Genomic DNA, 57,265 nt, shown 5'->3' on the forward strand with positions numbered 1-57,265 from the left:
CCGGCGGGTTGACGATCCCGCCGGTCCATTCCTTGCGTCGACCGGCCTGGACGACGCGGGTGGCGTCGCCCAGCTTGCGGTCGCTGTCGTTATTATCCGTCAACGGTTTCGCGCGCTCCCATGGCCTTGGGCGTCGAGCGGTCCGCTCCCCATTCCGACCAGCTGCCGTCGTAGAGCGCGGAGTCCTTGCCCAGCAAGTGCAGACCGAACGCCAGCACCGATGCCGTGATCCCCGAACCGCAGGTGGTGACGATTGGCCGGTCGAGTTCGATGCCCGCACTTTCGAACGCCGCCCTCAGATCGTCGCCACGCTTCCACGTGCCGTCGGCGTTGAGCAACGCATCATAACGCAGATTCTTCGACCCTGGAATGTGACCAGCATGCGTCGCAGGGCGGGGATCCGGCTCTTCACCCGTAAAACGGGCCGGCGAGCGTGCATCGACCACCTGTTCGGCGCCGCTGTCGACGTTCGCCTTCATCTGATCGAGCGTCCGCACGGTCTTGCTGTCCGCCCAGACCGTGAAGTGGCGGTGGCGCAGTGTTTCCTTGCCGCTCGCCGTCTCGCGCCCCTCGGCCTGCCACTTGGCCAGGCCACCGTCGAGGATCGCGACGTCATGCGCGCCGAAGGTGCGCAGCATCCACCACGCCCGTGCCGCGGTACGATGCGGCGAGTTGTCGTAAAGCACGATGCGGCTGCCATCGCCAAGGCCGAGGCTCTGCATGCGGCTGGCGAATTTCTCCGCAGTCGGCAGCATCATCGGCAGGTCGCTATCGGTGTCGCGTAATTCGCCGAGGTTCATGAACACAGCGCTGGGGATGTGCGCCGCCTCATATTCGGCGGCGGCATCGCGCGGTGCCTCGCCAGGGAAGTTGGCGAAATAGGTGGCATCGACGATCCTGAGATCGCTTGTCCCGAGTTCACCGGCCAGCCATTCGGTCGTCACCAACGCGTCCATCGCACTCTCCATGTTTACGCGTGCCATATTGCGACACGGGTTAGTCGGGCGAACGACTGGGGAGGAGTGCCCGGAACGCCTCAATAACCGGCATCGCCGCCGCTGTCGAGGGCCTGTAAGAAAGTTTCAGCTTGAGCACGCGTTTCGTTGTGAGATTGCGCGGACTGCTTGCCCCACGTACTATATGGCATGCGCAGGCGCTGGTTGGTGCCGAGCTTGTCCTCGTGCCGCGCCAGAAAATTCCAATAGAGCGCGTTGAACGGACAGGCATTCTCGCCAACCCGCTGCTTCACGTCATACCGGCAATGCCCGCAATAATCGCTCATCCGGTCGATGTATGCGCCGGACGAGATGTACGGCTTCGATCCCAGTAATCCGCCGTCACCGAACTGGCTCATCCCGAGCGTATTGGGCAATTCGACCCATTCATAGGCGTCGATATAGACTTCCAGATACCAGCGGTGGACCTCCGCCGGGTTCGCCCCGATCAGCAGCGCGAAATTGCCGGTGACCATCAGCCGCTGGATATGGTGCGCGTGCGCGGTGGCGAGCGTCTGGCCGATCGATTCCTTCAGGCAGTGCATGTCGGTGTCGCCGGTCCAATACCAGCCGGGCAGCTTGCGATGGTGATCGAGGAAGTTGCGGTCGACATAACCCGGCCCCTCGCGCCAGTAGATGCCGCGCATATATTCGCGCCAGCCGATGATCTGGCGGATATAGCCCTCGACCGAATTGAGCGGTGCGCGGCCGGCGCGATGTTCCGCTTCCGCCCGGCGGCACAGGTCGATCGGATCGAGCAGCCCCGAATTGATGTACGGCGACAGGATCGAATGCCACAGGTGCCGCTCGCCGGTGAGCATCGCATCCTCGTAATCGCCGAACTGTGGCAGTGCCTTGGCCATGAAATAATCGGCCTGCTTCTCCGCATCCGCCGCGGTGACGGCATAATCGAACCCTTCCAGCGTGCCGGGATGATCGGCGAATCGCGCCGCCACCAGTGCCAGCACCTCCTGCGTCACCGCATCGGGTACGAAGGCGTGCGGGCGCGGCATGAACAGGTCGTTCTTGGCCGGCTTGCGGTTCTCCTTGTCGAAGTTCCAGCGGTCGCCGACCGGTTTCCTGCCGTCCATCAGCAGCCCGGTCTTACGCCGCATCTCGCGATAGAAGAACTCCATCACCAGCTGCTTGCGGTCGGTCGCCCAGGCGTCGAACTCCGCATGGGTGGCGAGGAAGCGATCGTCGGCGCGGATGTCGACGGGAATGCCGAATAGGGTTTCCCAGCTGTCGAGCATCGCGGCGACGCGCCATTCGCCGGCTTCGGTGACGACGATCCGGTCGGGCGCGTGACGGTCGACCGCGCGGGCGATCTCGCCGGTGAAGCTGCCGGCATTGTCGGGATCGTCGAGGCGGACGTAATCTACCTGCCACCCCGCCTCGGTCAGCGCCTGCGCATGATGCCGCATCGCCGAAAAGATATAGGCGATCTTCTGCTTGTGATGGCGGACGTAGGTCGTCTCCTCCGCCACCTCCATCATCAGCAGCACGGTCTGAGCGGGATCGGCATCGCGCAGCGACGACAGCGTCATGCTGAGCTGGTCGCCCAGAATGGGAACGAGCGTTTTCATCCGGCCTTGCGTCTCCTACATGGGCCGCATGACCCCAATGCACCTCGGCCAGTCCAGCCAATTGCCCGCGTCTCCGGAAGAGGCGGTGCTCGATTATGTTCCCAACCCGCGCGTCGGCAGCACCTATCTGGTGCGGTTCGCGGTGCCGGAATTCACGTCGCTGTGTCCCGTCACCGGTCAGCCGGATTTCGCGCATCTGGTAATCGACTATGTCCCCGGCGACACCATCGTCGAATCCAAATCGCTCAAGCTGTTCCTCGGCGCATTCCGCAACCATGCCGGATTCCACGAAGATTGCACCGTCGGCATCGGCCAACGCCTGTTCGACGAGATGCGCCCCGTTTGGCTGCGGATCGGCGGCTATTGGTATCCGCGCGGCGGCATCCCGATCGACGTGTTCTGGCAGTCGTCCGCGCCGCCCGCTGACCTTTGGCTGCCGGATCAGGGCGTTGCACCGTATCGCGGTAGAGGTTGAGGCAAATCAAGACGATGCGAAGGTTGCGGTGCAACATTCCTGCAACATTCCTGCAACCTTTTGGCCATGCGAGTGTTCATCTGAACGCAAGGTTGTGGCTTCGCCACAGGTGTTGCGTCAGTAGAGGAACGGGCATGGTAACGACTGCGGCAAGCGGCGACGCGATCAAGCATCTGGCGATGATCGGGAACTTCCTGCCGCGGCAATGTGGACTCGCCACGTTCACGACCGATGTCTATCAGGCGATGCGCGACCGGTTTCCCGATCTGCGCGTCGACGTCTACGCCATGGACGACCATCCGGGGCGCTACGATTATCCCGCTGCCGTCGTCGGCGCGATCCCCCAGCATGAACTGTCCGGTTATCTGACGACGGCACGTACGATCGAGGCGAGCGGGGCGCAGGCGATCTGGGTGCAGCACGAATACGGCATCTATGGCGGTCCGGCGGGCGAACATCTGCTGGCGCTGCTGGATCGCACCACACTGCCGGTGATCGTCACGCTCCACACCGTACTCGAGAAGCCCAACGCCGACGAGCGACGCGTCCTCGAAGGATTGTTGCGCCGCGCCGCCAAGGTCGTGGTGATGGCGGAGCGTGGCCGCGATATCCTGCGCCGCGTCTATGGCGCCAATCCCCGCCAGATCGCGATGATCCCGCATGGCGTACCCGATCGGGCGTTCGTAGATCCCGAGACGCTGAAGCCGCAATTCGGCTGGCAGGGGCGCGACGTCGTCCTCACCTTTGGACTGCTTGCCCCTAACAAGGGGATCGAGACGATGATCGAGGCGCTGCCGGCGATCGCCGAGCGGCACCCGAACCTGCTGTATGTGGTGCTCGGCGCGACGCATCCGAACCTCGTCGCGCATGAAGGGGAGGCGTATCGCGATCGGTTGAAGGCGCTGGCGACCGAACTGGGCGTCGGCGGGAACGTGGCATTCATCGATGGCTTCATCGAGCACGATGAGCTGATCGATTATCTGCAGGCCGCCGATATCTATGCGACTCCCTACCTGAATCCGGCACAGATCACTTCCGGAACGCTGTCCTATGCGGTCGGTGTGGGTAAGGCCGTGGTGTCGACGCCCTATGTTCATGCAACCGAAATCCTTGCTGACGGTCACGGCGTATTGGTCGATTTCAAGGATGTCGCCGCCTTTGCACGCGAGATCGACCGGCTGCTGTCGAGCGCGAGGGATCGCACCCGGCTGGCACAGCGCGCCTATGATCGTGGCCGCACGATGATCTGGCCCCGCCTTGCCGAGGCGACGCTGCATGAAACGGAGGTCGCCGTCGCCGCCCGCCCCAGGCGGATCGCGCAGGCATCGACGGCGGTGAAGGCGCTTAAGCCCGATTTTGCCGCGGTCGAGCGGATGAGTGATGCGACCGGAATGCTGCAGCATTCGATCTATTCGGTGCCCGACCGCCGTCACGGTTACTGCATCGACGACAATGCCCGCGCGCTGATGTTGATGAGCGCGATGGACGATCTCGATCCCGTCGAGCGCGACAAGTGGACGACGATCTATGCCTCGTTCGTCCAATATGCGTGGAACCCGGACGAGCGGCGTTTTCGCAACTTCATGAACTTCGACCGGACATGGTGCGAGGACGTGGGGTCGGAGGATTCGAACGGTCGCGCGATCTGGGCGTTGGGCGTGACCGCTCGTGATGGGAAGGATTCCAAGCACCGAGACTGGGCCCGGGCCATGTTCGACGCGACGGCCAGCCTGGGGCTCGACCTCGGTAGCCTGCGCGCGCAATCCTTTGCGATGCTGGGCGCTGCGGCGATGCTGGAAGCGTCGCCGGGGCATGAGCTGGCAAAATCGATCCTCGAACGCTTCCCCGACGACCAGATTGCGTTGCTCGACACCGCGCGCCGTCCGGAATGGCAGTGGTTCGAGATCGTGCTGGCGTACGATAACGCCCGCCTGCCACAGGCACTGATCGTCGCGGGGCAGGCGTTGGGCCGCAAGGATCTGGTCGACTGCGGGCTGGAAACGCTCGACTGGATCGTCGCCAAGCAGACCTCGCCCGAGGGCCGGTTCCGCGCGGTCGGCACCGAAAGCTTTCATCGGCCCTATGCCGAACCATTGCAGTTCGACCAGCAGCCGCTGGAGGCGCAGGCGACCGTCGATGCGTGTATTGCCGCGTTCCAGGCGACCGGCGATCAACGTTGGGTGGCCGAGGCCGAACGGGCCTATGCATGGTATCTGGGGCAGAACGACCTCGATTTGCCGCTTGCCAGCCCGTTGGACGGCGGCTGTTTCGATGGCCTGATGCCGACCGGATTGAACCGCAATCAGGGCGCCGAGTCCATTTTGGCCCTGCAACTGGCCAGTTGTGCGATTCAGGGGCTTTCAAAGTCGGTCCAAGGCGTGGCAGGGACGACCCGCGTCGTCGCCTGATCCGCGGAGCAACGGCGTCGTCTGAGAACCGACCGACGAGGCTGTGAAACGCGATGGACCTGTTTACCCACCGCTTGCGGCTTCATGCCGATCCGTCCCGCGTGGTCGTCCGACCGTTCCACATCGCGTGGGGCGGCAAGGGCGGCGCGCCGAACCGTACCGAGCGCCTCGTCGGCGCAGTGCTCGAGATGTCGGCCGAGGAAGCGCGCGAGCAGCTCGAAACCGTCCTGAAGGATTTCGAGGCGCGCCATTGGCAGACGCGCCGCGTCTTCATGACCCGCTACGACGAGATCGAGGATCTGCTCGGGCTCGACGGGCGCGATATCGGTGACGAGAAGCGGCAGCTGATCGGCGCGTATTTCTGTCACGAATACAGCTATGCCGCCGCCGCATTGATGAACCCCAGCGCGGTGCCGCATTTCGACCAGACCGGCATGCCCGAAGGATCGATGCGCATCCTGATGAGCCTGCGCTCGGTGGGCGAGGGACATATCTCGTCCGTCGCCTTCCGCGAGGGGATCATCACCGAGGGCAACGAACTGAAGCTGGCACCCGAACCGCCGTTCGCCACCGCCACCGACGTCATCGGCGAGGGCGAGGAGATGCCGGTGGGGCCGGTCACGGTCTGGCGCCACCGCGATTCGACGCTGTCGGGGACGGTGATCTTCCCGATCACGCAGGCGCAATCGAAGGGGCTGGAGGACCTGCGCATCGTGCATTTCCAGCACGAGGACGGCAGCTACGAATGGATCGGCACCTACACCGCCTATAACGGGTCGGTGATCCAGTCCGAACTGATGCGCACCCGCGATTTCCGCGCGTTCGATCTGGTGCCGATGTCGGGCTCGGCCGCGCGCAACAAGGGCATGGGACTGTTCCCGCGCAAGGTCGGCGGCCAATATATGATGATCGGGCGGCAGGACGGCGAAAACCTGTTCCTGCTGAAGTCGGACACGTTGGAGCATTGGGACGAGGGCGAGAAGATCCTCGCGCCGCATTATCCCTGGGAGCTGGTGCAGATCGGCAATTGCGGTCCGCCGATCGAGCTGGACGAAGGCTGGTTGCTGCTGACCCACGGCGTCGGCGCGATGCGGAAATACTCGATCGGCGCGGCGTTGCTGGACAAGGACGATCCGTCGAAGGTGCTCGGCCGCACGCGCGAGCCGATTCTGGCGGCCAAGGATCAGGACCGCGAGGGTTATGTGCCGAACGTCGTCTACAGCTGCGGTGCGATCAAGCATGGCGACACGCTGTTCCTGCCGTACGGCATCGCAGACAGTTCGGTCGGGTTTGCATTCGTAAAGATCAAGGAATTGCTCGCCGCGATGGTGTGACCGCAATTGGCTCCGATACAGGTTCGGGAACGCAGCAGGAGGGGCTCGCGCCGCCCATCTCCATCACCGATCGTGCGACACGTTCCGGCGCGAGGGGATGCGCGACAGCTTGGTCAGCAACAGCGGGATGTCTTCAGTGATGTAGGTGTCGGTCGGGACGGGGAGCACGGACTGCAATGTGCGGCTCACGGTCGCCAGTCGCTCGCGATGCTGCTCGGCTGACGATGTCACGACGGGTCCCATGTTACGCATACGGCAAACCCGGCGATCGCCGGCCGGGGGGGGGCAGGGCGATCACCGGGTTCGTTATGGATAACCGACGATACGGCCCGACGTTCCCGCTGCGACGAACGGTTCACCGCGTTTTCAGGCCGTTACGGATCGCCGTGTGTAGCGATACAGCGCCGCGACCAATGCTAGGAACGCGATCGTCCCGCCGATCAGCGCCACCGGTTCGAATCCCGCTGGTGCGATCGCCAGCGGCGCATCGGAATTGGTGACGTAGACGATGATCGCGAAGGCGACTCCCCACAGGCTTTCGCCGACGATCATCCCGGTCGCCGTTAGCACGCCCATGCGTTTGGCGAACTCGACATCCGGCTTGCGCTCCGCCCAGCGGTCGTACAGCGCGCCTATGACTGCGCCGACGACCACCGGCAGCGTCACCGCCATAGGCAGATAGACACCAAGGCCGATGCCGAGCGGCGGCAGGCGCAGCTTTCCGAGGCGGCCCAGCGTTTCGTCCAGCCCGATCACCACCGCGCCGATCAACGCACCATAGCCTATCATCGCCCAGTTGAGGTCGCCGCCTAGCACACCCTTTGCCAGCGCCGAGATCAGCGCCGCCTGCGGAGCAGCGAGCGCATTCGGGCCGGCGCCGGGCGCACCCTGGAACCCCAGCGTGGTCGCGAGCAGTTCGAGCACCGGTGGCACGACGAGGCTGCCGAAGATGACGCCGAAGATCAGCGCGACCTGCTGCTTCCACGGCGTCGCGCCGACCAACTGCCCGGTCTTGAGGTCCTGCAGGTTGTCGTTCGAGATCGTTGCGACACCAAAAACGATGCCGGTGACGATCAGCGCATAGGCGACGAGGGCCTGTGTCGTATCGGGTCCCGCGCCGCGCCCGAACAGCCCGACCAGCATCAGCGATGCGGCGAGCACAGACAGGATGCCGATCCCGGACACCGGGCTGTTCGACGCACCGATCAGGCCCGCCATATAGCCGCACACTGCCGCGATCACGAGGCCGAGCACGAGCACGAACACGAGCGCGCCGAGGATCAGGACGACCGCCGATCCCTCCAGCGGTCCGCCAGCGATCACCGACCACAACAGACCGGCGATCGGGATCAGCGTCAGTAGGCTGATGCTGACGACCACGCCGATCGACAGGTCGCGTTCGCCCAGTTCCAGCACCGCACCGCCACGCTTGGCGGCGCTTGCGGCGATCGACGATCTGATACCCGCGAGCACCGGCCCGATGATCTTGAGCAGCGTCCAGATCGCCGCGACGCCGATCACGCCCGCACCGAGGAAGCGCACGTCAGTGCGGAACACGCCCCCCGCCCATGCCTCGATGCCCGTCCCGGCCGCCCCCGGCGACAGGCCGGTAAGGATCGGCAGCGCGATCCACCAGCCGATGATGACGCCGGTGAACATCGCGAGGCCTACGGACAGGCCGACCAGATGCCCTGCGCCGATCAGCGCGAACGACAGTCCGCCGGAAATACCAGTCGCGCCGGCGCCGACGCGGAAGAAATGCGCGGCCTCCGCGACGACCAGCTTCGTCTGCGTCAGTACCGCGAAACCGGCGGATACCAGTGCGTTGACGACGATCAGCCGCAGGCCCTTGCCACTTTCCGCCTCGCCCGCGCGGCTGCCTGCGCCGACCATCAACACCTCTGCGGCGGCGCGGCCTTCGGGATAGGGAAGGTCGGTGTCCACGACGAGCGCCCGGCGCAGCGGTACGGAGAACATCACACCCAAGATGCCGCCGGTCATCGTGATCCCGGCGGTGAGCAGATAGGGGAATCCCTGCCACCAGCCGATCATCACCAGCCCCGGCAGGACGAAGATGATCGCCGCAAGCGTACCCGCCGCAGAGGCGACGGTCTGGACGATGTTGTTTTCGAGGATCGTCGCCCCCGGCAAGTAGCGCAGGATGGCCATCGAGATCACGGCCGCCGGGATCGACGTCGCGAAGGTCAGTCCGACCTTCAACCCGAGATAGACGTTCGCCGCGGTAAACAGCAACGTGATAAGCCCGCCCAGCAGGATGCCGCGAACGGTGAGTTCAGCGATGGGACGGGTTGCGACGCCGGGAGTGGTGGCCATGGGTGCGGAAGGCTCGCTGAGGAAAGATATATCGGGGTTGTGCACGTCGCATACGGATCGGGCAATGGCGATGCCGTACGCGAAACAAGCTTGCGCCGGCTCGACATCCGGCGTGGCTTTCCGCTAGGCGCCGGCCATGGATACCAATACACCATTGCGCGTCGCGCTGGCGGGGCTCGGCACCGTCGGCGGCGGCGTTATCCGCCTGCTCGATGCGAACCGCGACCTCATCACGCGCCGGGCCGGTCGTCCGATCGAAGTCGTCGCCGTGTCCGCCCGCGACCGGTCGAAGGATCGCGGGATCGATCTGACCCGCTTCGCCTGGGTCGACGATACGCGCGAGCTTGCCGGGTATGAGGGTGCGGACGTGGTGGTCGAACTGATCGGCGGATCGGATGGCCCGGCGCTAACGCTGGCGAGGGCGACGCTGGCGGCGAGCAAGGGTTTCGTCACCGCGAACAAGGCGATGCTGGCGCACCACGGGCTGGAGCTGGCGCAGGCGGCGGAAGACGCGCGCATGCCGCTGAAGTTCGAGGCGGCGGTCGCCGGTGGCATCCCAGTCATCAAGGGACTGCGCGAAGGGGCTGCGGCCAATGCGATCGGCCGGGTCTATGGCATCCTCAACGGCACCTGCAATTTCATCCTGTCGAAGATGGAAGCCGAAGGCCGCGACTTCGCCGAGGTGCTCGCGGAGGCGCAGGCACTGGGCTATGCCGAATCCGACCCGAGCTTCGATATCGACGGCGTCGATGCCGCGCACAAGCTGTCGATCCTTGCCAGCATCGCCTTCGGCACACGCCCTGCCTTCGGCGATGTCTCGGCGACCGGCGTGCGCCATATCATCGCCGCCGACATCGCCGAGGCGGCGGCGCTGGGCTACAAGGTGCGGCTGGTCGGCATCGCGGAAGAGGGGCCAGGCGGGCTGTTCCAGCGCGTCCACCCGCATCTGGTGCCGATCGACCATCCGCTGGCGCATGTCACCGGCTCGCTGAACGCGGTAGTGGCCGAGGGCAATTTCGTCGGCCGGCTGTTCTTCCAGGGCGCCGGTGCCGGTGAAGGACCGACCGCCAGCGCAGTGGTCGCCGATCTGATCGATATTGCTCGCGGTGAATATGGTCCGCCCTATGCGATGCCGGCAGCGGCGCTGGTAGCCGCGCCCAGAGCGGACAGCGGCGAGCGGCGCGGTCGCGCGTATCTGCGCTTCACGGTGCAGGACAAGGTCGGCGTGCTGGCCGAGATCGCCGCGGCGATGCGCGATGCAGGCGTGTCGATCGAAAGCCTGATCCAGCGCGGCGTGACCACCGATGGCAGCGTGATCGTCGCCATCGTGACGCACGAAGGGCCGGAACGCTCGGTCGCGCACGCGCTGGAGAAGCTGCGCGGGTCGCAGAGCCTGGCGGGCCAGCCGTTATGGATGCACATTCTGGCGTAAGGGGGGCTGGCCGGTAATCGTCCGTAGCGCCGGAGTTGCTTCGAGGCTAAATCGCAGCTGGCGAGAAGCTTGAGCTTCGGGATGACGGACGGAGTGTGACGGAGGGATCGAGTCCTATCCTGCTCTGCTAGCGCTTCGCCGCGCCCACTCCATTTTCGGCGGCAACCGGCGTCGGCACTGCGGCCGCTGGATCGTCCAGTACGATCGGTATGCGGTTGGACTTGTCCACCTTGGCCGCGAACGCGCCCTTCACGCCTTTCGCCGCGTCGCGAACCAGCGACAGCGGGTTGGTCGCATCGCTGCCTTCGCAACAATCGCTGTTCGGGTTCGCCAGCTTCTGGATCACGCGGACCAGCATCGTCGGCGGGCCAAGAATGTTGACGCCCACCTGACATCCGCCTTGCCGCGCGGCGCACGGCGTGGCTTGCAACGCCAGCGCATTGGCTGCCGACAGGTCGCGATTGGCCCCGCGGCCAGCGGCGGGGCCATCGAAATCGTTCTGGTCCCGCTTCCCGCATACGACGATTTCGCCCGCCTTCTGGCGCGTGGGGCACGACATGATCGACCAGCGCTGGCTACCGTCGGCGCGGGTCTCCACGGGTAGGAGCGCCGGCTCCGGCGCCGGGGGGAGCGGCACGGCGGCGGCCTGCAGGGCGATGGCGAGCAGGATCATGGTGCGAGCGGTCGCGCCGTCGCGCCGGTCAGGCCGGACCTGCTGCTGACCGTCACGCCCGTCATGCCGCCATGGACGAGGAAGGGGCTGAGCTCCTTCACCGGATTGGTGCGGGCAAGCAGCCGGTCGCGCTCCACCGGCACGGGTTCGCGTCGCGGATCGCCCGGGTCATGCACGACGAGCGGGACGCGAAAGCGGTCGGCCCGGCGTCGGCCGCAAACGGTGATGTCGGTCGCATCGGGATTGGCCTGACACCGTTCGCCGCCGATCACCGCACGCGATCTAGCGAGCAGCTCCCCGGCGTCCTCCGGCGCGAGCATCATCAATAACGCGAGTGCAATCATGGGGCCGGACTCCAACGGCCTGCGATGCCGTCAGTGTCTGCCGGAACACCGCGAAGATCAAGCAGCGATCGGCGCGACCCCCAGCCGGGGAATATCGATCGCGGGACATCGGTCCATTACCACTTGCAAGCCCGCCGCTTCCGCGCGGGCGGCAGCGGCCTGATCGATCACGCCCAATTGCATCCACACCGCTTTGGCACCGATCGCGATCGCCTGATCGACCACCTCGCCCGCCGCATCCGAGCGGCGGAAGATGTCGACGATGTCGATCGCATCGCCGAGCTGGTCGAGGTCGCGAAAGACGAATTCGCCATGAACGTGTTCGCCGGTGATCTGCGGATTGACCGGGATGACGCGATAGCCGTGCCGCTGGAGCGTCGCCATCACCCCATATGAGGGGCGGTCGGGCCGGTCGGATGCGCCGACGAGCGCGATCGTGCGTGCGCCCTCCAGCAGCGCCTTGATATCGGCATCGTCGGTCAGCGGCATATCCGTCTCCTCAATGCCGGGACAGCCAGTCGTCGACCTGCCCGGCGATGGAATGGAACGCCGCGCCATCCGCGCCGTTCCCCGCCGCCGGCGGCTGACCGGCATCCGACGCGGTGCGAATGCCGATCGCCAGCGGCACGCGGCCGAGGAACGGCAGGCCGAGCCGCGCGGCCGTCGCCTCCGCCCCGCCGGTGCCGAACGGGTCCGACACTTCACCGCAGTGCGGACAGACATAGCCGGCCATGTTCTCGACCAGCCCGATCACCGGAATACCGGCCTTGTCGAACAGATCGATCGCACGGGTGGCATCGATCAGCGCGAGGTCCTGTGGCGTCGAGACGATGACGGCGCCTGTCGGCTTGTGCTTCTGGATCATCGTCAGCTGCACGTCGCCGGTGCCGGGCGGCAGGTCGAGCACCAGCGTGTCGGTCGCACCCCAGTCCGCCTCGACCAGCTGGGTCAACGCCCCCGCCACCATCGGCCCGCGCCATGCCAGTGCCCGGCCGGGTTCGACCAGCTGGCCCATCGACAGCATCGGCACACCATAGGGCGTCGGCACCGGATCGAGCACCTTGTCCTTCGCGGTCGGACGCTGGTCCTCCGCCGCCATCAGCCGGGGCTGCGACGGCCCGTAGATGTCGGCATCGACCAGCCCCACCCGTCGCCCGCGTGCCTTCAACGCGATGGCGAGATTGGCAGCGAGGGTCGACTTGCCGACGCCGCCCTTGCCGCTGGCGACCGCGATCAGCCGACGGGCGACGCGTTCGGCGGTGACCACGACCCGGACCTCGCCGGACCAGCCCTGCGCCGCGGCGGCGCGCACCGCCGCTTCCAGCGCATCGCGCTCGCGCCCCGACAGGCCGGTTGCGTCCAGCACGATGCCGGCGCGCGCCCCCTCGAACCGCAAGGTGGCGCGGGCCCCGGCGGCGGCGCGGACGGCCGCGATCGTTACGTCTTGTGTCATGCGGGGTCAGATAGGCGTGGGTCGGCGGCTTGCCACTGTTTTTCCGCGAACGCCTTCTTATAAGGGTAGCATGACGATCCTGCCGGGCCGCAAAGGGCGCCCTCCCATTCTCGCCGCCGAAACGCCGAAGGGTCCCTGGGGCCAGGGTGACGATCCCGATGGTAGCGGTCCGCGCAACCCGTGGTCGCTACCGCCCGGTGCCCGCAAGCCGGGCGCGAAGCCGACCGCGCTCGACGATTTTCTGAAGAAGGCGCGCGGCGGCGGCAACGGCGGGGGTGGCGGTGGCTTCAACGGCCTGCCCGGTGCCCCGAATGCGCGGGCGCTGTGGTTGATCGGGGCGGGGATCATCCTGCTGGTCTGGGTGCTCTACACCTCGATCCATCCGATCGCCCCGCAGGAGCGTGGCGTGGTGACCTATCTCGGCCGCTACTCCGGCACGCTCGATCCCGGCATCGCGATGACGATGCCCGCACCGATCGCCAATGTCGTCAAGGTCGACGTTCAGAACATCCGCATCGAGAATTTTCCGGAAAGCGGCTCCGAGAACCTGATGTTGACGAGCGACCAGAACATCATCGACCTCGCCTATGCGGTGCGATGGAAGATATCGAGCCCGCAGAACTACGTGTTCCAGATCGACAAACCGCGAGATACCGTACGCGCGACCGCCGAAAGCGTGATGCGCGAGGTCGTTGCTAACGTCAGCCTCGATTCCGCCCTCGGGCCGGGCCGCGCGACGATCGAGAACCAGGTGCAGGAGCGGATGCAGAAGGTGCTGGACGATTACAGGTCCGGCATCGTCGTCGTGGGCGTCGGCATCAAGCAGGCTGATCCACCCGCACGCGTCAACGATGCCTTCAAGGACGTTACCGCCGCGCAGCAAGACGCGCAGGGGGCGCGCAATCAGGCGCAATCCTACGCCAAGCAGGTGATCGCCCGCGCCGAAGGCGAGGCGTCGCAGTTCGACAAGGTGTACGAGCAGTACCGGCTTGCACCCGAAGTGACCCGCCGCCGCATGTATTACGAGACCATGGAGGCCGTGCTGGCCAAGTCCGACAAGACGATCGTCGAGCCGAGCGGCGTCGTGCCGTACCTGCCGATGGGGAATGCGCGGCGGCTGCCGGACGCTGCACCTGCCGAACCGGCGCAACCCGCCCAGCCCGTGGCGACGACGGGAGGCAGCCAGTGAACGGTCTGTGGCGCCACCCGATCGCGCTCGGCCTCGGCGCGTTGATCTTCGTCATCCTGCTCGCGGCGACGGTAACCATCGTGCCGGAAACGCAGCAGGCCGTAATCCTGCGATTCGAACAGCCCGTGCGTACCGTGAACGCGTGGAAGCAGGGTGAGCAGTTTGGTCGCACCGGTGCGGGCCCGATCCTGCGCATTCCGTTCATCGACCGGCTGGTCTGGCTCAACAAGCGCGTGCTGGACGTCGATTACGACAACCAGCAGGTGCTGTCGTCCGACCAGCTGCGGTTGGAGGTCGACGCCTATGCGCGCTTCCGCATCATCGATCCGTTGAAGGCTGTGAACGCCACCGGCAGCACGTCGCAGACGGAGACCGCGATCACAGAGGCGCTGCGCCCGCTGCTCGGCAGCTCGATCCGCAACGAGCTGGGCAACCAGCCGTTCGCGACCTTGCTCAGCCCCGAGCGGGACGAGGTGATGGATAATATCCAGGTCCGCATGCAGCGGCTTGCCAGCCAATATGGCGTGCAGATCGTCGACGTGCGGATCAAGCATGCCGACCTGCCGGACGGCAGCCCGCTTGATCGTGCGCTCGCCCGGATGGCGACCGCGCGGCAGCAGCAGGCGACGACAATTCGAGCGGAGGGCCAGAAGGAAGCACAGATCATCCGCGGCGAAGCCGATGCGCGATCGGCGCAGATCTATGCGCAAAGTTTCACCAAGGATGCCGACTTCTACGACTTCTATCGTGCGATGCAGTCCTATCGCCACACCTTCGGTGCGGACGGCGGGCCGGCACCTAGCGGCTCGACGTCGATCATATTGTCACCCGGAAACAGTTACCTGCGCGAGTTCGAAGGGCGGGGGCGTTGATCGGCAACGGTTGACACCCCAACTTGCCGGGTGATGAACATTCAAGCGGCGTTCAGGCGTTTCGGTCCAATAAGGCACCAAATCTGAACGACCCCAACGAGAGGAATCTCCCCTAGTGCGTTACGCCTACGCGATCACCAGTGCGCTACTCCTCGGCGGCGCGACCGCCACGCTGGCCCTCCAGCCGAGCAACGCCCAGCAGGCGCAGAACGAACCGGGCGCGATCCAGGCATCCGTGCCCCGCGCCGGTGCGCCGATGAGCTTCGCCGACATGGTGCAGAAGCTGCAGCCGGCCGTGGTCAACATCTCGACCAAGCAGACCATTGTCCAGCAGCAGCCCGCCAACCCGTTCTCGGGCACGCCATTCGGCGAATTGTTCGGCGGCATGGGCGGCGGGCAGGGCGGTGCGCCGGTGAAGCGCGAAGGCGCCTCGCTCGGGTCGGGCTTCCTGATCTCGCCGGATGGCTATGTCGTCACCAACGCGCACGTCATCAGCCCCGGCGCACGCGGCGCGACCGTCAACTCGATCACGGTAACGCTGTCGAACAACAAGGAATATACCGCCAAGGTCATCGGGCAGGACACCGATTCCGATCTTGCGCTGCTGAAAATCGACGCAGCCGGTCTGCCCTATGTGAAGTGGGGCGATTCCGCACAATCGCGTGTAGGCGACTGGGTGGTCGCGATCGGCGAGCCGTTCGGTCTGGGCGGCACCGTGACCGCCGGCATCATCTCGGCGATCAATCGCGTCACGGGTCAGGGCGGGGCGTACGACCGCTTTATCCAGACCGATGCTTCGATCAATCAGGGCAACTCCGGTGGCCCGATGTTCGACCTCAACGGCAACGTGATCGGCGTCAACAGCCAGATCTTCAGCCAGTCGGGCGGCAATATCGGCATCGGCTTCGCCATTCCGGCCGCCGTCGCCAAGCCGATCATCGAGACGTTCCGCACCGGCGGCAAGATCAGCCGCGGCTATATCGGCGTGACGATCGGCGGCGGCGTCGACGACGATGCGGCGGCGGCGCTCGGCATTCCCAAGAATTCGGGCGAGCTGATCGCACGCGTCGAGCCGGGCGGGCCGTCCGCAAGGGCCGGTTTGCGTCCCGGCGATGTCGTGACGAAGATCGACGGCAAGCAGGTCAGCAAGGACCAGTCGCTGACCTACCTCGTGTCCAACCTCAAGCCGGGCACGACCGCGCGGTTCGAGGTTCTGCGCGGTGGCCAGCCAACAACCGTCAACATCGCGGTGGCCACACGTCCGTCGACGGAACAGTTGCAGGCGCAGATTCAGGGTCAGGACGACAGCGGCGGATTCGGTCCCAATGCCGGCCCGGGTGGCGACGATGGCGACGACGATACGCAGTCGGTGCCGCAGTCGAGCACGGCACCGCTGGGCCTTACCGTCCAGCCGCTGACGCCGGGCATCGCGCGTGCGATCGGGGTAGACAGCGCGGTTCAGGGCGTCGTGATCGCGACGGTCGATCCGTCGAGCGACGCGGCGGGCAAGCTGAAGCGTGCCGACGTGATCACGGCCGTCAACGGCACACCCGTTCGCACCGCCGCGGACTATGCGCGCCTTGTTGCGCAGGCGAAGGCGGCGGGTCGCCCGCAGGTGCTGCTGCTGATCCAGCGTGGCCGCGGCAACCCCGCGTTCCTGCCGGTCAAGATCAAGTAAGCCACGCGTCCCTACGGACCGTGACTGGCGAGGGCCGTCGCTCCTGTGGAGCGGCGGCCTTTCCTTTTCCGGGCCTCGCGCGCTACGCTTCTGCTCGCGTAGCGTAGGAGCGAACATGAGCGACGGCATCTTCATTGGAGCGAGTGTGGGTGGTGGCGGCGGCAAGCCGCAGGTGCTCGAGCTCAAGCGCGCCAACCGCCACGGCCTGATCGCCGGCGCGACCGGCACCGGCAAGACCGTGACGTTGCAGGGCATCATCGAAGGCTTTTCCCGCGCCGGCGTGCCGAGCTTCGTTGCAGATGTGAAGGGCGACCTGTCCGGCCTCGCCATGGCCGGATCGCCCATGTCGAAGACCCACGCCGCCTTTGCCGCCCGCGCTGCCGAGATCGGCGATGCCGACTGGGTCTATGCCGACAATCCCGTGCACTTCTGGGACTTGTACGGTGAACAGGGCCATCCGATCCGCACCACCGTCAGCGAAATGGGGCCACTGCTGCTCAGCCGACTGATGGACCTCAACACGGTGCAGGAGGGCGTGATGACGATAGCCTTTCACGTCGCCGACAAGGAAGGGCTGCTGCTGCTCGACCTTGACGATCTCCAGTCGATGCTCGCGCATTGTGCCACCCGCGCTGACGAACTGACCACCACCTACGGCAACGTCTCAAAGCAGTCGATCGGTGCGATCCAGCGTTCGCTGCTTCAGCTGCGCACGCAGGGGGGCGAGCATTTCTTTGGTGAGCCGGCGCTGGAGATGGACGATTTCATCCGCACCGACGACAGGGGCAGGGGCGTGGTCAACGTCCTTGCCGCCGACAAGTTGATGGCGGCGCCCAAACTCTACAGCACGTTCCTGCTCTGGCTGATGAGCGAATTGTTCGAACATCTGCCGGAAGTCGGCGACCCCGACAAACCCAGGCTCGTCTTCTTCTTCGACGAGGCGCATCTGCTGTTCGATGAGGCACCGAAGGCGCTGCTCGACAAGATCGAACAGGTCGTTCGCCTGATCCGATCGAAAGGCGTCGGCGTCTATTTCATCACCCAGAACCCGATCGATATTCCCGACACCGTGGCGGGGCAGCTCGGCAACCGGGTGCAGCACGCGTTGCGTGCCTTCACTCCGCGCGATCAGGCGGCGGTGCGATCGGCGGCAGAGACGTTCCGTGCCAACCCCGGTGTCGACGTCGCCACCGCGATCACCGAGCTGAAGGTCGGCGAGGCGCTCGTCTCGCTGCTGCAGCCGGACGGTTCGCCCTCACCGGTCGAGCGCACGCTCATCAAGCCACCCGCCAGCCGCGTCGGGCCGGTGACGCCGCAGGAACGTGGCGTCATGATCCAGACCGATGCGATCGGCGACAAATACGACACGGCGATCGACCGCGAATCGGCCGAGGAAATCCTCGCCGTCAAGACGCAGGAGGCCGCTGCGGCGACCGCCGCTGCCCGCACCTCGAGCGATGCCGAAAAGGCGGCGGCCGTGCAGGCGAAGGATGAAGCCAGGGCCGCGAAGGACACCGCCCGCATAGCTGCCGCGCAGGCGAAGGCCGATGCGCAGGCGCAACGCGCCGCCGAGCGCGAAGCGGCGAACTCGCCCTGGTCGAAGGCGGTCGGTTCCGCCACCCGTGCCGCCAGTTCCTCGATCGGGCGTCAGGTCGCCAACGAGATCGGCAAGCAGGTGTTTGGCACGTCGCGCAAGTCGTCGGGGGGCGGTCTGGTCGGCACGGTATTGCGCAGCGTGTTGGGCAATTTGATGCGCGGGCGCTGAGCCACGCGCATCGCGGCGCGGGCCCGGATCTTATTCCGCAGGCGTAATCCAGCCGATCGCTGCCCCGGCCTGCGCTGGGCAGCGGAGATGGGGGCGCCCGGACAGTGTCATGGGTTGCGGAGTGCCCAGCCTCGACAACCCGCTCGCGCCGGCTCACAACGCTCCCCGGCAAACGGAGCAAGACCATGTCCCTCGACGACCATAGCATCAGCGAGTGGAGCGCCGCCGGCGACGCGGAACTCGACGATATCGTCACCCTGCGCCGCGCGATCCATGCCGAACCCGAGGTGGGGCTGCACTGCCCGCGCACGACGGGTAAGATCAAGGCGGCGCTGGCCGGCCTGCCGCTGGAATTTCACGAGGGCACATCCACCACCGGGCTGATCGCGATCCTGCGCGGGCAGGCGGGCGACAACGGGCGCACCGTGCTGCTGCGCGGCGACATGGATGCGCTGACGATGCAGGAGGAAACGGGGCTGCCGTTCGCCAGTACGATTCCCGGCCGGATGCACGCCTGCGGCCATGATTCGCATACCGCGATGCTCGTCGGCGCCGCACGGGCGCTCTCCGCGCGGCGGGACCGGTTGCCCGGCACGATCATCTTCATGTTCCAGCCGGGCGAGGAGGGGCATCACGGCGCCCGCTTCATGATCGACGACGGTCTGCTCGATATCGCCACGCCCGACGCTGCGTTCGCGCTCCACATCACGCCGAATGCGTCGGCCGGGCTGGTGATCACCCGGAGCGGGCCGATCATGGCGTCGGCGGACACCGTGCATGCGGTGATCCGCGGGGCCGGCGGCCACGCCGCGATGCCGCACGATTGCATCGATCCGGTGCCGGTCGCGTGCGAGATCGTGACGGCGCTCCAGACCTTCGTCGCGCGCCGGATCGCGGTCACGGACCCTGCGGTGCTGTCGATCACCAGGATCGAGGCAGGGTCGGCGCACAATATCATCCCTGGCGACGTCACGCTGCTCGGCACGCTGCGGACATTGTCGGAGGCGACGCGCGCCACGATGCATGCCGCATTCAAGCGGATCGTGGAGAACATCGCCGCGGCACATGGCGCGACAGCCGAAGCATGGATCGACACCGGCTATCCGGTGACGGTCAACGATCCGCGCGGCGCGGCGCTGATCGAAACGGTCGCGGGCGAACTCGACGCGGGTTTCGCGACGATGCCACAGCCGATGATGGGCGCCGAGGATTTCTCCTACGTGCTGCGCCGCTATCCCGGTGCCTTCGCCTTCCTCGGCGTCGCGCCTGCGGGCAGCGATCCCGCCACCAATCCACCGCTGCACAACACGCGGATGACGATCGATGAATCGGTGATGGCGAAGGGCGTGGCGATCCACTGTGCGGTCGCGACCCGGTATCTGGAGCGCGGCTTCGACTGACATACCGGATCAGGCGATCGTACCGCCGCTGGCCCGGGCGATGCCGCGACGGACCGCCGCCGCCACCTCGCGCGCGGCGGCTTCGCGCGGTTTGGCCGATCCCGGATACGTGGCGGATCGCCGCTCGTCATAGATTGTCACGTCGAACGGCGCCCCTCGCGTATCCGCGACGATGCGGATCGCCCGAACGCGCTTGCTCCGGACGAACACGTCCAGATCGCCGCCCGGCGCATCGAAGATCGACAGCAGCGCGAAAACGAACGCGATCGGCTGGAACGGATAGTACAGCGTGGTGAGCAACCGCCCTGCGGGCGTGCGTTCGCGATCGAGGACCAGCCCCCAGCCGGTATCGATCTCCACCCGCGCCGTGGTCAGATCCGCGATATGCCACGTCGCCGGCGGCGCGCCGTCCAGCGATCCTGCGATCAGCCGTGTCCGTGCGTTGTCGACGGCCACGAAGACGTTGAGAGCGGGGTCGGCGATCGCGACATCGGTGTGCAGCGAGCGGCGGACATGGGCCGCGCTCGCCTCCAGCGCAGGCTGTGCCCGACGCCGCCGTACCCGCCAAACGAACGCACCGATCACCCACCACAACCCGACCCCGATCCCGAGCGCGACATACCAGGGCGCGCCGCCCTGCAAGACGATCAGCGCGACCGCAACCGCGACGACGAACGCCAGAATTTCGACCATCGGCCGCGCCTCCTGCGATCAGGCCTTGATCAGCCCGATCTCGACCAGTCGCTGGTGCAGATAGTCGTGCGCCGTGATCGGCTCGGGGTAACGGTTCGGATGCTCGGCGCTGATCGTCTGCGGCAGTGTCTCGATCAAGAAATCGGGTGCGGGGTGCAGGAAGAACGGCATCGAATAGCGCGAATGGCCGCGGCGTTCGGGCGGCGGGTTGACGACGCGGTGCGTGGTCGATGGCAGCACGTGGTTGGTCAGCCGCTGCAGCATGTCGCCGACGTTGACGACCATCGCGCCCTCCGGCGGCTTGATCGCGAGCCAGCGGTTGTTGGCGCGGTCTAGTAGTTCTAGGCCGGCTTCCTCTGCCCCGAGCAGAAGCGTGATGAGGTTGATATCCTCGTGCGCGCCCGCCCGTACGCCCTCCGCATCCGCCGGGATCGGCGGATAATGCAGCAGGCGAAGGACCGAATTGCCGTCCTTCACCGCCGGATCGAACCAGTGCGGATCGAGCTTCAGGTGCCGCGCGATCGCCGACAGCAGCCGGTCGCCGGCGCGGTCGAACGCGGTGAACAGTTCGAGGAACGTGTCCCTGAATCCGGCAGGCTGTGTCGGCCAGATGTTCGGCGACATGCTGTCGGCGAACCGATGACCCTCCGGCAGTTCGCGACCGATATGCCAGAATTCCTTGAGGTCGACGTGTTTGGCGTCCTTGGCGATCTCGGTCTTGAACGGGGTATAGCCGCGTGCGCCGCCGCCGCCCTCGACGAAATAGCCGCGCTTCTCCGCTTCCGGGCGCGCGAACAATTCCGCCGTTTCACGCCACGCACGGTCGATCAGGTCCTGTGGCACGCCATGATCGGCGATGATCGCGAAGCCGAACCGTTCGAACGATTCGCCGAACGCGGCGGCAAAGCCGTCGGGGTCGCGATCCTGATCGGCGAGGCTGAGTGTCGGCACCTCGGCAGTCGAGGGAGTATCAAGCATAAAGGCCATCCGTCTGATGAAGCGACGGTTATACCTCGCCCGGAGCACGCCGTCATGTCCCACGTCGCACCGGTGATTCGATGCCGGTCGAACGTCGTGAATGCCGGAGAAACGGCAGTATTACGTGCGTTTATCCAGCGTGATGGGACAGTGTTTCATCGACTCGGCGCAGTCCGGTCCCGCTTGATCGCGGTAGTGGTAACCATGCACTTGTGGTGGACGGCGAATTGCAGGCACACACTCGGTCGTCTGGGGCGCGGTGGGGCTGCGAGTCAGGACGATCTGAATAGTCCGGACCCGGCCAGGGCGGGTACGGCGCATTATGTTGGGGTCCGATGATCACTTTCGCCCGTACTGCTGTCGCCTTCGGTTCGCGCGTCCGCGCCTTGTTCACCACCCGTGATATTCTGTTCCACGACGGTAAGTCGCTGCGCCGGGTCAGCATCACCGGCCGCCGTCAGGCCGCTGCCGCCACGATCGGCGCGCTTACCATCGGTTTCTCGGGATACGGCGCCGCGCAGGCGGCTCAGGTCGTCACCAGCCCGGTCGACACCCGTATCGTCCATATGGAACGCCAGATCGACGCGATGCAGGCGCGGGTGTCCGACATCCGCCACGTCGCGAAAGTGCATGCCGAGCGCGTCGAGCAGCGTCAGGCGCTCATCACCGCCGCGCTGACCGGCAAGGGCGATGAGGCCGAGCTGGCTATGGCGACGCTCGCGATCGATCCCACCGCCGATCGCCTCGCCGCCGATGTCGTCAAGCCGCTGGTGAAGGTGGAGGGCCGTCAGGCGGAACTCGCCGATGCCGCGCAGGACGTGCTCGACCGCCGTCTGGCGCAGACGAATGCGACGCTGAAGAAGCTGGGCGTCGCCGGCCGCATCGCCAGGGGCGGCATGGGTGGCCCCATGCTGGATGCCAACAGCGCCGAGGCACAGGCCGATCTGAAAGCGGATGCGCAGTTCCGCACGTTGTTCCAGAGCTGGAAGAAGCTCGATACGCTGCAGCAGGGCGCGATCGCCATCCCCTCCGTGCAGCCGGTGCAAAAGCTGAACTTCACCAGCAACTTCGGCATCCGTTCCGATCCGTTCCGCGGCACCGCCGCGATGCATGCCGGCGTCGACATTCCCGGTCCGGTGGGCACGCCGATCTACGCCACGGCCGACGGTATCGTCGATCACGCAGCGCGCCAGGGCGGCTATGGCAACATGGTCGAGATCAATCACGGCAAGGGTATCGCCACCCGCTATGGCCACCTTTCGAAGATCCTCGTCGCCGATGGCGCCCGCGTTACCCGCGGCCAGTTGATCGCGCTGATGGGCTCGACCGGCCGCTCGACCGGACCCCACCTGCATTACGAGGTTCGCATCGACGGTCACGCCGTGAACCCGATCCCGTTCCTGACCACCGCCGATTATCTGCTCGCGTCGCAGGACCGCGCGGTCCATGCCATCCCGGTGTCGACGGACGGACCCGCCGCGCAGGATTGATTGCTCCTGCTCGATCGTGAAGCGGGCGGGGGGTAACCTCCGCCCGTTTGCGTTGCGCGCACCCGTTGTCCCGGCGAACGTCGAAGGTCCATGGAGCCGGGCCGCTGCCGGCGCGTCATTGATGGTTCAGCGCGTCCATGGGGCCCGGGGTCCGTCGGGATGACGGAATATGGCGGGAACGGGGGCGTGAGCATGGATGCCGGACCCGATCATGACCGCACACGTCCCAACCAACCGGTTGCCCCGCTCCCCTGTCGCGCCTATCTCCGCGATATGGCCACACTCGCCCCCGACATCATGCTCACGCCTGCCGCCGCCGCGCGCGTCGCGGCGATCGCGGGCAAGCAGAACAAGCCTGCGATCCTCCGGCTCTCGGTTGACGGCGGAGGCTGTTCGGGCTTCCAGTACAAGTTCGGCTTCGCCGACGCAGCCGACGAAGACGATACCATCGCGGAGACGGACGGCGTGCGTCTGGTCGTCGACAGCGTCAGCCTCGATCTCGTGCGCGGCTGTCAGGTGGATTACGTCGAATCGCTGGGCGGAGCGGCGTTTCGGGTCGAAAATCCCAACGCGGCGTCAGGTTGCGGTTGCGGTTCCAGCTTCGCGATCTGACGCTTGAAGCTCGTCACCTACAACGTCAACGGGATCAAGGCCCGCCTGCCGCGGCTGATCGAGTATCTTGCCGAGGAGCAGCCCGACGTGGTGTGCCTGCAAGAGATCAAGTGCAGCGACGATACCTTCCCGATCGCCGATATCGAGGGGGCGGGCTATGGCGCGATCTGGCACGGGCAAAAGGGTTTCAACGGCGTCGCGGTGCTCGCGAAGGGAATGACCCCGGTCGAGCGTCAGCGCGGGCTGGAGGGTGAGCCGGAGGACGAACACAGTCGTTATCTGGAGTGCGAGGTCGACGGGCTGGTCGTAGCATCGATCTACCTCCCCAACGGCAATCCGCAGCCGGGGCCGAAATTCGACTATAAGCTGCGCTGGATGGAGCGGCTTGCCGCCCGCGCCCGGGTTTTGCTCGACGCGGAGCAGCCGGTGGTCCTGATGGGCGATTACAACGTGATTCCCAATGACGACGACACCTTCTCCGTCCGGGCGATGGCGGACGATGCGCTGATGCAGCCGGAAAGCCGGGCCGCCTATCGCCGCCTGCTGGCGCAGGGTTGGACCGACGCGCTACGCACCCGCAAGCCGAAGGGCGGCGTGTGGACCTTCTGGGACTATCAGGCGGGTGCGTGGCAGCGCGACGCGGGCTTTCGCATCGATCATCTGCTGCTCAGCCCGCAGGCGGCCGACCGGCTGGCAGATGCCGGCGTCGACAAGGCATATCGCGGGCGTGAAAAGGCGAGCGACCACGCACCGACGTGGGTCCGGCTGACGTGAAGCGACAGGCGGCGGTACTGCTGGCGCTGATGGCCTCCCCGGCGCTGGCGCAGCAGCGCGACCTGTGTCCGGAGCGCCCCGGCCTCGATACGCCGGCGTGTATCGTCGACCGGGGGCGCGTCATGGTGGAAACCGGGGTGGTCGACTGGACGCTCGATCGCCAGCCCGACAACCGCACCGATACGATCCTGCTCGGCGATACGCTGGTCCGCGTCGGCGTTACCGATGTCCTGGAGGCACGGATCGGCTGGACCCCGTATGGTCATGAACGCATCCGCGATCGCCAGACCGGTGCGATCGATCGTGCCGGCCAGACCGGGGACGTGTCGCTGGGAGTAAAGGCATCGTTGCTGCACCCTGACGGTAGCGGTTTCGCGGTTGCGGCGCTGCCCTTCGTGACGGTCCCGACGGGTGGCAGCCGCATCGGCGAAGGTGTCGTCGGGGCGGGATTCCTGCTGCCGGTTACGTACGAATTGTCCGATACGATACAGCTGGATGCGACGCCGGAGATCGACGCGCAGCCTGACGAAGGGAGGTCGGGCCGGCATCTGCGCTACAGCACCGCCGGTGGTGCGACCTTCAAGCTTGGCCAGACCGTATCGCTCGCCGCCGAGGGGCAGGTGATCCGCGACGACGATCCCGACGGTCGCACGACGCAGGCGCTGGCGGCGCTTTCGATCGGCTGGCAACCGCGTGACGATTGGCAGTTCGACGTATTCGGGATCGCGGGCCTCAATCACGACGCGCCGGATCTCGAACTCTCCGCAGGTATCTCCCGCCGGTTCTGACGCTTCAGCGACCCGGCCCGAGCGAGCCGCTACCCACTCCCGGCAGGACGCCCTATACCTCCTGGAAGACAAGAGGGGATTGGGATGAGTCTGTTTCGCCGCAAGACGATCGTGGCGCAGCCGCCGGGGCAGCAACTGGCCCGAACGCTGGGGTGGCCGCATCTGGTGGCATTGGGTGTCGGGGCGATCGTCGGCACCGGCATCCTGACACTCATCGGCGTCGGCGCGGACCGGGCCGGGCCGGCGGTGATCGTCTCGTTCGTCGTCGCGGGCGCGATCTGCGCCTGCGCCGCGCTCTGCTATGCCGAAATGGCGACGATGATCCCGGCCTCCGGATCGGCCTACACCTACAGCTATGCAGTATTGGGCGAAGTGATCGCCTGGGTGGTCGGGTGGAGCCTGATCCTCGAATATTCGCTGGTGGTGTCGACGGTCGCGGTCGGCTGGTCTGGCTATGCAGTCGGATTCCTGAAAGGACTCGGGATCGTGGTGCCCGCGGCGCTGGCGAACGGGCCGGGGCTGGGCGGGGCGATCAATCTGCCCGCGGTCGCGATCATCGCCGTCGTCGCCGGTTTGCTGATGCTCGGCACACGGGAAAGCGCGCGGATCGGTACCGCGCTGGTGGTGCTGAAGATCGTCACGCTGGCGCTGTTCGTCGGCGTCGCGCTGCCGCATTTCGACGTGGCGAACCTCCATCCGTTCACGCCTTACGGCTATGGCAGCCCGACCGGCGAGGGCGGCGTAAAATACGGCGTGATGGGCGCGGCGGCGATCATCTTCTTCGCCTTCTATGGTTTCGACGCCATCTCCACTGCGGCGGAGGAGGCGAAGAACCCGGAGCGCGACCTCGCCATCGGCATCGTCGGATCCATGCTTGCGTGCACGGCGATCTACATGATCGTCGCGGCGACCGCCGTGGGCGCGGTGAGCTATACCCGGTTCGGCGATAGCCCGGAGCCGCTGGCGCTGATCCTGCGCGAACTGAACCGCGATGGGGTGGCGACGATCGTCGCGGCCGCCGCCGCGATCGCGCTGCCGACGGTGCTACTGGCGTTCCTGTATGGCCAGAGCCGCATCTTCCTCGTCATGGCGCGTGACGGATTCCTGCCGGCGAGCCTCGCCAAGGTGAGCAAGCGGGGAACGCCGGTCCGCATCACGCTGATGACCGCGGTGTTCGTCGCGATCATCGCCGGGCTGGCCCCGCTCGACGTGATCGCCAGCCTCGCCAATGCGGGAACCTTGTGCGCCTTCGTCGCGGTAGCGGCATGCGTGCTGGTGCTGCGTCGGCGCGACCCGGCGGCGCGGCGGCCGTTCCGCACGCCGCTGGCCTGGGTGGTGGCGCCGCTCGCGATCGCCGGCTGCCTCTATCTGTTCACCAGCCTGCAGGTGGTGACGCAGGTCGCCTTCGTCGGGTGGAACGCGTTCGGTTTGCTGGTCTATTTCCTCTACGCGCGGAGCCGGGCGGAGGTCGCGCGCTGATGCCGGGCTGGCATATCGGCATCATCGGCGGATCGGGCCTCTACGATGTCGAAGGGATCGAGGATGGGCGCTGGGTCGATGTCCCGAGTCCTTGGGGGGCACCGTCGGATGCGATCTTCCACGGCCGGATCGGTCCCGTCACGGTGTCGTTCCTGCCGCGGCACGGGCGGGGGCACCGGATCGGCCCGGACCAGCTGAATGCGCGCGCCAATATCGACTGCCTCAAACGGCTGGGCGTCACCGATGTGCTGGCGGTGTCGTCGGTCGGATCGCTGGTCGAGGAGCGGTCGCCGGGCAGCTTCACGATCGTCGACCAGTTCATCGACCGTACCAAGGGGCGGCCGTCGAGTTTCTTCGGCACCGGGCTGGTCGCGCACGTCTCGATGGCCGACCCGGTCTGTCCGCGGTTGAGCGCGCTCGTCGGCGATGCGGCAGGCGAAGTAGACCGGGGCGGCACCTATCTGGCGATGGAAGGACCGCAATTCTCGACGCGGGCGGAAAGCCTGTTGTACCGGCAGTGGGGCTGCCACGTCATCGGCATGACAGCGATGCCGGAGGCGAAGCTGGCCCGAGAGGCGGAGCTGCCCTACGCGCTTGTCGGCATGGTCACCGACTACGATTGCTGGCGCGAGGGCGAAGCGGCGGTGGACGTGGCGCAGGTGATCGCGCAACTGTCCGCCAATGCAGCGAAAGCGCGCGCGATGGTCGTGCGGCTGTTGCGTTCCCTGCCGGCAGAACGGATACCGTCGCCGATCGACACCTGCCTCGACACCGCGATCATCACCGCCAAAAGCGCGCGCGACCCTGCGCTGGTGGCGAAGCTGGATGCGGTGGCGGGGCGGGCGCTGCGCTGATCCCCGCCCTCCTCGCACTGCGCCGCCTTCGACGTCTATCCCCCTCGCGGCGGAAGGGTGAGGGGCGATGCAACGAGAGTTACGGCGTCACCTTCACCATCACCACGCCATGCGGCGCGACCGTCGCCGCAAAGCTCCCGGTCTTCCGTCCCAGGCTCTTGTGTGCCCACAGGTCGCGAACCTCCGCCTTCACCCGCGTGGTCAGCCCCAGTTCCGGCCACGCAACACTGATCGACGCCGGCGCGGCGGAGCGGTTGAACAGGATCACCGCACGGCTGCCGTCCGCCAGCGGTCGCGCCCAGACTTCCAGGTCGCCGTCATCGCGGATGCGGCGGCCCTGCTGGCCCAGCGGGTCCTGATCGACCGCGATCACCTCTTGGTTGAGCAGGATCGCGCGGGTGTCGGCATCCATGTGTGCGATGTCGTTGCCGGCGATCAGCGGCGCGGCCATCATCGCCCACAGGCTGAAATGGCTGCGATATTCGGTCGGCGTCATTCCGCCGTTACCGACCTCCAGCATGTCGGGGTCGTTCCAGCGGCCGGGCCCGGCATAGGGATACAGCCGTTCGTTGAGGTCGACGATGTCGGTCATGCCGATCGACCATTTCTCGCGTCCCGCCCATGCGTCGCGGATGTCGGCGGTGGTGCGCCACAGGTTGCCGATCTTCGCACCCCATTCCCACGGGCGGTTGTTGCCCCATTCGCACATCGCCAGCACCATCGGCCGGCCCGACGCCTTGATCGCGTCGGACATCAGCGCATAGGCCTCCTCGGCATTGCGCACGCCGGTCGAGCACCAGTCGTATTTCAGATAGTCGACGCCCCAGCGGGCATAGGTCAGCGCGTCCTGAGATTCGTGACCCTGACTGCCGGGCTTGCCGCCGCAAGTCTTCGCGCCCGCGTCGGAATAGATGCCGAACTTCAGCCCTTTGGCATGGACGTAGTCGGCCACGGCCTTGATGCCGTTGGGGAATTTCTCTGCATTGGCGGTGATGAAGCCATCGGCGTCGCGACTGCCGTGCCAGCAATCGTCGATGACGATGTATCGGTATCCGGCAGCCTTCATGCCGTTCGACGCCATCGCATCGGCCATCGCGCGGACCGTCGCGTCGTTGATGTTGCAGCCGAACCTGTTCCAGCTGTTCCAGCCCATCGGCGGGGTCTGGGCGAGGCCGTTGGCGATGCGGGCGGGATCCTGCGACGGACGCATCGTGTTGGGATCGACGAACTGATCCTGCGCGTGCGCCATGCTGATCGCGAAGGGCAGCAATGCAGCAGTGATTCCCACCTTAAGCAAATTTGCCATATTTAATCTCTCCTGCGCGGGGGCTAACGCAGGGATGGCGCAACGTAAAGTGTCAGCTTTCCGGGCCGATACTCAGCCCGTGGCGATAGTTCATCGTGACGCTGACCCGGCTGGTGCCTGCACCGACCGGAATAGCCACCTGTGCGAAGCTCGGCTTCAAACGGAGAATCGACAATCTGGGATCGCGCGAAAAGGCGCCGCCGTCACCGCCGTCCGACTTGCCGTTGGCGTTGGCGTCATGACGCACGGCGACGCCATAGGTGCCGGGGCGGGGTACCGGAATGCATACCACGACCTCGCGCCGGCCGCTGGCGGGCGCTTCGACGCGACCCAGCCAGCGGCCTTTCTCCAGAAAGCCGGCCTGGTCGTAGAGCTGGACGCGAACCCCGCCGGTGCTGGCGCGCAGACCGCGGATATCGACCATCAACCGATGCGGTGTCGCCGCGGTACAGCCTGTGGTGCTGCGCTGCGCCGTGGCGGGCGCGGCAATGAGGAACGGAAGCGCGAGAAGGACGAGCCGGGTCATGCCACGAATATAGTGCTGGATGTGGCGAGCATATGTCGATGCCATGGCAGGGTTTGTCGCGACAGATCGTCCTCACCCTTCCGCCGCGTCGCGGCTCCCTGCCTCTCCCACCGGGAGAGGGAAAAGACGCCGAAAGCGGCGAAAGGTTGAGGGTAAGCGCCAGGCACGAAAAAAGGGGAGGCACCTCGCGGCACCTCCCCCTCATTCGTCCGGCAATTGCGTCGCTTACGCGGCCAGGTTGCGCAGCACGTACTGCAGGATGCCGCCGTTGAGGAAATATTCCAGCTCGTTGACGGTATCGATGCGGCAACGCGTCTCGAACGTCTCGACCGACCGGTCGGCGCGGGTCAGCGTCACCTCGACCGTCTGGCGCGGACGCAGGCCGGCGACGCCGGTGATCGTGAAGGTTTCCGATCCATCCAGCTTCAGCGTCTCGCGCGTCACGCCCTCGGCGAACTGGAGCGGCAGCACGCCCATGCCGACGAGGTTCGAACGGTGGATGCGCTCGAAGCTTTCGGTGATGACCGCGCGGACGCCGAGCAGGTTGGTGCCCTTCGCCGCCCAGTCACGCGACGATCCGGTGCCATATTCCTTGCCCGCCACGATGACGAGCGGCGTGCCGTCTTCCTTGTGGCGCATCGCCGCGTCGTAGATCGGCATGGTCTCGCCGTCATACTTGGTCATGCCGCCTTCGACGCCCGGCACCATCTCGTTCTTGATGCGGATGTTGGCGAAGGTGCCGCGGACCATGACATGGTCGTTGCCACGACGCGCGCCATAGCTGTTGAAGTCGGCGCGGCTGACCTGCCGCTCCATCAGCCACTTGCCCGCCGGGCTGTCCGCCTTGATCGAACCTGCGGGCGAGATGTGGTCGGTGGTGATCGAATCGCCCAGGATCGCGAGCGGCTTCGCCTCGATGATGTCGGTCACCGGCTTCGGGGTCATTTCCATGCCCTCGAAATACGGCGGGTTGGCGACATAGGTCGACCCCGATGGCCAGGCGTAGGTGTCCGACTGGACGATGTCGATCGCCTGCCACTTGGTGTCGCCGGCATAGACGTTGCCGTAGCGCGAGCGGAACATCGTGTCGTCGATGTTCGCCGCCATCACGTCGGCGATCTCCTGATTGGTCGGCCACACGTCCTTGAGGTAGACGTCCTGCCCGTCGGTGCCCTGACCCAGCGGCGTCTCGGTCATGTCCTGCGTCACGGTGCCCTTCAGCGCATAGGCGACGACGAGCGGCGGCGAGGCGAGGAAGTTGGCGCGCACGTCGGGCGACACGCGGCCTTCGAAGTTGCGGTTGCCCGACAGCACCGATGCGGCGACGAGATCGTTCTCGTTGATCGCGGTCGAGATCGGCCCCGGCAGCGGACCCGAATTGCCGATGCAGGTGGTGCAGCCGTAGCCGACGAGGTTGAAGCCGATCGCGTCGAGGTCGGCGGTCAGGCCGGCCTTGTTGAGGTAATCGGTGACGACCTGCGAACCGGGGGCGAGCGACGTCTTGACCCACGGCTTGGGCTTGAGACCCAAGGCATTCGCCTTGCGCGCGACGAGGCCCGCGGCGACCAGCACCGACGGGTTCGACGTATTGGTGCAACTGGTGATCGCGGCGATCACGACGTCGCCGTCGCCGATGTCATGGCCACGCTCGGCCACATCGACGCGCTGTGGGCGCTCCTTGTGGTAGATCTTGAACAGGTCGCCGTTGAACACTTCGTCGACCTTGCCCAAGCTGACGCGGTCCTGCGGACGCTTTGGGCCGGCGAGCGATGCGGTGACGGTCGCCATGTCGAGTTCGAGCGTGTCGGTGAACACCGGCTCGGGCGCATCGTCGAAGCGCCAGAAGCCGTTCGCCTTCGCATAGGCCTCGACCAGCGCGATATTCTCCTCGGACCGCGCGGTGAGGCGCATATAGTCCATCGTCTTGTCGTCGATCGGGAAGAAGCCGCAGGTGGCGCCATATTCCGGCGCCATGTTGGCGATCGTCGCGCGATCGGCGAGCGTCATCGACGACAGGCCCGGACCGAAGAATTCGACAAAGCGGCCAACCACGCCCTTGGCGCGCAGCATCTGCGTGACGGTGAGCACGAGGTCTGTGGCGGTGATGCCCTCACGCAACGCGCCGGTCAGTTTGAAGCCGACGACTTCCGGGATCAGCATCGACACCGGCTGACCGAGCATCGCGGCCTCCGCCTCGATCCCGCCGACGCCCCAGCCCAATACGCCGAGGCCATTGATCATCGTGGTGTGGCTGTCGGTGCCGACGAGCGTGTCCGGATAGGCGATCGCCTTGCCATCGCCATGATCGCCGACGCTGTCCGTGGTCCAGACCGCCTGACCGATATATTCCAGGTTCACCTGATGGCAGATGCCGGTGCCGGGGGGCACGACCTTGAAGTTGTCGAGCGCAGCCGAACCCCATTTCAGGAACTCGTAGCGTTCGCCGTTGCGCTCATATTCCAGATCGACGTTGTTCTCGAACGCCTTGGGCGTGCCGAATTCATCGACCATCACCGAATGGTCGATGACGAGGTGGACGGGAACCTGCGGATTGATCTTGGCCGCATCGCCGCCCAGCTTGGTGATCGCATCTCGCATCGCGGCGAGATCGACGACGCAGGGCACGCCGGTGAAATCCTGCATCAGCACGCGCGCCGGGCGATACTGGATCTCGCGGTCCGAACGACGCTCCTTCTGCCAGTCGACGATCGCCTGCACGTCGGCCTCGGTCACGGTCTTGCCGTCCTCGAAGCGGAGCATGTTCTCGAGCAGCACCTTCATCGAGAAGGGCAGACGGCTGATGTCGCCGAACTTCGCCGCGGCCTTTTCCAGGCTGTAATAATCGTAGGTCTTGCCGCCGACGTCGAGCGTCGTGCGGGTGTTCAGGCTGTCCTGGCCGATGGCGGTCATGTTGGTCCCTTCAATTTGGCCCAGGGCGCTCGGGGAGGCGGCGGGGAAGCCGCGCGGGCGCGCGAGAGCGCTTCAGCGAAAGCGTGTGTCTCGGCGGCCTTAGCAAGGGGTGTCCGGCGGGGGAAGCGCATATGCTGCGCCTGCGTGAAAGCGCCGGCTGGTCGCTGCGCCTAGTCAGCCGTGTGACAGGCGAAGCGCGTCGACATCGACGATCACGCGTTCGAGATGCGCAACCTCGGCAGTGGCGCCGATCTGGTCGAGGGCCGCCCAGGCCTTGAGCAGATGGCTGCTCGCCTGTTCCAGCCACGACGACGCGTCCGATCCTGCAGCATCGTCGCCCCGGGCGTCGCGCATGTCCCGGCGCAACTCGAATGCGGCGACGGTACGGCGGGCGAGATCCTCCAGCGCGATCCGTTCCTCGTCGTCCAGTCCGGCGCGTGGCGCGACGTCGATCACGCACAGGGTGCCGATTTGCGTCCCGTTGCGCATCCGCAGAGGCGCGCCGGCATAGAAGCGGATGCCCGGACCGCCGGTGACGTTGGGATAGTTGCGGAAACGTTCGTCGACGCTGGCGTCCGGGACAACGAAGACGTCGTCCTGTTCGATCGCTTTCGCGCAAAAGGATTCCTCGATCGGGGTTTCCGTCGAGTCGATCCCCAGCCGCGCCTTGAACCACTGCCGCCGGGCATCGATCAACGAAATCATCGCGATCGGCGCATCGACCTCACACGCCGCAGCCTCGACGATCGAATCGAACTGCGGCTCCATGGGCGTGTCGAGCAACCCATAGTCCGCCAATGTGGCAAGCCTGTCTTCCGCGTCCGTCATCGCCGCGTCCCCACCCCGACCTCATTATGGTAAACGTCGGTGTAACAGGACTTTGCCTGTATGGAAAAGGTTTCAGCCCGGTATCGGCGAAATGACGCTATCCTGCATCAAGCAATCCGGCCGGCGGAACGTCGGCGGCGGTCAGCCGATCAAGGTTTCGCCGGTGGCCAGCGACTTGCCACGGGTGATGATGACGCGGTCACCGACCTTGGCTTCGCCGAACAGCAACTTGGCGAAGGCAGTAGGAACGCCGATGCAGCCGTGCGTGGCATACCCCCACGCGACTTCGGTGCCATGGACCGATACGCCGTCATCGGTCAGCCGCAGCGTATAGGGCATCGGCGCATCGTAGATGCTGGAGACGTGATCGGCGTCTTTCATCGTGATCGGAAAGCTGCCGAGCGGCGTCGGCTTGTCGTCGGTGCCGTAGAGGATCGCCGCCGCCCCGATCTCGTATCCGCCACGGAAGACGGACAGCGTCTGCGCGGCGAGGTCGACGGTGATGACGACCGGGCCAGCGGGAACGTTTTTGGTATCCCAGGCATAATCGCCGAACTTGATCGGACCGATATCGAGAACCCGTTTGATCGCGAGCGGTTCGGGAGTGGAGACGGGCGCCGGCTTTGGCGGAGAAACCGGCGCGGGAATGGTCCGCGGGATAGCCGTGACTGCGACCGGCGCGGGGGTGGTGCGCGGCTCCGGTGGCGATCGCATGGCGACGGTCGCCGCGCCGAGTGTTCCGAGCACGACGCATGCTAGGATCAGCTTGGCCGCGAGGGCCTGATGGCGTGCGGCCACGATACGCTCCACGGATGACGGACGCGCGAGGATGCGGCAGTTTTGTCGGTAGCGCCACCCTCCGCCGTGCGCTGTGCCGTGACGGGACAGGTACGGCGATCGTCAACCTGTATGGCAGTGCGATATCCTGTGCGCTAGGATCGGCGCATGGCGAAGCTGAAGGTGTACCGTACCCCCATCGGGTTCCACGACGCCTATGTCGCCGCTCCCAGCCAGAAGGCGGCTTTGCGGGCATGGGGCAGTGATCGCGACCTGTTCGCACGCGGGGTGGCGGAGGTGGTGACCGATCCGGCGTTGACCGCGGAGCCGCTCGCCCGGCCGGGGGAGGTCATCAGGCGGTCACGCGGCACCGCCGCCGAACAGATCGCCGCGTTGCCGCCGACCCCGTCGCGAAAGCCCCGCAAGCCGTCAGAAGCGGAGGGCGATCGCACAGAGGCCAAAGCGCTATCACGACCAGCACCGACGCCCGCGCCGAAACCCGATCGACGGGCACTGGCCGATGCGGAAGATGCCGTGTCGGATGCCGAGGCACGCCAGCGTAGCGAGGATCGCGCCCTGCGGGCCGAAGAGGCGGCGCTCGCCAAGCGCCGCCGCGTGATGGAGCGCGAGCACGCCGACGAGCGCGCGGCGCTGGAAGAAGCGCGCGAGGCGGCGGCACGGGCCTACGACGCAGCGATGCGACGCTGGCGCGGCTGAGCCTATCCCGTTGCACCAGCGGAACATTGCCGGAAGCCGGACGATTGGAGGCGCTGAAAGGAAATCGACCATGTCCCATATTCCCAGTTCCGCGATGAAGCATGCCGGCCCGGTCCATCATGACGAGGCGAAGGGAACGGCACCGTCCAGCGCGACGCGGAGCGGCAAGCAGGCCCACCGGACGGACGGCATCGGTGCCGGCGCATGGATCGCGATCGGCGGCACGTTGCTCGCCGGTGCCGCGGCGGCGATCGCCATCCCGCTGCTGAAGGCACGGACGACGCCGGTGGCGACGCGTCGCGGCAAGAAGGCGCATCCCCGCAAGAAGGCCCGCAAGCCCGCTGCAGCCTGATCCCCTCACGACGCTCGGTGACGACGCGGCCGACCCGTGATAGGGTTGGACATGGTCATGATCGGGCGGGATAATTCGACAGGGGCGGCGTCGCATCGCGATGACGCCGCCCGGTTGCGCCGACCCTCGCCGTTCCTCTTGCAACGACGGCACGCAGGCCGGACAGCGGGTCCGTGAACGAGCCAACCCGATTCGACCGACTGACGAAGCGCCACCGCGACTGCCTGCGCGGGGTACGCCAGCTCAAGGGCTCGAAGGAGATCGCGGACGATCTCGGCATCGAGAAATCCACCGTCGACAGCTATCTGACCGAGGCGGTGAAGGTGCTCGGCGCGCGCAACCGTCGCGACGCCGCCATGCAATGGGCCGAATACGAAGCGGCGCAATCCGAACCGAAAGCTTCCAAAACAACGGTTTCCCCGGATTTCGCTACCCCCGATAAAATAGGGGGTGATTCTGCACGGCTATCGGAAACACCCGATCCGCTGCCACCCCGGATGTCGCCGGACGAGTTGATCGTCGGGGCACCGGGGGATACCGGAGGGCCACCTTTCAGGATGCGCTCTCCGGGACACCGGCTGCCCTTCCGGCGGAAAGGACAGAGGGGAAACGACCTGTCGGTCGGCGACCGGCTGATCTGGATCCAGGCCATCACCCTCGGCATCGCCATCGCGTTCGGCATGCTGATGACCGGCCTCCAGGTATTGACCGGCCTGATCGAGAGCGTCGCCCAACGCCTTTCCTGACTCCCATGAGAGCACCCCCAAGGGTGGAAAGGTGGCTATGTCCTACGCAAATACCCAGGCAGCGGCCGAGGCGGTCGCACAATTGCTGTGGCGTCTTGAAACGCAGCTCGACGAGGCCTTCGCCACCGGTGGCGAATTGCTCGCCGCGCTGCCCCGCGCCCGCAGCGCCGCCAACCTGCCCGCGATCGCCGGCCAGCAGGCGTTCGAGGTATTCGGACAGGCGATCATCGCCATCGGCGCGGCGCGTGGTCACACGGTCGCGGGTCATCGCGTCATCGAGAAGCTGGGCAAGCAGATGGGGTATGAGACGAGCTTCGGCGACGAACAGCCGAAGCCCGACATCGCCCCGATGGGCGCCGACGTCACGCATCTGCGCGTCGCCGCCTAGGTGTCATGGCTTGGTCTCGAAGTTGCTCCTTTGGTCGGCCAAGCCATGACCCACGTCATCCTGTTCAACATCGTGCTGCTCGCGGCGTGCGCCTATGCCTTCGTGGCGGGGGGCGCGCCCGAACGGTGGACCGCGATCGTGTTCCTCGGCGGCGCGATCGCGACCTTCCTGCTGCCGTTCCGGCACCACCAGAGCTACCACACGGTGCATCTGCTGGTGCTGGCAGTGGATTCGGCCGTCCTGCTGGGGCTGATCGGCATCGCGTTGCGCGCCGACCGGTTCTGGCCGATGTACGTCAGTGCGCTGCATCTGATCACGATCGCGATTCACGGCGTGAAGGCATTCCAGCCGTCACTGGTGCCGTGGATGTATGCCGGTGCGAGCGGCAAGATCGCCTATCCCATGCTGGTCCTGCTGGCGACCGGCGCCTGGCGCCATCGCCACCGGCTGGCCCGTTTCGGGAGCGACCGCGACTGGTCGCCCCTGCGTAGACCGGAATCCGATTTATCATGAGTGCCGACATCCGCCTGTTGCGCTGGCACGAGCGCGACCGCGAAGACTATGAACGACTGGCGAGCGCGATCACGCGCCTGCGGACGATCGCGGCGCGGGGGCGTGGCGAGATCGTCGCATCCGCGCCGGCAGGGCCCGAGGAACCCGACGATGTCGATCGGGCGCGGGCGCTGCTGGCGCAGCGGCGTGCGCGCGATACGGCGGCGGGGGATCAGGCGGAGTTGTTCGGCGAGCCGGGCTGGGACATCCTGCTGACGCTGTTCGTCGCCTATGAAGAGGGCCATGCGCTGCCGGCCGCCACGCTGGCCACGGGCAGTGGTCTGCGTCCCGGGGTGCTCGAGCGGTGGCTGAAGGTTCTGCAGGCGAGGGAGCTGATCCGGCCGATCGAACCGCAGGGTACGGCATCGGCCACGCTGTCGTTAACCGACAAAGGCATGGCGCTGGTATTGCGGTGCGTCGGCGATGCCTGAAGCGAAGGTCAGCGGCTGCTGTCGGTCAGCCGCTCCGCTTCCTCGCGCATCATCTCGACGCCCTGACAGATGTGCAACCCCGCGACCGCGAGATCGAGATCGTCGGACAGGCGGATGAGTTCCTCGCCAAGCGCGACCGCACGGTGCAACAACTCGCCGCGAATCCTGCGTTCGGTGGGGTCTTCGGGGATGCTCATCACGCGGGGGTTTTACCGACGGGCGTGCGGGAAGCAACGGCGAGTTTCGTCGCTGTCCGATCTTGCGGCGACCGGAGCAAACCAGCCCATGACACGTTCTTCCCGGCACCGGCCGTTGCGGTATCGTAACCGTTTGCGGCACAAGAACGAGGGAGAGTGATGATGGCGGACGGCGATACCGGCAACGGCGCGGCAGACGCGATGCGCGCCTCCGGCCAGAAGATGGCCGAAGGCAGTGCCACGCTGGGACTCAAGATCATCGAACAGGCCGAGCGCAACTCGCACCAGGCGTTCGAGGCGATGCGCGAGGCGGCGAAAGCCACGGACCTGAGCGAAGTTATGCGCATCCAGGGCGAATTTCTGCGTGAGCAGGGGCAGAGGTCGATGGATCAGGCGCGAGAGATCGGCGAACTCATCATGCGATTCGGCCGTGACGCGGTATCGCCGCTACGGCCCGGCGGGGAAACGAAACCCGACTGATCGATCCTGTGCGACACGAAGCGATCGGGGTTGAGCCCCGGATAGCTTCGTGTCGCCTGGCAGGATCAGGTCGCCGGCATCGCCCGGGCCAGCACCAGCAGATCGTGGACGATCCCGTCGCTGGCGCGCACCTGTCCGGTGAGCGTGGCCTCGCAGCGGAAGCCGAGCCCTTCGAACAGCGCGATCGATCCGGCCTGATCGGGCGTCATCGACGCGGAAAGCTTGGTGAGCCCGTGCGCGTGCGCGATGGCAAGCAATGCTTCCAGCAAATCGCGGCCCAGACCGACGCCGCGGCGATCGGACGCGACCAGCAGGCGGATTTCGCCGACATGGCCGCTCCACCCCAACGGGTCGCGAACCAGCGCGGCCGTGGCGACGATGCGCCCACCGTCTTCCGCAACGAGACTGTCGATCCAGCCTTCTCCGATCGCCTGTTGCCAGGCCTCGATCACGCGTTCGTGTCGCAGGTCGCGACCAAGGAACAGCAGATCATGTTCCGGCAGGCCCGCGGCAAACGCCAGCATCGCCGCGTCGTCGGTCGGGCGGAAGCGGCGGATCGTGTAGCTCATGCGGGGCGGGTCCTGCCGTCGTGACGGATCGAGCATCGGCGGCGCGGGCGGCGGCGTCAAGCCGGACGCGGTGCGCCGCCGGGCGTAACCGGTTGTGGCCCTTGCGGATCGGCCTCCAGCGAGGAATCGCCACCGAGCACACGGTATAGCGTCACACGGTTGGTGGCGCCGACCAACGTGGTGGCGATCAGCGTGCGCTGGGCGGTATAAAGCGAGCGTTGCGCATCGAGGCTGGACAGGAAGGTATCGATGCCGCCCTGATAGCGAGCGTTGACGAGGCGCAGCGTATCCGCCGCCGCGATCTGGAAATTGGTCTGCGCGCGAAGCTGTGCCGCCAGCGTACCCTGCCGGGCGAGCGCATCGGCGGTTTCCTGAAATGCGGTCTGGATCGTCTTTTCGTAGGTGGCGAGCGCGGCATCGCGCTGCGCCTCGGTATAGCGGACGTTGTTGCGTGCCGCGCCGGCCTGAAAGATTGGGTAGCTGACCGATGGCGCGACCGAATAGTTGAATGCGCCGCCACTGAACAGCGACGACAATGCCGTGCTGGCGAAACCGACGAGACCGGTCAGCGAGATGCGCGGGAACAGCGCGGCGCGAGCTGCGCCGATCTCGGCATTGTAGGCACGCAATTCATATTCCGACTGGACCACGTCGGGACGGCGAAGGAGGACGCCGCTGTCGAGCCCCGCCGGAAGGGTGGCGATAGTCCCCTGCGCCTCGTCGATCGAAACGGGCAGCAATGCAGCGTCGATCGGCGCGCCGACGAGCAGCTGCAGCGCATTGACGTCCTGCGCCACCAGTGTCGTTTGTTCGGCAAGGTCGGCGTTGGCGGTTTCGAGGATCTGTTCGGCCTGGCGCAGGTCGGTGCGCGGGCTGATCCCGCCCTCCAGCCGGGCGCGCGTTAGCCGGACGCTTTGTTGTGCGCTGGTCGCGGTGTCCTGCGCGATCTTGAGCAGGCTGCGATCGGCGGCGTAGTTGAGCCACGCCGTCGCGATGTCGCCGACCAGCGTCAGGCGCGTGGCGCGGGCGGCGGCTTCGGTCGCGAAATAGCGGTCAAGCGCGGCGCGCGACAGCGAACGGATGCGGCCGAACAGGTCGAGTTCGAACGCCGTGGTGCCGACCGAGGCGGAGAAGGCGCTGTTGCCTGCACTGCTGGTGGTGATCGTGCCGGTGCCGGTTCCCGTGCCACCGGTGCCCGTACCGCCGGTCCCGGTGCCGGTATCGGTGCCACCCGTGCCCGTGCCGGTTCCGCCGGTGTTGCCGCTGCCGGCGACGCTACGCGCCCCGTTGCCGCCGCCCGAATATGTGTAGCGTCCCGAGGCATCGAGCGACGGGAACAGGTCGGCGCGCTGAATGCGATATTGCGCGCGGGCCGCGGCGATGTTGGCGGCGGCGATGCGCAGGTCGCGGTTGTTGGCCAGCGCCTGATCGATCAGCGTCTGGAGGCGGCGATCCTTGAACACGTCGCGATAGGTGATCGCCGGCAGCGTCGCCTCGCTCTGGCGAAGGTAGGCGTTGCCCACCGGCCAGGACGTCGGCACCGGGGCGATCGACCGAACGTATTTCGGCTCCATCGAGCAACCGGCGAGTGCGCTGCCGCCCAGTGCCACGGCGAGGATCAGACGAATGGTCCGGGGCATCATGCGGGTTCCGGCTTGGTAGAGGGGCCAGATTCGGGCGTGGCTGGCGGCATCGGCGGGGCGGGGGGGTGATCGTCCTGACCGCCCTGATGCCCGGTCGGACGCCCGCGCAGCTTGGCAATGCCGTCGCGTACGCCGCGGCGGACGAGCACGAAGAACAGCGGGATGTAGAAGATCGCGAGGAACGTTGCCGACAGCATGCCGCCGATCACCGCAGTGCCGATCGCGATCCGGCTGTTCGCGCCGGCGCCGGTCGAGATCGCCAGCGGCAACACGCCGAAGATGAAGGCGAACGACGTCATCAGGATCGGGCGCAGGCGGATCTTGGCGGCCTCCAGCGCCGCGTCGATGACGCGCGCGCCCTTGCGCTCCGCCTGTTCGGCGAATTCGATCATCAGGATCGCGTTCTTCGCCGCCAGCCCCATCGTCGTCAGCAGGCCGATCTGGAGATAGACGTCGTTGGTCAGGCCGCGCAGCGTGACGAAGGCGATCGCGCCGATCAGGCCGAGCGGGATGATGAGCAGCACCGCGAACGGGATCGACCAGCTCTCGTACAGTGCCGCGAGGCACAGGAAGACGACGAGGATCGACAGCCCGTAGAGCAACGGCGCCTGACCCGACGACAGCCGCTCCTGATAGGACAGGCCCGCCCATGCGACAGAGGTGCCCGGAATGTCCGCCGCCAGCTCGGCGATCCGCGCCATCGCGTCACCCGAGCTCTTGCCCGATGCTGCCGAACCCTGGAATTCGAAGGAGGCGATGCCGTTGAAGCGCGACAGCGTCGTCGGCGCGGTCGCCCAGCCGGTGGTGGCGAAGGACGAGAACGGCACCATCTGGCCGCTCGACCCGCGGACGAACCATTGCTTCAGGTCTTCGGGCGACGAGCGATAGGGGGCATCGCCCTGCACGTAGACGCGCTTGACCCGGCCACGGTCGATGAAGTCGTTGACATATTGTCCGCCCCAGGCGGTGGTGAGCGTGCCGTTGGCATTGGTCTGGGTGAGGCCCAGCGCCGCGAGCTTCTGCTGGTCCATGTCGACCCGCAACGTCGCGATATCGGGCAATTCGGTCAGCCGGACCGACGCGAGCATCGGGTCTGCGTTCGCGGCGGCGAGCAGCTTGTCGCGGGCCGCGTTGAACTGGTCCTGCGTCAGCCCGCCGGTGTTCTGCAACTCCATGGTGAAGCCGTCGGACGAGCCGAGGCCGCGGATCGCCGGCGGCACCAGCGCGAAGACCTGCGCATCGCGTAGCCCCCGGAATGCGGAAGAGGCGCGGCCGGTGATCGCATCTGCGGTGTTTTCCTTGCCTTCGCGCTTCGACCAGTCGACGAAGTTGAGGAAGCCCTGACCGGTGTTCTGGCCACTGACGCCGCCACCGCCGCCGCCGGCGACGGTGAACAGGACGGATGAATTCTTCGCCTCGTTCTGCGCGAAGTAATTCTCGACCTGCCGCTGGACCTGCAACGTGCGCGCCTGCGTGGCGCCGGGCGGCAGGCGGAACTGGACGATCGCGGACCCCTGATCCTCGGTGGGCAGGAAGCCGGTAGGCAGGCGCAGGAACAGTCCGGCAAGCAGCGCGACAGTGCCGAGGTAGATCAGCAGGAACAGCCACTTGCGACTGATCACCGCCTGCACCGCGCCGGTATAGCGTTCCACGCCGCGTTCGAAATTGCGGTTGAACCAGTTGGCCGATTTCTCGCCCCAGCCCGCGACGCGCGGGAAACGGCGCTTGAAGCCCTGATTCTCCTCCGCCTCCTTCGACTTCTGCTTGAGCAGCGAGGCGGTGAGCGCGGGGCTGAGGATCAGCGCGACGAGCACCGACAGGATCATCGCCGACACGATGGTGAGCGAGAACTGGCGGTAGATGACGCCGGTCGACCCGCCAAAGAACGCCATCGGCAGGAACACCGCCGACAGCACCAGCGCGATCGCGATCAGCGCGACGGTGATCTCGTTCATCGACTCGATCGTCGCTTCCCGCGGCGTCATGTCGGGGTTCTCTTCCATCAACCGCTCGACGTTCTCGACGACGACGATCGCGTCGTCGACGAGCAGGCCGATCGCGAGGACAAGGCCGAACAGCGTCATCGTGTTGATCGAGAAGCCGGCGAAGTAGAAGACGGCGAACGTGCCGAGCAGCACCACCGGCACCGCGATCGTCGGCACCAGCGTGGCGCGCCAGCTTTGCAGGAAGACGAACATGACGACCACGACGAGGATCACCGCCTCGATCAGCGTCTTCACCACTTCCTCGATCGACAGCTTGATGAAGGCGGTGGTGTCGTTGGCGTAGGCGACCTTCAGCCCGGCGGGGAACCCCTTGGCGACCCGTGCGACCTCGGCCTTGACCAGTTCGGCGGTTTCCAGTGCGTCGGCGCCCGGCGCCAGCAGCACGGCGATACCCGCACCCGGGTGGCGGTTGATCCGGCTGACCGCGGCATAGCTTTCCGCGCCGAGTTCGATCCGGGCGACATCGGACAGCCGCACGGTCGCGCCCGAGGGCAGCGTCTTGACGATGATCTGGCGGAATTGCTCCGGCGTCTGGAGGCGCGATTGCGCGGTGACGGTCGCGTTGAGCATCTGCTCCGGCCCCGACGGCAGCCCGCCGACCTCGCCCGCCGCGACTTCGGTATTCTGGTTCTGGATCGCGGCGGTGACGTCGGACGGGATCAGCGAATAGCTCGCGAGCCGCTCCGGGTTGAGCCAGATCCGCATCGCATATTGCGAACCGAAGACGTTGACGTCGCCGACACCCTGAACGCGGCCGAGCGGGTCCTGCAGGTTGGAGACGAGATAGTCCGACACGTCCTGATTGGTGCGCACGTCGGTCTCGTCATAGACGCCGACGATCAGCAGGTTGTCCGGGTTCGACTTGCGGACGACGAGGCCCTGCTGCTGCACCTGTTGCGGCAGGCGCGCGACGCCCTGCTGCACCTGATTCTGTACCTGCACCTGCGCGATGTCGGGATCGGTGCCCTTTTCGAAGGTCGCGGTGATCGTCACCGCGCCGCGGCTCGACGACGAAGAACTGAAATAGAGCAGCCCGTCGATGCCGGTCAGCTGCTGTTCGATGACCTGCGTCACCGAATTCTGCAGCGTCTGGGCGTTGGCGCCGGGGAAGGTGGCGCGGATCGACACCTGCGGCGGCGCGACGTCGGGATATTGCGCGATCGGCAGGCTCATGATCGCACCGACGCCCGCGAGCATCACGATAATGGCCAGCACCCATGCGAAGATGGGGCGATCGATGAAGATGCGACTGATCATGAGGGTCTAGCTGGCCGTGCTCTGGCCGCCACTGGCCTTGGTCTGTCCGCCCGATTGCGAACCGCTCTTCTCGCCCGGCCCGCCGCCGGCACCGCCGTCCTGCTGCGGCGGCTTGACCACCTGCGGACTGTTCGCCGGCACCGGCTTCACCGCCGCATTGGGACGCAGGTTGTTGAGGCCCTGCGTGATGATCTTGTCCCCGGGGTTGAGCCCCGACGTGACCACCCAATAGCGGCCCTGCGTGCGGGCGGCGGTGACCTGTTTCTGCACCGTCTTGTTGTTGGCACCGACCAGCATCACGGTCGCATTGCCCTTGGCGTCGCGGCTCACCGCTTCCTGCGGCACCAGGAATGCGCGCTGGTTGATCGCCTGTGCGAAGCTGGCGCGCACGAACATGCCCGGCAACAGGATGCCTTGAGGATTGGGGATGCGCGCGCGCAGCGTCACCGTACCGGTCTCGGTGTTGACCAGCGCTTCGGAGAATTCGACGCTGCCGGTCTGGCCGTAGTCGCTGCCGTCCTCCAGCTTCAGGCGGACCTGCGCCGTCGTCGGCACGATGCCGTTCTGCGACAGGCTGCGGCGCAACGACAGCATGTCGGCGGCGGATTGCTGGATGTCGACGAACATCGGGTCGAGCCGCTGGATCTGCGCCAGCGGATCGGTCTGGCTGGCGGACACCAGCGCGCCGACGGTGAACAGCGACCGGCCGATACGGCCGGTGATCGGCGCGGGAACGGTGGTGAACTTCAGGTTGATCCGCGCCGTTTCCAGCGCCGCGCTGGTCTGTGCGACCGATGCCGTCGCCTGCCGGGCGGAGGCGATCGCATTGGTATATTCCTGCTTCGAGATCGCCTCGATCGCGGCGAGCGGGCGATACCGGTCCGCCTGGATGCGCAACGCCTCCTGATTGGCGCGCGCGCTCTGCACGTTGGCCTGCGCCTCGTTGACCGCGGCGCGATACAGGCGGGGATCGATCTCGTAGAGCGGCTGCCCGCGCTTCACCAGCGACCCTTCGGTGAAGAAGCGGCGGCGGATGATGCCGTTGACCTGCGGGCGGACGTCGGAGCTTTCATAGGCGCTGGTGCGCGCGGCGAGTTCGGTGACCATCGCGGCGCTGGTCGGCTGGACGACGACATAGCCGACCGTCGCGGGGCCGCGGTTCGCGCCGCCGGCGCCGCCCTTGCTCTTGTCCTGCGAATCGCTGCTGCCGCAGGAAGCCAGCGTCAGGGCGATCGCAGCGGTGGTGACGCCGGCGAAGAGCCGGCGGTTCCGGATTAAGGCTGTGGTCAAATGGGTCACCCGGCTCGTGTCTCGGCTCACGCGGCCGTAGCTGGTGCGACAATGCGCGGCTGCGGCGATTGGTTGCTCGTGCTGGCCTAATGGCGGCGATGCTCGCGGAAAAGCAACCCGACCGACGCGTTAATAATGTCGCAAAATGTCGCATTGGGATAGGAACCGGGCATGACGGACACGGCGGATACCGACGGAAATCTCGATAAGGCGCTGGCCGCCGCGGCGGCGGTGGCGGAGGTGCGGGACGGCATGCTGGTCGGGCTCGGCACCGGGTCGACCGCGACGCATGCGATCCGTGCGCTGGGCGAGCGGGTGGCCGGGGGACTCGGCATCCGTGCCGTCGCGACGTCACGCGCGAGCGACGCAATGGCGCGACGATCGGGCATCGCGATGCTCGATTTCGCCGATGTGCCGCGGGTGGACCTGACCATCGACGGGGCGGACGAGATCGACCCGCGGCTGTTCGCGGTGAAGGGCGCGGGCGGCGCGATGCTCCGCGAGAAGGTCGTCGCGGCGGCGTCCGACCGGATGCTGGTCATCGCCGATGCCAGCAAGCGCGTGGCGGCGATCGGCGCGGCACGGGTGCCGGTCGAAATCCTGCCTTTCGCGCATGCATCGCTGATGGCGGCGCTGGGTGACCAGGCGATGCTGCGGATGCGCGACGCGGAGCCTTATGTCACCGACAACGGAAACTGGATCGCGGATTGCTGCTTCGGCCTGGATGATCCAGCGAAAACAGCGGCTTGGCTGGATAGCATCCCCGGCGCGCTGGGGCATGGCCTGTTCCTGCGCGAAGTCGACGCCGCCTATATCGCCGACGCCGGGGTCGTTTCGCGGCTGGAACGGGCCGCTTCGTCTCGTTAAAGGCGGCCGCAACCGCAACAGATCGGGCGTGCAGGCGTTCGACGCAGGGTAAGAGCGAGGGCATTACTCCCATGACCGATACCAACACCGCGATCCACGAAGACGGATCGCTGGAACGCCTCACGATCGACACCATCCGCACCCTGTCGATGGACGCGGTGCAAAAGGCCAATTCGGGCCACCCCGGCACGCCGATGGCTTTGGCGCCGGTCGGTTATACGCTGTGGTCGCAATTCCTGCGCTACGATCCGTCGCGGCCCGACTGGCCCAACCGGGACCGCTTCGTGCTGTCGGTCGGCCATGCGTCGATGCTGCTCTATTCGCTGATTTATCTCGCCGGCATCGAGGAGATCGACGCCGAAGGGAACAAGACCGGCAAGGAAGCGGTCAGCCTCGCCGATATCGAGGGCTTCCGCCAGCTTTCGTCCAAGACGCCGGGCCATCCCGAATACCGCCACACCACCGGCGTCGAGACGACGACCGGGCCGCTCGGCGCGGGCTGCTCCAACTCGGTCGGCATGGCGATCGCCGAGCGCTGGCTCGCGGCGCGCTACAACCGACCGGAATTCACGCTGTTCGACCATGACGTCTACGCGTTGTGCGGCGACGGCGACATGATGGAGGGCGTCGCGTCCGAGGCGGCCAGCCTCGCCGGACACCTCAAGCTGTCGAACCTCTGCTGGATCTACGACAGCAACCACATCTCGATCGAGGGCGGCACCGACCTCGCGTTCGACGAGGACGTCGGCCTGCGCTTCCAGGCCTATGGCTGGAATGTCATCCACCTCGACGACGCCAACGATACCAAGGCGTTCGCCAAGGCGATCGAGACGTTCAAGGCGACGAACGATCGTCCGACCTTCATCGTCGTCCATTCGGTGATCGGCTGGGGCAGCCCCAAGGCGGGCAGCGAAAAGGCGCATGGCGAGCCGCTTGGCGAGGACAACGTCCGCGCCACCAAGAAGGCTTATGGCTGGCCCGAGGACAAGAGCTTCTACATTCCCGAAGGCGTGGCGGAGCATTTCCACGGCGCCATCGCCGATCGCGGTGTCGATCTGCGCGAGAAGTGGGAAGCGACGGTCGAACAGTATCGCGCCGCGCACCCGGAGTTGGCCGCCGAACTCGATACGATGTTGAAGGACAAGCTGCCCGAGGGCTGGGATGCCGACATCCCGGTCTTCCCTGCGGACGGAAAGGGCCTCGCCAGCCGCGATTCCGGCGGCAAGGTGCTGAATGCACTGGCGGCCAAGGTGCCGTGGCTGATCGGCGGCTCGGCCGACCTCGCGCCGTCGACCAAGACCGACATCAAGGGCAAGCCGTCGTTCGAAGCCGACAATTACGGCGGCCAGAACTTCCACTTCGGCGTCCGCGAACACGGCATGGGCGGCGTCGTCAACGGCATGACGCTGTCGCATCTGCGCAGCTACGGCTCCACCTTCCTCGTGTTCGCCGATTACATGCGCGCCCCGATCCGCCTGTCGGCGATCATGGAACTCGCCAGCGTCTGGGTGTTCACGCACGACTCCATCGGCGTCGGCGAGGACGGCCCGACCCACCAGCCGATCGAGCATCTGGCGACGCTGCGCGCGATCCCCGGCCTCGACACCATCCGGCCGGGCGACGCCAACGAGGTCGCCTATGCCTGGCGTGCCGCGCTGAAGGATGCCAGCCGCCCGACCGCGCTGATCTTCTCGCGTCAGGCGCTGCCGACGCTCGATCGCGACAAGTACGCACCGGCCGAAGGCACGCTCAAGGGCGGTTACGTCCTCGCCGACTGCGACGGCACGCCCGAGGTGATCCTGATCGCGACGGGCAGCGAATTGTCGCTGGTGGTGCAGGCGCACGAGAAGCTGAAGGTGGATGGCGTCAAGAGCCGCGTCGTGTCGATGCCGAGCTGGTATCGCTACGAATTGCAGTCCGAGGAATACAAGGAAAGCGTGCTGCCCTCGTCGGTAGCGTCGCGCCTCGCGGTCGAGCAGGCCGGCGAGATGGGCTGGCACCGCTATGTCGGGTTGAAGGGACGTACGATCACCATGTCGACGTTCGGTGCCTCCGCCCCCATATCCAAGCTGCAGGACAAATACGGCTTCACCCTCGACAATGTCGTCAAGGTGGCGCGCGAGATGCTGGAGAGCAACAATGGGTAAGCTCAACGACCTGAGTGCGGCAGGCACCGCAGTGTGGCTCGACTTCGTGGACCGCAAGTTCCTCGAAGCCGGTGGCCTCGACAAGCTGGTGAAAGCGGACGGCCTGACCGGCGTCACCTCCAACCCGTCGATCTTTGAAAAGGCGATGGGGCATGGCGACGCCTATGACGCGACGCTCGCCGAGTTCGACAAGCAGAACCCGGATGCGGCGACGATCGACCGCTACGAGCATCTGGCGATCCAGGACATCAAGGCCGCGGCCGAAACGCTGCGCCCGGTCTACGACCGGCTGGAGACCAGGGATGGCTACGTCAGCCTCGAAGTGTCGCCGTACATCGCCGACGATACCGATGCGACGATCGCCGAGGCGGAGAAGCTGTGGCACGCCGTCGACCGCCCCAACCTGATGATCAAGATCCCCGGCACGCTCGCGGGCGGACCGGCGATCAGCGCGACGATCGCCAAGGGCATCAACGTCAACGTGACGCTGCTGTTCGCGCTCGACGCCTACATCCGGGTGGCGGAAGCCTATGCGACCGGGCTTGAGGAGCGCGTGCGGCAGGGGCAGCCGATCGACAAGATCGCCAGCGTCGCCAGCTTCTTCGTCAGCCGCATCGACTCGATGATCGACAAGGAAATCGATCGTCGTCTCGGCGAGAACGATCCCGAGGCGGAGACGCTGAAGGGCCTGCGCGGCAAGGTCGCCATCGCCAATGCCAAGATGGCCTATCAATGGTTCCTCGACTTCGAAAAGTCGGACCGCTGGCAGGCGCTCGCCGCCAAGGGTGCGCAGCCGCAACGGTTGCTGTGGGCGTCGACCGGCGTGAAGGACAAGGCGTATCGCGATACTTTGTACGTCGACACGCTGATCGGTCGCGACACGGTCAACACGATGCCGCCGGCAACGATGGACGCCTTCCGCGAGCGCGGCACGGTCGGCGATACGCTGAACGAGGGCGTCGAGGAGGCGCGTCAGGTGCTGGCGGATGCCGATCGGTTGGGGCTGAACCTCACCGGCGTCACCGACACGCTGGTGGCCGAAGGTGTCGCGTCCTTCGCAAAGGCCTTCGACGACCTGCTCGGCTCGATCGCGGCGAAGCAGCCCGCAGCGGCGTGATGGGCGCATACGCCGCGCCGCAACATATGTGGCGCGGCGGCGTTCCGCCTTCATCCACATACCTCCCGGCAGGACAGCAAGCATGAAGATCGGATTGATCGGCCTTGGCCGCATGGGCGCCAATATCGCACGGCGGCTGATGAAGGCGGGCCATGAGGTCGTCGCATACGACCGCAGCGCCGAGGCGGTGCAATCGCTCGCGAAGGACGGCGCAGAGCCGGCCAATTCTCTCGAGGACATGCGGGGCAAGCTCGACAGCCCGGCGATCTGGTGGGTGATGCTTCCCGCCGGCGGTCCGACCGAGGACACGATCGCGGCGATCGGGGAGGGCGCGAAGGATGGTGATATCGTCATCGATGGCGGCAACACCTTCTACAAGGACGATATCCGCCGGTCGAAGCTGCTGGCGGAGAAGGGCGTGCATTACGTCGACGTCGGCACCTCGGGCGGCGTGTGGGGCCTCGAGCGCGGCTATTGCATGATGATCGGCGGCGACGTCGAAACCGTGAACCTGCTCGACCCGATCTTCGACGCGCTGGCGCCCGGGCTCGGCACGATCGTCCGCACGCCCGGCCGCATCGCCGACGCCGTCGATCCCCGCGCCGAAAAGGGCTACATCCACGCCGGCCCCGCGGGCTCCGGCCACTTCGTAAAAATGGTCCACAACGGCATAGAATACGGCCTGATGCAGGCCTATGCCGAGGGCTTCGACATCCTGAAGTCGAAGAACAGCGATAAGCTGCCCGAGGACGAGCGGTTCGATCTCAACATGACCGACATCGCCGAGGTCTGGCGCCGCGGGTCGGTGATCTCGTCCTGGTTGCTCGACCTCACCGCAATCGCGCTGGCGAAGGACGAGAAGCTCGAAGGCTTCTCGGGCAGCGTCGCCGATTCCGGCGAGGGCCAGTGGACGATCGACGCCGCGATGGAAGAGAAGGTGCCGGCCAACGTCCTCACTGCTTCGCTGTTCGCGCGCTACCGTAGCCGCGTCGAGCACACCTATGGCGACAAGGTGCTGTCGGCGATGCGCTTCGGCTTCGGCGGGCATGTCGAGATGCCCCAGTGATATCGACAGTGACGCCAATCCGGTTGGTCGTCTCCGACATCGACGGCACGTTGGTGAACAAGCAAAAGCAACTCACCCCCGCTACCACCGACGCGGTATTGCGGCTGGAGCAGGCGGGAGTCGGCTTCACCGTCATCAGCGCCCGGCCGATGTCGGGGATCATGCCGATCGCCGACACGCTGGCGATCGACGCGCCGATGGCCGCGTTCAATGGCGGCATCATCTTCCGCCGTGACGGCAGCATCGCCGAACATCACATGATCGACGGCGACGTGGTGCACGGCGTGATGGCCATCGCCGCGGATGCCCCGGTCGATACCTGGGTCTTCGCCGATGATCGCTGGTACGCCTCGACCGATGTCGGCAGTCACGTCGGCAGCGAGCGACTGGCGTCCAATCAGGAACCGGTGATTGTCGAGGACTTCAGCGACCTGTACGATCGCGCCGACAAGGTGACCTTCGTCAGCGACGATCATGCGATGCTCGCCGACCTCGCCGATCGCTGCAAGGCGGCGCATGGCAGCGACGCGACGATCGCGCAGAGCCAGGTCTATTATCTCGACGTCACCGCGCTTGCCGCCAACAAGGGCGACGGGTTGGTGGCGCTCGCCAAGACGTTCGACCAGCCGCTCGACGCGGTCGCGGTGATGGGCGATCAATATAACGACGTGCCGATGCTGGAACGTGCCGGTCTCGCCATCGCGATGGGCAACGCCCCCGATCCGGTGAAGGCGATTGCGCACAAAGTAACCACTGGGAACGACGAAGATGGCGTCGCATACGCCATAGATACGATCATATTCGCTCGGATTGGAGTCTCTGCATGAAGGATTTGGTCGCATTCGACCTTGATGGAACGCTCGCTGAGAGCAAACAGCCTCTGCAGGAGCCGATGGGAGAGGCGCTTGCCGACCTGCTGAACGTCGCGCATGTCGCTGTAATCTCAGGCGGGGACTGGCCGCAGTTCCAGAAACAGGTCGCCAGCCGCCTGCCCGCGCGCGCCGACCTGTCGAAACTATGGCTGATGCCCACCACCGGCACCAAGCTCTACGTCCACCGCAACGGCGAATGGACCGCGGTTTACGCCGAGCTGTTCGACGACGAGACCAAGGCCAAGATCCTGAAGGCATTCGACGAATCGCTGGAAGCGACCGGCTTCGTCCCCGAACAGACCTGGGGCGAGCGCATCGAGGATCGCGGTAGCCAGATCACCTTCTCCGCATTGGGCCAGCAGGCACCGGTGAAGGAAAAGGAGCATTGGGACCCCAAGTTCGAGAAGCGCAAGGTAATCCAGGCCGACCTGAAGCAGCGCCTGCCGGGCCTGTCGATCAACATGGGTGGCGCGACCTCGATCGACATTACGCAGGAGGGTGTCGACAAGGCGTACGGCCTCAAGAAGCTGCGCGACGAGAGCGGCATCGCGCTCGACAAGATGATGTTCATCGGCGACGCGATCTTCCCCGGCGGCAACGACTATCCGGCGAAGGAGCTTGGGCTGGATACGGTGCGCGTCCGCGATCCGGAGGAGACGATCTCGGTGATCACGGCGATCGTCGCCTGCCAGAAATGAGGCGCAGGATCAGGGCTGTAGACGATACAGCCCTGATCCGTGCGGCGGCAGGGTCTGCGTAAAGCGGCCGCTCGCCTTGCCGATGTCCGCCCCGGTCCACAGGTCGGTGATGGCGACGGGTCCGGGGATGTTCAGCATCGACAGCGGAAGGCCGACGCTGACCGGCTTGTCCGCGGTATTGAACAGCGCGAGATAGTGGCCGCGCCCGTCGAGCGGGCGGGCCGACCAGATCCGCGTATCGTCGGCAACGAAATGCGGCTGATTGTCCCGGCTGTCCTGATTGACGGCGATCACGGCGCGGTTGGTCAGTAGCGCCAGCGTCGCGTCGTCGAGGTGCCTCAGGTCGCCGCCCATGATCAGCGGCGAACGTGCGATCGCCCACAGCGTCATCAGCGTCCGCTGTTCGTCGGGGGTGAATTTGGTGTCGCGCTTGCCCAGTGCCAGGCGCCCCAGCGGCAGCATGTCGGCGTCGGGCCAGCGTCCGGTCGAGCGATGCGCGTTCCAATTTTCCAGCCGGGTGAATTGCGCCGCGAGCATCGCCCAATCATCCCAGAAATCGTCGCTGATCCGCCACATCTGGGCAAAGCGGCGGACGTGGTCGGCGCGTGCGACCGGCGTCTCGCCGGGCGAGAGGCTGAGGACGATGGGGCGGCCGGAGCGTTGGATCGCCGCATGCGCCGCCTCGATCTCGGGTGCATGCGCGTCATAGGGGCGGCTCATGTCGTCCATCTTGACGAAATCGACGCCCCATCCAGCGTAGAGCGCGAAGACGCTGTCGTAATAGGCCTGTGCGCCGGGACGACTCATGTCGACGCCGTACATGTCCGGGTTCCACGGACAGATGCTGCTGGTATCGGCGATGTCGCGGGCGCGGTAGCGGGTGCCGAGCACCGGCAGGTTGCGTTCGACGGCGAGGCGGGGGATGCCGCGCATCAGGTGGATGCCGAAGCGCATGCCCATCGCATGCACATCGGCGGCGAGCGGGGCGAAACCCTTGCCGCCGCTGCTCGATGGAAAGCGGTTGGGGGCGGGGAGGAGGCGCCCGTAGCCGTCCATCGTCGGCACCGGCCGGGCGTTGTAGGTGTAGCTCGACGCTTCCGGCTCGTACCATTGGATGTCGATGGTGAAGACATCGTAGCCGAACGGCAGCAATCTGGCCTGCATGATCGCGGCGGTTTCGCGAGCCTGCGCTTCGGTGATGGTCGTGGCGAAGCTGTTCCAGCTATTCCAGCCCATCGGCGGCCGTGCGGCAAGAGGCGGTGTCCGGCCAGCGGCGGACAAGGGCGCGGCGAGCGTGAGGGCTGCACTGGCGCCCAGCATCGTGCGGCGATCGATCGTCGCGATGGTTTTCTCTCCCGGTAGCCGTCGCTCTTGGATGGCGACGGTCGAATAATATGACAGGGCGTCCGGTTTTCGCCGGACGCCCTGTTCGAAAGCGCGACTCGGCAAAGCCGGGTCGTCAGTCCTCGCTAGCGCGAGGCTGGCCGACAGCGCCTGTGCGGCAGGGCCGCACCGGCTGCCGGCTCGGCAGCCTCAGGCGCTGTAGTACATGTCATACTCGACCGGGCTGGGGGTCATTTCCCAGCGGGCGACTTCTGCCCACTTCACCTCGACATAGGCCTCGATCTGATCCTTCGAGAACACGTCGCCCTTGAGCAGGAAGTCGTGGTCGGCGGTCAGGCATTCAAGCGCCTCGCGGAGCGATGCGCAGACGGTCGGGACCTGGGCGAGCTCTGCCGGCGGCAGGTCGTACAGGTTCTTGTCCATCGCCTCGCCGGGGTGGATCTTGTTCTGGATGCCGTCGAGGCCCGCCATCATCAGCGCCGCATAGGCGAGATAGGGGTTGGCCATCGCATCGGGGAAGCGCACTTCGACGCGCTTCGCCTTGGGACCCGTGCCGTAGGGGATACGGCACGAGGCCGAGCGGTTGCGCGCCGAATAGGCGAGCAGCACCGGTGCTTCGTAGCCCGGCACCAGCCGCTTGTAGCTGTTGGTGGTCGGGTTGGTGAAGGCGTTGATCGCCTTGGCATGCTTGATGATGCCGCCGATGAAGTAGAGGCACATGTCGGACAGGCCGGCATATTGCTCGCCCGCGAACAGCGGGGTCTTGCCGTTCCAGATCGAGAAGTGGGTGTGCATGCCCGAGCCGTTATCTTCCTTGATCGGCTTGGGCATGAAGGTCGCCGACTTGCCATAGGCATGCGCGACCTGATGCACGACGTACTTGTAGATCTGCATGCGATCGGCAGTGGTGGTGAGCGTGCCGAAGGTCATGCCGAGTTCGTGTTGCGCGGCGGCGACTTCGTGGTGGTGCTTGTCGCAGGGCAAGCCCATTTCGAGCATGGTCGAGACCATCTCGCCGCGGATGTCGACCGCCGAGTCGACCGGCGCGACCGGGAAATAGCCGCCCTTGGCGCGCGGACGGTGACCGAGGTTGCCGCCCTCATAGGCCCGGCCGGTGTTGGTCGGCAGCTCGATATCGTCGATCTTGAAGTAGGATTCGGCGTAGTTCGTGTCGAACTGCACGTTGTCGAACATGAAGAATTCGGCTTCCGGGCCGACGTAGACGGTGTCGCCGATGCCGGTGGTCTTGAGATACGCCTCGGCGCGCTTGGCGGTCGAGCGCGGATCGCGGGCGTAGAGTTCGCCGGTCGACGGTTCGACGACGTCGCAGAACACGATCAGCATCGGGGTCGCCGAGAACGGGTCGGTGTAGACCGCGTCGAGATCGGGCTTCAGCACCATGTCGGATTCGTTGATCGCCTTCCAACCCTCGATGGACGAACCGTCGAACATCAGGCCGTCGGTGAATTCGTCCTCGCCCATGATGGAGGCGACCATGGTCAGGTGCTGCCACTTACCCTTGGGGTCGGTGAAGCGCAGATCGACCCATTCGATCTCCTCTTCCTTGATCTTGTTCAGGATGTCGTTGGCGGTGGCAGCCATGTGATCGTCTCTTTCGTGATAAAAGATGGAATTACGGATAATTAAATGGCGGCTTCGTCGCGTTCGCCGGTGCGGATGCGCAGCGCGGTCTCGACCGGGATGACGAAGATCTTGCCGTCGCCGATGCGGCCGGTCTGCGCGGCGGCGGCGATCGCCTCGACTACGCGTTCCGCCAGTGCGTCCTCGACGACAACCTCCAGCTTTACCTTGGGGAGGAAGTCGACGACATATTCGGCGCCGCGATAGAGTTCGGTGTGGCCCTTTTGGCGACCGAAGCCCTTCGCCTCGGTCACGGTGATGCCGCTGACGCCGATCTCGTGGAGCGCTTCCTTCACCTCATCCAGCTTGAACGGCTTGATGATGGCCTCGACCTTCTTCACCGGAATACGCCCCCTACCGAAACCCTCGCCCCGAGCGCGGGTGTTGCACCAAATGTGCCAGTCCAAGCGCGTCGGGACAATGCGGATTCGGACGGAATCTCTGCCTGTAAAACGGGCAGTCGGGCGCGGCGTGCCTTGTGTTTGGGCATCTCGTCGGTTTCTAAGTCGGAAGCGCGGAAGTTGCCGAAGTTGACGGTACGTGCGGGGCGAAAACGCTTCCGGGGCGATGCCGTCGGGCATCGGGGGAATGGATCGCGTGGCGGGACATTTTTGGAAGGTAGAAGGTGCGATGCGTGTAGGACAGCGGATAATCACGGGGGACGCCGTGTTCCTGCGAATGCAGGAACCCAGAGCGGCAAGGTATGTGCCGCGTCACCCTGAACTCCTGCGTTCGCAGGGGCACGGGGCTACAGGATGGTGTGGACGTCTTCCGGGGGGCGGGCGAGGACGACGCCCCTTTCGGTTGCGACCAGCGGACGTTGGATGAGGATCGGGTTGATCGCCATGGCTTCGAGTATGGCGGCGTCGGTGGCGTTCGCGAGCGCCTTGGCGGCCGGTTCCGTCATGCGCAGGCCCTCGCGCGGGGACAGGCCGGCGCTGGCGTAGAGCCGGGAGAGCTCGGCTACCGTCGGTGGGTGCTTGAGGTATTCGATAATCGTCACGTCGGCGCCGGCGTTTGTGAGCAGGGCGAGGGTGGTGCGGGAGGTGCCGCAGCGTGGGTTGTGGTAGATGGTGGCTTGCATCGTGGCGTCCATACCAGTTCTCCCCCGCGAGGGGGAGGTGGCGCGCCGTAGGCGTGACGGAGGGGGAGGTAAGCGATGCGCTTCGTTATCGAGGACGCCGCTTACCTCCCCCTCCACCATTCGGCTTTGCCGAACGGTCCCCCTCCCCCTTGCGGGGGAGGAATTTAGGTCAGCCCTGTTTGGCCAGCCATTCTTCCAGCCACTTGATCGTGTACTGGCCTTCCTGAAACTCCGGGTCGTCGAGCAGCGCCTGATGGAGCGGGATCGTGGTCGTCGGACCCTCGATCACGAATTCCTCCAGCGCGCGGCGGAGGCGGCGCAGCGCGCCGGCGCGGGTGGTGCCGTAGACGATCAGCTTGGCGATCATGCTGTCGTAATAAGGCGGGACCTTATAGCCTGCGTACAGCCCGCTATCGACGCGGACGTGCATGCCGCCGGGCGCGTGATATTGCTTCACGAGGCCGGGCGAGGGGGCGAAGGTGCGTGGGTCCTCGGCATTGATCCGGCATTCGATCGCGTGGCCGCGGAACTGGACGTCCTCCTGGCGGAGCGTCAGCGGATGGCCCTCGGCGATGCGGATCTGTTCGCGGACGAGGTCGAGGCCGGTGATCATCTCGGTCACCGGATGTTCGACCTGCAAACGCGTGTTCATCTCGATGAAGTAGAACTCGCCGTCTTCCCACAGGAATTCGATCGTGCCGGCGCCGCGATAGCCCATGTCGGCCATCGCGCGGGCGCAGATGCCGCCGATCCGCTCGCGATCCTCCTGGCCCAGAACGGGGGAGGGGGCTTCCTCCAGCACCTTCTGGTGGCGGCGTTGCAGCGAGCAATCGCGTTCACCCAGATGGATCGCGTTGCCGTTGCCGTCGCCGAACACCTGGATTTCGATGTGGCGCGGATTGCCGAGGTATTTTTCGAGATAGACGGTCGCATCGCCGAACGCGGCCTTCGCCTCGCTACCGGCCTGCTGCATCAGCGTTTCCAGCTCGTCCTCGGACGTGCAGACCTTCATGCCGCGCCCGCCGCCGCCCGAAGCCGCCTTGATGATGACGGGATAGCCGGCCTTCGCCGCGATCGCCTTCGCCTCGGCGAGGTCGCTGATCGCGCCGTCCGAGCCGGGGACCAGCGGCAGGCCGAGCGCACCGGCGGTGCGCTTCGCCTCGATCTTGTCGCCCATCGTGCGGATGTGTTCGGGCTTGGGGCCGACGAACAGCAGGTTATGAAGTTCGACGATCTCGGCGAAGCGGGCGTTCTCGCTGAGGAAGCCGTAGCCGGGGTGGATCGCGTCGGCGCCGCTGATCTCGGCGGCCGAAATGATGTTAGGGATGTTGAGGTAGCTATCGGCCGCCGGCGGCGGGCCGATGCAGATCGCCTCGTCCGCAAGTCGGACGTGCATCGCGTCGGCGTCGGCGGTGGAGTGTACCGCGACCGTCTTGATGCCCATTTCGTGGCAGGCACGATGGATGCGGAGCGCGATCTCGCCACGGTTGGCGATCAGCAGCTTCTTGATGGGGCGCAACGTCGTTACTCGACCACCATGAGCGGCTGGTCGAATTCGACCGGCTGGCCGTTCTCGATCAGGATTTGGCGCACGACGCCGGCGGACGGCGCGACGATCGGGTTCATGACCTTCATCGCCTCGACGATCAGCAGCGTGTCGCCCGCAGCGACGGTTTGGCCGATCGCGACGAACGGCTTCGCGCCGGGTTCTGCCGAGAGGTAGCAGGTGCCGACCATCGGCGACTTGACCGCATTGGCGGTGCTGACGGTCGGGGCCATCGCGCCGGCTTCCGCGGCGGGCGGAGCCGCGGCCGCGACGGGGGCGGCTGCCATCGGCTGCGGAGCGGC

At 66.1% G+C, this 57,265-nt stretch carries 55 protein-coding genes (2 of these 55 running past the window's edge); 28 read left to right on the forward strand and 27 right to left on the reverse strand.

Going from position 1 to position 57,265, the window contains the following annotated elements; genetic code table 11:
• The 3 genes from metC to NF699_16930 form a co-directional block, all read right to left on the reverse strand.
• Positions 1–103 carry the start of a cystathionine beta-lyase gene (metC, locus tag NF699_16920; protein ID USU04699.1) on the reverse strand. The gene continues 1,103 nt to the left of window position 1, outside the view, so the window shows 103 of its 1,206 coding nt (coding positions 1–103); it begins with the start codon at positions 101–103; the stop codon falls past the left edge of the window.
• A complete protein-coding gene (gene sseA / locus NF699_16925) occupies positions 93–956 on the reverse strand; it encodes a 3-mercaptopyruvate sulfurtransferase (protein ID USU07133.1) in 864 nt (287 codons plus the stop codon). The genes metC and sseA overlap by 11 nt, the downstream gene beginning before the upstream one ends.
• 80 nt (positions 957–1,036) lie before the next feature.
• On the reverse strand, positions 1,037–2,581 hold the full coding sequence (locus NF699_16930) for a cryptochrome/photolyase family protein (protein ID USU04700.1): 1,545 nt from the start codon (positions 2,579–2,581) through the stop codon (positions 1,037–1,039).
• Between the two features lie 28 nt (positions 2,582–2,609).
• Between NF699_16930 and queF the strand changes: the two genes are divergently transcribed.
• From queF to NF699_16945, 3 genes are all read left to right on the forward strand, one after another.
• The gene (queF, locus tag NF699_16935; protein USU04701.1) at positions 2,610–3,056 is read left to right on the forward strand and encodes a preQ(1) synthase; all 447 of its coding nucleotides are present in this window, start codon (positions 2,610–2,612) and stop codon (positions 3,054–3,056) included.
• A 134-nt stretch (positions 3,057–3,190) separates the two neighbouring features.
• Positions 3,191–5,464: a glycosyltransferase family 4 protein gene (locus NF699_16940; protein ID USU04702.1), complete on the forward strand. Its 2,274-nt coding sequence runs from the start codon at positions 3,191–3,193 to the stop codon at positions 5,462–5,464.
• Positions 5,465–5,517: 53 nt separating this feature from the next.
• On the forward strand, positions 5,518–6,798 hold the full coding sequence (locus NF699_16945; protein USU04703.1) for a glycoside hydrolase family 130 protein: 1,281 nt from the start codon (positions 5,518–5,520) through the stop codon (positions 6,796–6,798).
• A gap of 63 nt (positions 6,799–6,861) precedes the next feature.
• On the opposite strand, the gene NF699_16950 is transcribed toward NF699_16945, so the two are convergent.
• Together NF699_16950 and NF699_16955 are read right to left on the reverse strand one after the other, a co-directional pair.
• A complete protein-coding gene (locus NF699_16950) occupies positions 6,862–7,029 on the reverse strand; it encodes a hypothetical protein (GenBank protein USU04704.1) in 168 nt (55 codons plus the stop codon).
• 135 nt (positions 7,030–7,164) lie between these two features.
• On the reverse strand, positions 7,165–9,132 hold the full coding sequence (locus NF699_16955; protein ID USU04705.1) for an oligopeptide transporter, OPT family: 1,968 nt from the start codon (positions 9,130–9,132) through the stop codon (positions 7,165–7,167).
• Between the two features lie 136 nt (positions 9,133–9,268).
• On the opposite strand from NF699_16955, the gene NF699_16960 reads away from it, so the two are divergent.
• Positions 9,269–10,564 (forward strand): homoserine dehydrogenase, encoded by a 1,296-nt coding sequence (locus NF699_16960; protein USU04706.1) that lies wholly within the window; start codon positions 9,269–9,271, stop codon positions 10,562–10,564.
• Between the two features lie 127 nt (positions 10,565–10,691).
• On the opposite strand, the gene NF699_16965 is transcribed toward NF699_16960, so the two are convergent.
• From NF699_16965 to NF699_16980, 4 genes are read right to left on the reverse strand one after another with little or no spacing between them, the layout of a single operon-like run.
• On the reverse strand, positions 10,692–11,237 hold the full coding sequence (locus NF699_16965) for a hypothetical protein (protein USU04707.1): 546 nt from the start codon (positions 11,235–11,237) through the stop codon (positions 10,692–10,694).
• On the reverse strand, positions 11,234–11,581 hold the full coding sequence (locus NF699_16970; GenBank protein USU04708.1) for a hypothetical protein: 348 nt from the start codon (positions 11,579–11,581) through the stop codon (positions 11,234–11,236). The genes NF699_16965 and NF699_16970 overlap by 4 nt, the downstream gene beginning before the upstream one ends.
• Positions 11,582–11,638: 57 nt before the next feature.
• Entirely contained in the window at positions 11,639–12,070 is a 432-nt protein-coding gene (locus tag NF699_16975) for a CoA-binding protein (GenBank protein ID USU04709.1), read from the reverse strand.
• 10 nt (positions 12,071–12,080) lie between these two features.
• Entirely contained in the window at positions 12,081–13,034 is a 954-nt protein-coding gene (locus NF699_16980) for an Mrp/NBP35 family ATP-binding protein (protein USU04710.1), read from the reverse strand.
• A gap of 70 nt (positions 13,035–13,104) precedes the next feature.
• Here NF699_16980 and hflK point away from each other — a divergent pair, with 70 nt between their 5' ends.
• The 5 genes from hflK (at position 13,105) to NF699_17005 (ending at position 19,938) form a co-directional block, all read left to right on the forward strand.
• On the forward strand, positions 13,105–14,223 hold the full coding sequence (hflK, locus tag NF699_16985; GenBank protein USU04711.1) for an FtsH protease activity modulator HflK: 1,119 nt from the start codon (positions 13,105–13,107) through the stop codon (positions 14,221–14,223).
• Entirely contained in the window at positions 14,220–15,095 is an 876-nt protein-coding gene (locus NF699_16990; GenBank protein USU04712.1) for a protease modulator HflC, read from the forward strand. The genes hflK and NF699_16990 overlap by 4 nt, the downstream gene beginning before the upstream one ends.
• Positions 15,096–15,210: 115 nt before the next feature.
• On the forward strand, positions 15,211–16,773 hold the full coding sequence (locus NF699_16995) for a Do family serine endopeptidase (protein USU04713.1): 1,563 nt from the start codon (positions 15,211–15,213) through the stop codon (positions 16,771–16,773).
• A 115-nt stretch (positions 16,774–16,888) separates the two neighbouring features.
• Positions 16,889–18,538: a DUF853 domain-containing protein gene (locus tag NF699_17000; protein USU04714.1), complete on the forward strand. Its 1,650-nt coding sequence runs from the start codon at positions 16,889–16,891 to the stop codon at positions 18,536–18,538.
• A 185-nt stretch (positions 18,539–18,723) separates the two neighbouring features.
• Positions 18,724–19,938 (forward strand): M20 family metallopeptidase, encoded by a 1,215-nt coding sequence (locus NF699_17005; protein ID USU04715.1) that lies wholly within the window; start codon positions 18,724–18,726, stop codon positions 19,936–19,938.
• 9 nt (positions 19,939–19,947) lie between these two features.
• Here the strand turns inward: NF699_17005 and NF699_17010 are convergent, their stop codons facing one another.
• Positions 19,948–20,631, reverse strand: coding sequence for a hypothetical protein (locus NF699_17010; protein USU04716.1), 684 nt, complete (start codon positions 20,629–20,631; stop codon positions 19,948–19,950).
• 18 nt (positions 20,632–20,649) lie between these two features.
• The gene (locus NF699_17015) at positions 20,650–21,609 is read right to left on the reverse strand and encodes an isopenicillin N synthase family oxygenase (GenBank protein ID USU04717.1); all 960 of its coding nucleotides are present in this window, start codon (positions 21,607–21,609) and stop codon (positions 20,650–20,652) included.
• Positions 21,610–21,944: 335 nt separating this feature from the next.
• Between NF699_17015 and NF699_17020 the strand changes: the two genes are divergently transcribed.
• The 6 genes from NF699_17020 (at position 21,945) to mtnP (ending at position 27,606) form a co-directional block, all read left to right on the forward strand.
• The gene (locus NF699_17020) at positions 21,945–23,099 is read left to right on the forward strand and encodes a M23 family metallopeptidase (protein ID USU04718.1); all 1,155 of its coding nucleotides are present in this window, start codon (positions 21,945–21,947) and stop codon (positions 23,097–23,099) included.
• A gap of 273 nt (positions 23,100–23,372) precedes the next feature.
• Positions 23,373–23,711 carry an iron-sulfur cluster insertion protein ErpA gene (erpA, locus tag NF699_17025; GenBank protein USU04719.1) on the forward strand — a complete coding sequence of 113 codons (339 nt, stop codon included), beginning with the start codon at positions 23,373–23,375 and terminating at the stop codon, positions 23,709–23,711.
• A gap of 3 nt (positions 23,712–23,714) precedes the next feature.
• Positions 23,715–24,485, forward strand: a complete 771-nt coding sequence (gene xth, locus NF699_17030; protein USU04720.1) for an exodeoxyribonuclease III — start codon at positions 23,715–23,717, stop codon at positions 24,483–24,485.
• Positions 24,467–25,273 (forward strand): transporter, encoded by an 807-nt coding sequence (locus NF699_17035; GenBank protein ID USU04721.1) that lies wholly within the window; start codon positions 24,467–24,469, stop codon positions 25,271–25,273. The genes xth and NF699_17035 overlap by 19 nt, the downstream gene beginning before the upstream one ends.
• Positions 25,274–25,357: 84 nt before the next feature.
• Entirely contained in the window at positions 25,358–26,752 is a 1,395-nt protein-coding gene (locus NF699_17040) for an amino acid permease (protein USU04722.1), read from the forward strand.
• Entirely contained in the window at positions 26,752–27,606 is an 855-nt protein-coding gene (mtnP, locus tag NF699_17045) for an S-methyl-5'-thioadenosine phosphorylase (GenBank protein USU04723.1), read from the forward strand. The genes NF699_17040 and mtnP overlap by 1 nt, the downstream gene beginning before the upstream one ends.
• A 79-nt stretch (positions 27,607–27,685) precedes the next feature.
• Here mtnP and NF699_17050 read toward each other — a convergent pair whose 3' ends face one another.
• The 5 genes from NF699_17050 to NF699_17070 all read right to left on the reverse strand — a co-directional run bounded on the left by NF699_17050 (position 27,686) and on the right by NF699_17070 (position 33,890).
• Positions 27,686–28,912 (reverse strand): alpha-galactosidase, encoded by a 1,227-nt coding sequence (locus NF699_17050; protein ID USU04724.1) that lies wholly within the window; start codon positions 28,910–28,912, stop codon positions 27,686–27,688.
• A gap of 52 nt (positions 28,913–28,964) precedes the next feature.
• Positions 28,965–29,438: a DUF2141 domain-containing protein gene (locus tag NF699_17055; GenBank protein ID USU04725.1), complete on the reverse strand. Its 474-nt coding sequence runs from the start codon at positions 29,436–29,438 to the stop codon at positions 28,965–28,967.
• Between the two features lie 225 nt (positions 29,439–29,663).
• Entirely contained in the window at positions 29,664–32,348 is a 2,685-nt protein-coding gene (acnA, locus tag NF699_17060) for an aconitate hydratase AcnA (protein USU04726.1), read from the reverse strand.
• A gap of 174 nt (positions 32,349–32,522) precedes the next feature.
• A complete protein-coding gene (locus NF699_17065; GenBank protein ID USU04727.1) occupies positions 32,523–33,176 on the reverse strand; it encodes a GAF domain-containing protein in 654 nt (217 codons plus the stop codon).
• Positions 33,177–33,317: 141 nt separating this feature from the next.
• Entirely contained in the window at positions 33,318–33,890 is a 573-nt protein-coding gene (locus NF699_17070) for a L,D-transpeptidase family protein (protein USU07134.1), read from the reverse strand.
• A gap of 231 nt (positions 33,891–34,121) precedes the next feature.
• Here NF699_17070 and NF699_17075 point away from each other — a divergent pair, with 231 nt between their 5' ends.
• The 6 genes from NF699_17075 to NF699_17100 all read left to right on the forward strand — a co-directional run bounded on the left by NF699_17075 (position 34,122) and on the right by NF699_17100 (position 37,139).
• Positions 34,122–34,670 carry a hypothetical protein gene (locus tag NF699_17075; protein USU04728.1) on the forward strand — a complete coding sequence of 183 codons (549 nt, stop codon included), beginning with the start codon at positions 34,122–34,124 and terminating at the stop codon, positions 34,668–34,670.
• Positions 34,671–34,740: 70 nt separating this feature from the next.
• Complete coding sequence (locus NF699_17080) at positions 34,741–35,022, forward strand: hypothetical protein (GenBank protein ID USU04729.1); 282 nt, start codon at positions 34,741–34,743, stop codon at positions 35,020–35,022.
• Between the two features lie 173 nt (positions 35,023–35,195).
• Entirely contained in the window at positions 35,196–35,768 is a 573-nt protein-coding gene (locus NF699_17085; GenBank protein ID USU04730.1) for a LuxR family transcriptional regulator, read from the forward strand.
• A 37-nt stretch (positions 35,769–35,805) separates the two neighbouring features.
• Positions 35,806–36,156, forward strand: a complete 351-nt coding sequence (locus tag NF699_17090; GenBank protein USU04731.1) for a hypothetical protein — start codon at positions 35,806–35,808, stop codon at positions 36,154–36,156.
• Positions 36,157–36,201: 45 nt separating this feature from the next.
• The gene (locus NF699_17095) at positions 36,202–36,669 is read left to right on the forward strand and encodes a hypothetical protein (GenBank protein ID USU04732.1); all 468 of its coding nucleotides are present in this window, start codon (positions 36,202–36,204) and stop codon (positions 36,667–36,669) included.
• Positions 36,666–37,139 (forward strand): hypothetical protein, encoded by a 474-nt coding sequence (locus NF699_17100; GenBank protein ID USU04733.1) that lies wholly within the window; start codon positions 36,666–36,668, stop codon positions 37,137–37,139. The genes NF699_17095 and NF699_17100 overlap by 4 nt, the downstream gene beginning before the upstream one ends.
• An 8-nt stretch (positions 37,140–37,147) precedes the next feature.
• Here the strand turns inward: NF699_17100 and NF699_17105 are convergent, their stop codons facing one another.
• The gene (locus tag NF699_17105; GenBank protein USU04734.1) at positions 37,148–37,336 is read right to left on the reverse strand and encodes a hypothetical protein; all 189 of its coding nucleotides are present in this window, start codon (positions 37,334–37,336) and stop codon (positions 37,148–37,150) included.
• A 162-nt stretch (positions 37,337–37,498) separates the two neighbouring features.
• Here NF699_17105 and NF699_17110 point away from each other — a divergent pair, with 162 nt between their 5' ends.
• Positions 37,499–37,816 carry a phasin family protein gene (locus NF699_17110; GenBank protein USU04735.1) on the forward strand — a complete coding sequence of 106 codons (318 nt, stop codon included), beginning with the start codon at positions 37,499–37,501 and terminating at the stop codon, positions 37,814–37,816.
• Between the two features lie 65 nt (positions 37,817–37,881).
• Here the strand turns inward: NF699_17110 and NF699_17115 are convergent, their stop codons facing one another.
• From NF699_17115 to NF699_17130, 4 genes are read right to left on the reverse strand one after another with little or no spacing between them, the layout of a single operon-like run.
• Positions 37,882–38,445 (reverse strand): GNAT family N-acetyltransferase, encoded by a 564-nt coding sequence (locus NF699_17115; GenBank protein USU04736.1) that lies wholly within the window; start codon positions 38,443–38,445, stop codon positions 37,882–37,884.
• Entirely contained in the window at positions 38,442–40,028 is a 1,587-nt protein-coding gene (locus tag NF699_17120; protein USU04737.1) for an efflux transporter outer membrane subunit, read from the reverse strand. Before NF699_17120 ends, NF699_17115 begins: the two co-directional genes overlap by 4 nt.
• Entirely contained in the window at positions 40,025–43,291 is a 3,267-nt protein-coding gene (locus tag NF699_17125; GenBank protein USU04738.1) for an efflux RND transporter permease subunit, read from the reverse strand. The genes NF699_17120 and NF699_17125 overlap by 4 nt, the downstream gene beginning before the upstream one ends.
• 6 nt (positions 43,292–43,297) lie before the next feature.
• A complete protein-coding gene (locus NF699_17130) occupies positions 43,298–44,518 on the reverse strand; it encodes an efflux RND transporter periplasmic adaptor subunit (protein USU07135.1) in 1,221 nt (406 codons plus the stop codon).
• Positions 44,519–44,752: 234 nt separating this feature from the next.
• On the opposite strand from NF699_17130, the gene rpiA reads away from it, so the two are divergent.
• From rpiA to NF699_17160, 6 genes are all read left to right on the forward strand, one after another.
• Positions 44,753–45,448: a ribose-5-phosphate isomerase RpiA gene (gene rpiA / locus NF699_17135; GenBank protein ID USU04739.1), complete on the forward strand. Its 696-nt coding sequence runs from the start codon at positions 44,753–44,755 to the stop codon at positions 45,446–45,448.
• 71 nt (positions 45,449–45,519) lie between these two features.
• Positions 45,520–47,595 carry a transketolase gene (tkt, locus tag NF699_17140; GenBank protein USU04740.1) on the forward strand — a complete coding sequence of 692 codons (2,076 nt, stop codon included), beginning with the start codon at positions 45,520–45,522 and terminating at the stop codon, positions 47,593–47,595.
• Positions 47,588–48,712 carry a transaldolase gene (gene tal, locus NF699_17145; GenBank protein ID USU04741.1) on the forward strand — a complete coding sequence of 375 codons (1,125 nt, stop codon included), beginning with the start codon at positions 47,588–47,590 and terminating at the stop codon, positions 48,710–48,712. The genes tkt and tal overlap by 8 nt, the downstream gene beginning before the upstream one ends.
• Positions 48,713–48,794: 82 nt before the next feature.
• The gene (gene gnd / locus NF699_17150; protein ID USU04742.1) at positions 48,795–49,778 is read left to right on the forward strand and encodes a decarboxylating 6-phosphogluconate dehydrogenase; all 984 of its coding nucleotides are present in this window, start codon (positions 48,795–48,797) and stop codon (positions 49,776–49,778) included.
• Positions 49,778–50,605 (forward strand): Cof-type HAD-IIB family hydrolase, encoded by an 828-nt coding sequence (locus tag NF699_17155; protein ID USU07136.1) that lies wholly within the window; start codon positions 49,778–49,780, stop codon positions 50,603–50,605. The genes gnd and NF699_17155 overlap by 1 nt, the downstream gene beginning before the upstream one ends.
• A complete protein-coding gene (locus NF699_17160) occupies positions 50,602–51,348 on the forward strand; it encodes an HAD-IIB family hydrolase (GenBank protein ID USU04743.1) in 747 nt (248 codons plus the stop codon). Before NF699_17155 ends, NF699_17160 begins: the two co-directional genes overlap by 4 nt.
• Before the next feature lie 9 nt (positions 51,349–51,357).
• On the opposite strand, the gene NF699_17165 is transcribed toward NF699_17160, so the two are convergent.
• The 6 genes from NF699_17165 to accB form a co-directional block, all read right to left on the reverse strand.
• Positions 51,358–52,584 (reverse strand): glycoside hydrolase family 27 protein, encoded by a 1,227-nt coding sequence (locus tag NF699_17165; GenBank protein USU07137.1) that lies wholly within the window; start codon positions 52,582–52,584, stop codon positions 51,358–51,360.
• A 297-nt stretch (positions 52,585–52,881) separates the two neighbouring features.
• Positions 52,882–54,294, reverse strand: coding sequence for a type I glutamate--ammonia ligase (gene glnA / locus NF699_17170; protein ID USU04744.1), 1,413 nt, complete (start codon positions 54,292–54,294; stop codon positions 52,882–52,884).
• A gap of 41 nt (positions 54,295–54,335) precedes the next feature.
• Complete coding sequence (locus NF699_17175; protein USU04745.1) at positions 54,336–54,674, reverse strand: P-II family nitrogen regulator; 339 nt, start codon at positions 54,672–54,674, stop codon at positions 54,336–54,338.
• Between the two features lie 407 nt (positions 54,675–55,081).
• A complete protein-coding gene (locus tag NF699_17180; GenBank protein USU07138.1) occupies positions 55,082–55,417 on the reverse strand; it encodes an arsenate reductase family protein in 336 nt (111 codons plus the stop codon).
• A 169-nt stretch (positions 55,418–55,586) separates the two neighbouring features.
• Positions 55,587–56,936, reverse strand: coding sequence for an acetyl-CoA carboxylase biotin carboxylase subunit (gene accC, locus NF699_17185; GenBank protein USU04746.1), 1,350 nt, complete (start codon positions 56,934–56,936; stop codon positions 55,587–55,589).
• 5 nt (positions 56,937–56,941) lie between these two features.
• Positions 56,942–57,265 carry the 3' portion of an acetyl-CoA carboxylase biotin carboxyl carrier protein gene (gene accB, locus NF699_17190; protein ID USU04747.1) on the reverse strand. It continues 165 nt past the right edge of the window, so the window shows 324 of its 489 coding nt (coding positions 166–489); its start codon lies beyond the right edge, outside the window; its stop codon occupies positions 56,942–56,944.

The sequence above is a fragment of the Sphingomonadaceae bacterium OTU29LAMAA1 genome (assembly GCA_024072375.1).
Classification (GTDB): Bacteria; Pseudomonadota; Alphaproteobacteria; order Sphingomonadales; family Sphingomonadaceae; genus Sphingomonas.

What these genes read in the sequence shown, in the direction of transcription:
- sseA (USU07133.1), bottom strand. Translation starts at nt 956, where the DNA reads ATGGACGCGTTGGTGACGACCGAATGGCTGGCCGGTGAACTCGGGACA.
- NF699_16930 (USU04700.1), bottom strand. Translation starts at nt 2,581, where the DNA reads ATGAAAACGCTCGTTCCCATTCTGGGCGACCAGCTCAGCATGACGCTG.
- queF (USU04701.1), top strand. Translation starts at nt 2,610, where the DNA reads ATGACCCCAATGCACCTCGGCCAGTCCAGCCAATTGCCCGCGTCTCCG.
- NF699_16940 (USU04702.1), top strand. Translation starts at nt 3,191, where the DNA reads ATGGTAACGACTGCGGCAAGCGGCGACGCGATCAAGCATCTGGCGATG.
- NF699_16945 (USU04703.1), top strand. Translation starts at nt 5,518, where the DNA reads ATGGACCTGTTTACCCACCGCTTGCGGCTTCATGCCGATCCGTCCCGC.
- NF699_16955 (USU04705.1), bottom strand. Translation starts at nt 9,132, where the DNA reads ATGGCCACCACTCCCGGCGTCGCAACCCGTCCCATCGCTGAACTCACC.
- NF699_16960 (USU04706.1), top strand. Translation starts at nt 9,269, where the DNA reads ATGGATACCAATACACCATTGCGCGTCGCGCTGGCGGGGCTCGGCACC.
- NF699_16965 (USU04707.1), bottom strand. Translation starts at nt 11,237, where the DNA reads ATGATCCTGCTCGCCATCGCCCTGCAGGCCGCCGCCGTGCCGCTCCCC.
- NF699_16970 (USU04708.1), bottom strand. Translation starts at nt 11,581, where the DNA reads ATGATTGCACTCGCGTTATTGATGATGCTCGCGCCGGAGGACGCCGGG.
- NF699_16975 (USU04709.1), bottom strand. Translation starts at nt 12,070, where the DNA reads ATGCCGCTGACCGACGATGCCGATATCAAGGCGCTGCTGGAGGGCGCA.
- NF699_16980 (USU04710.1), bottom strand. Translation starts at nt 13,034, where the DNA reads ATGACACAAGACGTAACGATCGCGGCCGTCCGCGCCGCCGCCGGGGCC.
- hflK (USU04711.1), top strand. Translation starts at nt 13,105, where the DNA reads ATGACGATCCTGCCGGGCCGCAAAGGGCGCCCTCCCATTCTCGCCGCC.
- NF699_17000 (USU04714.1), top strand. Translation starts at nt 16,889, where the DNA reads ATGAGCGACGGCATCTTCATTGGAGCGAGTGTGGGTGGTGGCGGCGGC.
- NF699_17005 (USU04715.1), top strand. Translation starts at nt 18,724, where the DNA reads ATGTCCCTCGACGACCATAGCATCAGCGAGTGGAGCGCCGCCGGCGAC.
- NF699_17010 (USU04716.1), bottom strand. Translation starts at nt 20,631, where the DNA reads ATGGTCGAAATTCTGGCGTTCGTCGTCGCGGTTGCGGTCGCGCTGATC.
- NF699_17015 (USU04717.1), bottom strand. Translation starts at nt 21,609, where the DNA reads ATGCTTGATACTCCCTCGACTGCCGAGGTGCCGACACTCAGCCTCGCC.
- NF699_17020 (USU04718.1), top strand. Translation starts at nt 21,945, where the DNA reads ATGATCACTTTCGCCCGTACTGCTGTCGCCTTCGGTTCGCGCGTCCGC.
- erpA (USU04719.1), top strand. Translation starts at nt 23,373, where the DNA reads ATGGCCACACTCGCCCCCGACATCATGCTCACGCCTGCCGCCGCCGCG.
- NF699_17040 (USU04722.1), top strand. Translation starts at nt 25,358, where the DNA reads ATGAGTCTGTTTCGCCGCAAGACGATCGTGGCGCAGCCGCCGGGGCAG.
- mtnP (USU04723.1), top strand. Translation starts at nt 26,752, where the DNA reads ATGCCGGGCTGGCATATCGGCATCATCGGCGGATCGGGCCTCTACGAT.
- NF699_17050 (USU04724.1), bottom strand. Translation starts at nt 28,912, where the DNA reads ATGGCAAATTTGCTTAAGGTGGGAATCACTGCTGCATTGCTGCCCTTC.
- NF699_17055 (USU04725.1), bottom strand. Translation starts at nt 29,438, where the DNA reads ATGACCCGGCTCGTCCTTCTCGCGCTTCCGTTCCTCATTGCCGCGCCC.
- acnA (USU04726.1), bottom strand. Translation starts at nt 32,348, where the DNA reads ATGACCGCCATCGGCCAGGACAGCCTGAACACCCGCACGACGCTCGAC.
- NF699_17065 (USU04727.1), bottom strand. Translation starts at nt 33,176, where the DNA reads ATGACGGACGCGGAAGACAGGCTTGCCACATTGGCGGACTATGGGTTG.
- NF699_17070 (USU07134.1), bottom strand. Translation starts at nt 33,890, where the DNA reads ATGCGATCGCCACCGGAGCCGCGCACCACCCCCGCGCCGGTCGCAGTC.
- NF699_17075 (USU04728.1), top strand. Translation starts at nt 34,122, where the DNA reads ATGGCGAAGCTGAAGGTGTACCGTACCCCCATCGGGTTCCACGACGCC.
- NF699_17080 (USU04729.1), top strand. Translation starts at nt 34,741, where the DNA reads ATGTCCCATATTCCCAGTTCCGCGATGAAGCATGCCGGCCCGGTCCAT.
- NF699_17090 (USU04731.1), top strand. Translation starts at nt 35,806, where the DNA reads ATGTCCTACGCAAATACCCAGGCAGCGGCCGAGGCGGTCGCACAATTG.
- NF699_17095 (USU04732.1), top strand. Translation starts at nt 36,202, where the DNA reads ATGACCCACGTCATCCTGTTCAACATCGTGCTGCTCGCGGCGTGCGCC.
- NF699_17100 (USU04733.1), top strand. Translation starts at nt 36,666, where the DNA reads ATGAGTGCCGACATCCGCCTGTTGCGCTGGCACGAGCGCGACCGCGAA.
- NF699_17105 (USU04734.1), bottom strand. Translation starts at nt 37,336, where the DNA reads ATGAGCATCCCCGAAGACCCCACCGAACGCAGGATTCGCGGCGAGTTG.
- NF699_17110 (USU04735.1), top strand. Translation starts at nt 37,499, where the DNA reads ATGGCGGACGGCGATACCGGCAACGGCGCGGCAGACGCGATGCGCGCC.
- NF699_17120 (USU04737.1), bottom strand. Translation starts at nt 40,028, where the DNA reads ATGATGCCCCGGACCATTCGTCTGATCCTCGCCGTGGCACTGGGCGGC.
- NF699_17125 (USU04738.1), bottom strand. Translation starts at nt 43,291, where the DNA reads ATGATCAGTCGCATCTTCATCGATCGCCCCATCTTCGCATGGGTGCTG.
- rpiA (USU04739.1), top strand. Translation starts at nt 44,753, where the DNA reads ATGACGGACACGGCGGATACCGACGGAAATCTCGATAAGGCGCTGGCC.
- tkt (USU04740.1), top strand. Translation starts at nt 45,520, where the DNA reads ATGACCGATACCAACACCGCGATCCACGAAGACGGATCGCTGGAACGC.
- tal (USU04741.1), top strand. Translation starts at nt 47,588, where the DNA reads ATGGGTAAGCTCAACGACCTGAGTGCGGCAGGCACCGCAGTGTGGCTC.
- gnd (USU04742.1), top strand. Translation starts at nt 48,795, where the DNA reads ATGAAGATCGGATTGATCGGCCTTGGCCGCATGGGCGCCAATATCGCA.
- NF699_17160 (USU04743.1), top strand. Translation starts at nt 50,602, where the DNA reads ATGAAGGATTTGGTCGCATTCGACCTTGATGGAACGCTCGCTGAGAGC.
- NF699_17165 (USU07137.1), bottom strand. Translation starts at nt 52,584, where the DNA reads ATGGGCTGGAATAGCTGGAACAGCTTCGCCACGACCATCACCGAAGCG.
- glnA (USU04744.1), bottom strand. Translation starts at nt 54,294, where the DNA reads ATGGCTGCCACCGCCAACGACATCCTGAACAAGATCAAGGAAGAGGAG.
- NF699_17180 (USU07138.1), bottom strand. Translation starts at nt 55,417, where the DNA reads ATGCAAGCCACCATCTACCACAACCCACGCTGCGGCACCTCCCGCACC.